The organism is Streptomyces sp. NPDC001027 (assembly GCF_040299045.1).
Classification (GTDB): Bacteria; Actinomycetota; Actinomycetes; order Streptomycetales; family Streptomycetaceae; genus Streptomyces.
Map to the genome: position 1 here is coordinate 1 of NZ_JBEPBI010000056.1, position 44,654 is coordinate 44,654.

Below are 44,654 nucleotides of genomic sequence, written 5' to 3' on the forward strand. Positions count from 1 at the left end.
CGGGCAGCGCCGTGGCGGGCCACAGGTGTTCCGGCAGCGGCTGGACGACGCGCCCTCGCCGGGCTGGAGGCAGCCCGGCAGACGGGACTTTCGAAACACGCCTCAGCCGCGGAAGGCCGCCGGGCGTTCCGGGCTCGCGTCGGCCAGGGCCCTGGCGACGGCGTCGACGCCGGCCTGCAGACCGTAGACCGGGGTGTCGGGCTGCTGGCGCCAGGAGTCGGCGATGCCGCCCGCGTCGACGGTGTCGAAGCCGAGCTCGTCGATCAGGGCGCGGACCTTCGCCTTGGCCGCCTCGTCGTCGCCGGCGACCGGGAGCGCCATGCGGTCGGGGTGGCCGGCGGCCAGCGGACGGTCCAGGAGGTCCTGGGCGTAGGTGCCGTTGAAGGCCTTGACGACCGGGCGCCCGAGCTGCCGCTCGACCCAGCCGCTCTCGGTGAGCCCCTCGTCCTCGATGGCCGCGATCCGCCCGTCCCGCTCGCGCGGGTAGTAGTTGTTGGTGTCGACGACGACCAGGCCGTCGGCCGCGCCGTCCAGGATGCCGGACGGCAGGCTCGCAACGGCCTTCAGCGGGACGGTGACCACCACGATCTCGGCGCCGCGTGCCGCCTCCTCGACGGCGACGGGGACGGCCCCCGTCTCCTCGGCGAGCTCCGTGAGCGTGTGCGGGCCGCGGGAGTTCGCGACGGAGACGTCGTGGCCGAGGGCGGTGAGGCGGCGGGTGAGGTTGCCGCCGATGTTGCCCGCGCCGATGATGCCGATCTTCATGACAGGCCTTGCCTTCCAGGAACCGTGCTGGTCGATGAGCGCCGAATAATCAATGCACATGCATACTTCTGGGCGACGTCAACCTGTCCCGGCGGGGATCTATTCCGGCCCCCCACGACGCTCCGCGGCCACGAGACCGCGAGGCTGCGAGGCTGCGAGGCTGCGAGAGGCACGGGCACGACGAAGGGGGCGCCTCGTCGCGGCGCCCCCCTGCCGGTTCACGTCACTTGTTCAGGTGGGCCCAGAACTCGTCGAACGACAGGACCTTGTCGCCGTTCAGGTCGCGGGACTTGATGATGGCCTCGGCGACCGACTCGGTGACGTTCCAGTCGCCCTCCTGGGCCAGGGCGGTCTTGAACTCGACCGCGGTGATGAAGCCGTCGCCGTCCGTGTCGATCCGCTGGAAATGGTTGCGCGCTTCTTCGATGTCGGCCACCGGTCCGCCCCTCTTCTTCATGCCCTGCGGCACATGTGCTGTTCTGCTGTCCAACTGACGCAGGCCAGATTAACGGCCCCGCCGGCCGACGGACGCAGGACCTCCCGCTAGCGGAAGACGCCCGTGTGGCCGAGCGAGTACCGGCCGGGCTGCGGATAGACGGCCAGGCCGTGCGGGCCGCTGCCGACCTTGATGCGGGCGAGCTGGTGACCGTCGGCGGTGTCGATCGCGTACACCTCGGAGTTGTACCGTCCGGACAGCCACAGGACCTTGCCGTCCGCCGAGACGCCGCCCATGTCGGGGCTGCCGCCGTCCGGCAGGCGCCACTTCTTCGTGAGCTCGCCCTTGGTGAAGTCGAAGACGGAGACGGTGCCCTCGCCGCGGTTGGTGACGTACATCTCCCGGGAGTCGCGGCTGACGTACAGCCCGTGGCAGCCCTTTCCGGTGTGCAGGAACCGCGGCTTGCCGAAGGTGTCGCCGTCGACGATCCACATCCCGTGGGCGATCATGTCGGCGACGTAGAACAGCTTGCCGTCCGGGGAGACCTTCACGTCCTGCGGCATGGCGCCCGTGAGGGGCAGCTTCTGCTGGCCGACGACCTTCATCCGCGCGGTGTCGACCTTCAGCAGTTCGCCGCTGAACTCGCAGGACACGATGAAGTACCTCCCGTCCAGCGAGAAGTCGGCGTGGTTGACGCCGTAGCAGGAGACCGGTTCGGTCTTGATCCGCTTCATCGTGTGCGGGTCCCGGAAGACGAGCTCACGGTCGAGGGAGGCCATGACGACGGCGTACTTGCCGTCGGGCGTGAAGTAGAGGTTGTAGGGATCGTGCACCTCGACCGGCTTGCCCGCCCTGCCGGTCGCGGGGTCGATCGGGGTGAGGGTGTGGCCGCGGTTGTTGTTGACCCACAGGGTCTTGAGGTCCCAGGAGGGGACGACGTGCTGGGGCTGGCGCCCGACGTGGAGCGTCTCGATCACCCGGTACGTCTTCGGGTCGATGACGGAGACGGTGTCGGACTCGGTGTTGGGGACGTAGACCCGGGACGGGAAGTTCTTCACCACCGGGGAGAGCCGGTTCGGGCGGTCTGCTGCGTAGACGTCCTTGGGGTCGAGCACGGGCGGCATGCCCGGCAGGCCGTCGACGACCGGTCCGGCGACCTTCTTCGCCGGCGCGGGCACGGCCGCCTCGGTGGTCCGGCCCGTCCCGTGCCCGCCGCCGCGGTCATCGGTTCCGCAGGCGGCGAGGACGGCGAGGGCGGCGCCGGTCAGCAGGGCGCTGGTGACGAGATTGCGGTGCATCAGCCGATCAGCTCCGTGGCAGTGACCGCGCGCAGTCCGCGGCGGTCGAGTTCGTCCAGCAGGGCGGGGAGTGCGGCGACCGTGTCGGCGTACCCGAAGTGCAGGCTCACGACGGACCCGTTGCGGATCGTGTCGAGGACGTTGCGGGCGACGGCGGAGGCGCCGGGCGAGGTGAAGTCGAGGGAGTCGACGTCGTAGGAGAGGACGTGGGGGTAGCCGGCCCGCCGGGCCAGCGCCGCGACGAGCGGGGAGGCGCGGGCCGCTCGGGAGGGCCGGAACCAGGCGCCGACGGATCCGGTGAGCCGGCGCAGCCGCTGCGCGCACCCGGCGATCTCGGCCGTCGCCTCGGCCTCGGACATCGCGTTGACGTCCAGATGCCGCTGGGTGTGGTTGCCGAGGTCATGGCCGCCGTCGAGGATGCGGCGGGCGAGATCGGGATGTTCGTCGAGCCAGGTCCCGACGGCGAGGACGGTGACCCGGGAGCCGTGCCGTTCCGCTTCGCCGAGCACGGCGCGGGCGATGGCGGGGTCGCCCTGCCCGTGGAAGGTGAGGGCGACCCGGGGCCGGCCCCGGGGACCGTGCGCGATCTGGGCGGGCTGACCGGGGAAGGCGCGCGGGGCGGGGGCGGCCGGGGTGCGGGCGGGGGACCTGGAGACGGAGGGCCCGGAAACGGGCGACCGGGAGACGGCGGCGGGCTGTCGGGCGGCGCCGGAGGAGGACACGGCGGGCGAGCACCCGGCCGCGAACGCACCCCCGGCGACGAGCCCGGCGCCCGCCCGCAGCGCGGAACGGCGGTCGGATGGGGTCACCCACACCATTTAAGGGGTGATATGTCGCAATTCCGACCATTGACGTCTCGGCCACGTCCGTCGGCCGCGTCCACCGACGGGGGTCGGGCGCCGGGTACCGGGCGCGGGAGACCTGACGGACCGGTCAGCGGTCGGCGACCCGCATCTCGAACCAGGTCGTCTTCCCGCGGGGCAGCAGGTCGACCCCCCAGCGGTCGGACAGCTTGTCGACGAGGAAGAGGCCCCGCCCGCTGACGTCTGTCTCCTGAACCGGCATCAGACAGGGCAGCCCGCGGGAAGGGTCGCGGACCTCGACGCGGATCCAGCCGCGCCGGCGCCGCATCCGCAGGCCGAAGACGCGGGCGCCGGTGTGCCGCACGGCGTTGCCGACGAGTTCGGAGACGAGCAGCACCGCGTCCTCGGCCATCCTGGGGCCGAGCCCCCACTGACGCAGGACCACGACCTGGGCCAGTCGGCGGGCCGCGGCGGCGGACTCGGGGCGGGACGGCAACGGCACCTCGCCCTCCGTCGGATTGCCGAACAACTCCAGCGCCTTGAGCGCCCGTTCGTCCTCGACCGCAGGCGACCAGCGCGCCGCGGCCGCACGGCTGTGTCCCCGCGGCTGTTCGATGCCCTCCAGCCCCGCCATGCCCCCCATCATGGCCGCACCGAGCGCCCTCCGGGGCCGTTCCTGTGGAATACGCCCCCCGGAATCCCTCATTCCGATTGACTCGATCGGCATATGCCAAGGGCAGTACAGATGCCGACAAACCGACCCTGACCTGGTGCGAAGACCCGCCCCGCGGCAAGCGGCGGACACCCCCGACAAGACAGGCTTAAGGTCGCCTTAAGGTTCCCCTAAACCGCCCCATCGGGGGACGCGGGTGAGAAGTCCCGTCAAGAGCAAGCGCTGACGACGTCCACGAACGAGACGTCAGTCACAGGAATTTGGCCTTGCCGGGCCCTTCCTCCACGAAGCTGCGCATGCCGGTCTCACGGTCGGCGGTGGCGAACAGACCCGCGAACCAGGTGCGTTCCACCGCCAGACCCGTCTCGATGTCCGTCTCCAGACCGGTGTCGACCGCTTCCTTCGCGGCGCGCAGCGCCAGCGCCGGCCCCTGGGCCAGCTTCGCCGCCCAGGCGTGCGCCTCGGTGTACACGTCGGCGGCCGGCACCACCCGGTCCACCAGGCCGAGGGTCAGCGCCTCGTCGGCCTTGACCATCCGGCCCGTGAAGATCAGGTCCTTCGCCCTGGAGGGGCCGATCAGCCGGGAGAGGCGCTGGGTGCCGCCGGCTCCGGGGATCAGCCCGAGCAGGATCTCCGGCTGGCCCAGCTTGGCGTTGTCCCCGGCGATGCGGAAGTCCGCGCAGAGCGCGAGCTCGCAGCCGCCGCCGAGCGCGTATCCGGTCACGGCCGCCACGACGGGCTTGGGAATGCGGGCCACCGCCGTGAAGGACTCCTGCAGGGCGCGGGAGCGCAGCACCATCGCCGTGTGGTCCATGTCCTGCATCTCCTTGATGTCCGCGCCCGCCGCGAACACCTTCTCGCCGCCGTACAGGACGACCGCGCGGACGTCGTCGCGCCGGGTCGCCTCCTCGGCGAGCTCCTTGAGACGGTCCTGCGTGGCGACGTCCAGCGCGTTCATGGGCGGGCGGTCGAGGCGGATCGTGCCGACGCCTTCGGCGACTTCGAGATTCACGGTCATGGCAGCAGGTTAACCACCACTAACGACGGCGGGCCCGGTGCCGTGTGTCACAGCACCGGGCCCGCCCGGGAGAGCAGGAGGGCGAACCCTACTTCTTCCAGTCCGCCCAGGAGATGTTCCAGCCGTTGAGGCCGTTGGAGGGGTCGACCACCGGGTCGGTGGAGTTCTTCACGACGACCACGTCGCCGACCATGGACTGGTTGAAGAACCACGCGGCCGGCACGGAGCCGTCGTAGCCGCCGCGCACGTCCCGCAGGCCGATGCAGCCGTGGCTGGCGTTGTAGTTGCCGAAGGCGTCGCCGCCCCAGTAGTTGCCGTGCACGAAGGTGCCGGAGTTGGTCAGCCGCATGGCGTGCGGGACGTCCTTGATGTCGTACTCGCCGTCGTAGCCGACCGTGTCGCCGTTCATGCGGGTCACGGTGAACTTCTCGCTGATGACCATCTGGCCGTTCCAGGTGGCGTAGCCGGGCTTGCCGGTGGTGACCGGGATGGTCTTGACGACCTTGCCCTCCCGCATGACCTGCATCGTGTGCTTCTTGGCGTCCACGACGGTCACCTGGTCGCGGCCGATGGTGAAGGACAGCTTCTTGGACTGCTTGCCGTAGACGCCCTTGCGGCCCTCGACGCCGTCGAGGTTCAGCTCGACCGTCACCTTGGTGCCGGCCTTCCAGTACTTCTCCGGGCGGAAGTCCAGGCGGTCGTTGCCGAACCAGTGGCCCTCGACCTCGACCGCCGGCACGGTCGTGACCTTGATGGCCTTCTCGACGTCCGCCGGCTTGGTGATGCCCCGGGTGAACCGCACCGAGAACGGCATGCCGACGCCGACCGTGGAGCCGTCCTCGGGGGTGAAGTTGCCGATGAAGGTGTTCTGCGGGCTCAGCGTGGTGAAGGCGGAGTCCTCGGCGGCCGTGCGGCCGGCGGAGTCCTTGGCGACCGCGTGCACCTGGTACGCGGTGGACGCGGCCAGGTGCGTGGCGGGCGTCCAGCCGGCGCCGTCGGACGAGATCGCGCCGTCGATCTTCCTGCCCTTGGCGTCCTTGACGGTGACCTCGGTCAGCTTGCCCTTGGCCGCGGTGACCTTGAGGGCGCCGCTGGTGTCCACGTCCTTCGCGCCGGTCTTCGGGGCGATGGTGACGACCGCCTCCGACTGCTTGCTCTCCGCGGCGGCCGTGGCCCCCTTGTCGCCCTTCGGCTTGGCGTCGGACCCGGAGCCCGAGCCGTCGCCGCCACCGCCGCACGCCGTGACGGCGAGCATCATCCCGCCCACGATCAGCGCCAGCCGTCTGTTGCGGCCCCGTGAGCGCCCGTCAACCGACGCCCCCGATATCGGTCGCACGTTCAAGTCGTTCTCCCCTCGCAAGGCCCTGGTCAGGCCCCCACCCCAGCGCTCCCGCGCGATCTCTGGCGCATATTAACCGTACGAATTTGAGCTTCGTGTCAGGCCAAGGTCACCGTTCCGTCCCAACTGGGACCGCGGAGCGGCGGGGATGGTTGCACCGGGAAGGAGGGTCATTTCAGGGCACTGCCCGCGGTCCACTCCTTCCAGGTCATGTTCCAGCCGCCGAGGCCGTTGTCCGGGGCGACCTGCTTGTCCTTGCTGTGGACCACCTCGACGACGTCGCCGACGAGCGAGCGGTCGAAGAACCAGCCCGCGGGCGTGTCCGAGCCGCCGCCCTTCACGTCCCGCAGACCCACGCAGCCGTGGCTGACGTTGGCCCTGCCGAAGACGTCGTCCGCCCAGTAGTTGCCGTGCAGGAAGGTGCCGGAACCGGTCAGCCGCATGGCGTGCGGAACGTCCGGGATGTCGTACTCGCCCTTGCCGTCGGCCTTCTTGAAGCCGACCGTGGCGCCGTTCATCCGGGTCAGCTCCAGCATCTCGCTCACCACCATCTTGCCGTTGTAGGTGGTGTTCTGCGGCGACCCGGCGGTGATCGGCACGGTGGCCAGCAGCTCGCCGTCCCGCCGCACCTGCATGGTGTGCTTCGCGGCGTCCACCAGGGAGACCTGGCTGCGGCCGACGGTGAAGGAGAACGTCTTGTCCTGCAGGCCGTAGACGCCCGGCGCCCCCTCGACGTCCCTGAGCGCGAGGTCGACCGTCACCTCGGTGCCCGGCCGCCAGTACTCCTCGGGGCGGAAGTCGAGCCGGGTGCCGCCGAACCAGTGCGCGCGGACCTCGGCGGCGGGTTCGGCCGTGACGTGGACGGCGCGTTCGACGGCCGCGCGGTCGGCGATCTCACGGTTGAACTCCAGCGAGACGATCATCCCGGTGCCCACGGTGGCCCGGTTCTCGGGCGTGAGGTAGCCGATGAAGCGCTTCTCGGGGACGAAGGTGGTGAACGTGGTGTGGCGCGCCGAACGGTTGCCCTCGCCGTCCAGCGCCACCGCGTCGACCGTGTAGCGGGCGGCGAGCCCGAGCCGGTCCTCGGCCGGCCGCCAGCTCAGACCGTCCGCCGCGATCCGCCCCTTCACCTCGCTCTCCCGCGCGTCCTGCGACCTGACGACCTTCACCGACTCCAGCCGTCCGTCCGGCACCCGCACCGACAGGTCCGTCCCGGGCCGCACGCCCCTGGCGCCGTCCTGCGGGCTGACGCGGATGACGTCCTCGGGCGCACGTGGCTTGCCCAGCATCCGGTCGAGTCCGCTGCGGCCGTCACCTCCGCCGGTACAGCCGGCGGCCCCGGCCAGCAGTCCTGCCCATGTCAGTACGGCGGCCAGTGCGACCCCCGCGCGCCGTGCGCGCCCTTCTCCATGCCTCACGGGGTGCCCAACGACCGGGCACGCTCCGGGGAAACGTGAGTGCGAGGGCCGCTCTGGGCAGACATGGGGGGAGGACGGCCGGACGGGGAGCCGCGGACGGGACGCCGCGCGCTCCTCTCCCCCCGACGTCCCACGAGCCGCGGGAGGGCTAGACGGTGTCCAGCGCAGCCGAGCAGGAGGCGGTGGCGGCCGAGCGCGCCGCGCCGGAGGCCGTCGGATACGGCGTCTCGCGCAGGGTGCCGGGCCCACCCGTGTGGCCGGGCGCGTCCACACCGCTGGGCGCCCGGTTCCGGGTCGGCCCGGACGGGGTGGCCGGCACCAACTTCGCGCTGTGGGCGGGCGGCGCCGAGGCGGTCGAGCTGTGCCTGTTCGACGAGACGGGCCGCGAGACGCGGGCCCGGCTCACCGAGCTCACGCACGAGATCTGGCACGGCTTCGTGCCCGGCATCATGCCCGGCCAGCGCTACGGCTACCGGGTGCACGGCCGCTGGGACCCGTGGACCGGCGGCCGCTGGAACCCGGCGAAGCTGCTCCTCGACCCGTACGCCCGCGCGGTGGACGGCGAGTTCCTGCTGCCGCCGGAGGTGTACGGGCACGTCCGCGACTGGCCCCAGCAGCAGGTCGCCGACACCGTGCGCGACGAACGCGACTCCGCGCCGCACGTGCCCAAGGGCGTCGTGGTGCACGACGACGACGACTGGGCCGACGACCGCCGCCCGAAGACGCCGTGGGCGGACTCGGTGATCTACGAGCTGCATGTGCGCGGCTTCACCCGACGGCATCCCGGCGTCCCGGAGGAACTGCGCGGCACCTACGCCGGTCTGGCGCACCCGGCGGCGGTGGAGCATCTGGTGCGGCTCGGCGTCACGGCGGTGGAGCTGCTGCCGGTCCACCAGTTCGCGCACGAGGACCATCTGCTGCGTCGCGGCCTGAAGAACTACTGGGGCTACAACTCGATCGGCTACTTCGCCCCGCACGCCGCGTACGCCGCCTCGGGGACGACCGGGCAGCAGGTCGGCGAGTTCAAGCGGATGGTGCGCGCCCTGCACGCGGCCGGGATCGAGGTGATCCTCGACGTCGTCTACAACCACACGGCGGAGGCCGGCGAACTGGGCCCCACCCTCTCGCTGAAGGGCGTCGACAACCGCGGCTACTACCGACTGCAGTCCGACGCCCGCCGCTACGCCGACTACACGGGCTGCGGGAACACCCTGCACGTGGTCCAGCCGCATGTGCTGCGTCTGATCACCGACTCGCTGCGCTACTGGGTGACGGAGATGGGGGTCGACGGATTCCGCTTCGACCTGGCGGCGGCGCTCGCCCGGTCCATGCACGACGTCGACATGCTCTCCCCGTTCCTCGCGGTGATCGCGCAGGACCCGGTGCTGCGCCGGGTGAAGCTCATCGCCGAACCCTGGGACGTGGGCTCGGGCGGCTACCAGGTGGGCGCCTTCCCGCCGCTGTGGACGGAGTGGAACGACCGCTACCGCGACGCCGTGCGGGACTTCTGGCGGCACGCCCTGCCGGACGTGCGGGAGATGGGCTACCGGCTGTCGGGCTCGAGCGACCTGTACGCGTGGGGCGGACGACGGCCGTACGCGTCGGTCAACTTCGTCACCGCGCACGACGGCTTCACCCTGCGCGACCTGGTGTCGTACGAGCGCAAGCACAACGAGGCCAACGGCGAGGGCAACCGGGACGGCACGAACGACAACCGCTCCTGGAACGGCGGCGCCGAGGGCGCGACGGCCGACGAGGAGATCCGGGCGCTGCGGCGACGGCAGCTGCGCAACCTGCTGACGACGCTGCTGCTGTCGACGGGCGTGCCGATGCTGGTCGCGGGGGACGAGTTCGGGCGCACCCAGCAGGGCAACAACAACGCCTACTGCCAGGACAACGAGATCAGCTGGGTGGACTGGGAGCTGCTGGAGGAGCCGGGCTGGCGGGCCCTGTTCGACCTCACCGCCCGGCTGATCGCGCTGCGGCACCGCCACCCGGTGCTCCGCCGCCGCGCCTTCTTCTCCGGGCGGGCGCACTCGGCGGACGGGCTGCGGGACCTGGCCTGGTTCACGGAGCGGGGCACGGAGATGACGGAGGGGGACTGGTTCGCGCCCGCGGCCACGCTGGCGATGTACCTCTCGGGGCGGGACATCCCCGGCCGCGACGAACGGGGCGCCCCGATCGCCGACGACAGCTTCCTCGCCGTCCTGCACGCGGGGGACCGTCCGGTGGACTTCGTTCTCCCGGGCCCGCCGTGGGCGCAGCGGTACGAGGTGGTCGTCGACACCTCCCGCGAGGAGCAGGACGAGGCGCCCGGGGTCGCCCTCCCGGCGGGCGCCACGGTGACGGTGCCGGGACGGGCGGTGCTGCTGCTGCGGGTGGCGGAGTGAGCCGGGCGCAGGCACGCGGCCGCGACACGGGCGGCGGACGGACAGCGAGCGCGGTCAGGGGTCGACGAGCGGCGGACGGCGGGCGGCGGTCAGCCGTCAGCCGTCAGCCGTCAGCCGTCAGCCGTCAGCCGTCAGCCGTCAGCCGTCAGCCGTCAGCCGTCAGCCGTCAGCCGTCAGCCGAGGATGCCCCGGTCGTACGCCCTCGCCACCGCGGCCGCGCGGTCGTTGACGCCGAGCTTGGCGTACAGGTGGGTGAGATGCGTCTTGACGGTGGCCTCGCTGATGAACAGGTCGCGGGCGATCTCGCGGTTGGAGGCGCCCCGGGCGACCAGGGCCAGCACCTCGCGCTCGCGCGCGGAGAGCGGCTCCTCGCCGGGGCTGCGGGGGGCGCGGACCGCGGACACCAGCCGGGTGGCCACCGCGGGCGACAGGACCGTACGGCCCTGCGCCGCCGCGCGGACCGCCGTGAACAGCTCGTCGCGAGGGGCGTCCTTGAGGAGGTAGCCCGTCGCGCCGGCCTCGATCGCGGGGAGCGTGTCGGTGTCGGTGTCGTACGTCGTGAGGACGAGGACCCTGGCGCGGGCGCCGTCGCGGGCCAGCTCCCGGATGGCGTCCACTCCCCCGCCTCCGGGCATCCGCAGGTCCATCAGGATCACGTCCGGATCGAGTTCTCCCGCCTTCGCGACGGCCTCGACGCCGTTCGACGCCTCGCCGAGGACCGTGAAGCCGGGGGCCGACTCGAACATGCCGCGCAGGCCGTCCCGCACGACGGGATGGTCGTCGACGATCAGCAGGGAGACGCACAGGTCATCTGTCATGGCGGACCAACGGTACGCGAGCCGACAGTGCGCTTCCGTGCCCCGGCTCGGACTCCACGACGAAGGAGCCCGCGATGCGTTCGGCGCGGGCCCGCATGCCGTCGAGGCCGAACCCGCCGGCCGGGGAGCGGGCCGGGAGGGCGAGCGGGTCGAAGCCGAGGCCGTCGTCGCGGATGTCGAGGATCACCTCGTCGCCCAGGAACGACAGGGTGACGCCGAGGCGCGAGGCCCGGGCGTGGCGGGCGGCGTTCGACAGGGCCTCCTGCGCGATGCGCAGCAAGGTGGCCGCGACCTCCTCGTGGAGCTGCTCCGCGGCGCCGGTGAGCGTGAACTCCGCGCGCACGCCCGTCCGTTCGCCCCATTCGGCGACCGTCTTCTCGAGGGCCTCGGGCAGCCCGGCGTCCGCCAGCGCCACCGGGGCCAGATTGTGCACGGAGCGGCGGGCCTCGCCGAGGCTGTGCCGGGCCAGGTCGAAGGCGCGCTGGAGATGGACGCGGGCGACGCCGGGGTCGGGGCTGTTCGTCACCACCTGGAGCTGGGCGATGATCCCGGTCAGGCCCTGGGCGAGGGTGTCGTGGATCTCGGCGGCGAGGCGCCGGCGCTCGTCGGCCACCCCTGCCTCCCGTGCCTGGACGAGGAGTTGGGCGTGCAGCGCGGCGTTCTCGTCGAGGGCCCGCTGCAGGGCGGCGTTGGTGCGTTCGAGTTCGGCGATGGTCGCGGTGCGCTCGTGGGCGCGCCGGGTCTCCTGCTCGGTGAGATGCGCGACGACCATCTGCAGGCCGGAGTTGGCCACCAGGAGGCCGGCGAAGACGATCCACTGCATCAGGCCGTCGAAGGGCATCCCGCCGGCCTGCGCGCCGGCCACGGTGACGGCGCTCATGAACAGTCCGAACCGCTGCCACCGGCTCGGGAGGGTCTCGTCGGCGTCCATGTAGCCGGCGGCGGCGTAGAACGCGAAGAACGGGTTGAGCCAGGTGAGGGCGAAGGCGAGGCCCCAGCGGACGACGTAGTAGGCGGCGCCGCCCGGCGAGGGGGCGCGCATCCGGCCGGGGCGGCGCGTGCTGTGCCGGCACAGCTGGAGCACGACCGCGGCGCCGATCAGCGACCAGGCGGTGTACCAGGTGGCCGGCGCGACGTGCGGGTCGGCGGAGGCGATCGCGAGGACGGCGCTGATGCCGAGCAGTCCGTAGGGCCCCCAGGTGTGCAGTTGCTCCCAGCGCCGGTCGATCCGGCTGTCCGCCGCGGTCATGTCCACAGTCTGCACGGCCCCCCGCCTACTCCCAACGGAACCAGCGCGCCGCGGCGCCCGTCAGCAGCAGGATCCACGTCGCCAGCACGCCCAGGTGGTCCCAGCCCGGCCAGTGACCGGCCGCCGCCTGGTTCAGGGCCTGCGCGGCCGCCCCGAAGGGAGTGCAGCCCACGATGCGGGCGACGACGTCCGGCATGCTCTGCACCGGCGCCCACACCCCCGCGCAGAACATCGACGGGAAGAACACGGCGGAGCCGATCGCGCCGGCGATCTTCGTCGTGGGGGACAGGGCGGACACCACCGATCCGAGGGCCAGGGCCGCCAGGACCGCCAGCAGCAGGGCGAGGACGTAGCCGAAGGGCTGCTCGGGCAGGCGCACGGCGAAGCCGAGCCGCCCGACCGCGAGGACCAGCAGCGCCGACGCCAGGGACGCCGCGCCGTAGACCAGCATCTGCGCGGACAGCAGGACGGCCGGGCGGACCGGCGTCGCGGACATCCGGCGCAGGATGCCGCGCTCCCGGTATCCGGTGAGGGTCTGCGGCATCGACTGCAGACCGCCGACGATCAGCCCGAGCAGCACGGCCACCGGGACGTAGACGTCGACCGTGCGCAGACCGCCGAGGTCGTCGCTCGGCTGCCGGAACGACGGGACGGAGCCGAGGATCACCAGGAGGAGGGCCGGGAAGAGCAGGATCCAGAAGAGGGCGCCCGGTTCGCGGCGGAAGAGGCGGGCCTCGGTGCGCAGTACGGCGGTGCTCATGTCGCGGTCTCCTTCGTGCCGACGCGCGTGACGTCGTGCGGGGCGTCGTGGGCGGCGTCGGCGTCGTGCGGGGCGTTCTTCGTCAGGTCGAGGAACGCGTCGTCGAGGGTGGCGTCCAGGACGCGCAGCTGGTGGGCGGTGACCCGGTGGCGGGCGAGGAGGGTGACGACGGCGTTGACGGTCTCGTCCGTGCCGGACAGCGTGACCCGGCCGTCGCGGTGCTCGACGGAGACGAGCTCGGGCAGTGCGTTCAGGTCACGGTCGTCCAGCGGGGCGGACGGGGTGAAGCTGATGACGGTGGCCCCCGCCGAGCGCCGGACCAGGTTCGCCGGGGTGTCCAGAGCGGCCACCCGGCCCTGGTCGATCACCGCGATCCGGTCGCACAACCGCTGGGCCTCCTCCATGAAATGCGTCACCAGCAGCACGGTGACGCCGTTCGCGCGCACGTCCTCGACGATCTGCCAGGTGTCCCGGCGGGCCCTCGGGTCGAGGCCCGTGGTCAGCTCGTCCAGGACGACGATCCGCGGGTCGCCGATCAGGGCGAGCGCGATGAACAGGCGCTGCTTCTGACCGCCGGACAGCTTCGCGAACCGGGTGCCCAGCTTCGAGGTCAGGCCGAGACGCTCGGCGAGCGGCCCCCAGTCGAGCGGCCGCCGATGGAAGGAGGCGTACAGCTCCAACGCCTCGCGGACGGTGAGCTTCGGCTGCAGCTCGCTCTGCTGGAGCTGGGCGCCGAGGACGCGGGCGACCTTGTCGTGGTCGGCGACGGGATCGAGCCCCGCTACCCGGACCCGGCCGCCGTCGGGCGCCCGCAGACCCTCGACGCACTCCACGGTGGTGGTCTTGCCGGCGCCGTTCGGACCGAGGACGCCGAAGATCTCCCCCTCCTCCACGGCGAAGGACACGCCGTCGACGACCGCACGGCCGTCATAGGTCTTGCGCAGGTCGGTGACTTCGATGACAGGCATGACGCCAGCGTCCCGGGCGGGGCACGGCCCGCACATCGGCCGACCCGCCCGAACGGACATCGTCCGATCGGGCGACCCGGCCGTACGACTTCCCGAACACGCAGGTCGTAGGACCAGCGACGGAGCCCGGACGGGCCGAAACTCGGTGGGCTGTGTCAGTGCCGGTCCGTAGGCTCGCGGTGATGGCCGAGACACGTGCAACCACCCCCGACCGCTCCGCCGTACGCTCCCTGCTGCGCCTGTGGCCGTACGTCAGACCCGTGCGGCTGCGGCTGTTCACGGCCGCCCTCGTCGCCGTGCTCGCCTCCTGTACCGGGCTGGTGATCCCCCTCGTCCTGAAGTGGATGGTGGACGGCCCGGTGGCCGACCGGGACACGGCAGGAGTGTGGCTGGGCTCGCTCTGCCTGCTGCTCCTCGGACTCGCCGAGGCGCTGCTGTTCGGGATGCGGCGCTGGCTGGTGGCGCGTCCGCTGTCGCACGTCGAGGCGGAGATGCGGGCGGAGTTGTACGGGCGGCTCCAGCGGCTGCCGGTGGCGTTCCACGACCGGTGGGCGTCCGGGCAGCTGCTGTCCCGGGCGACGGCCGATCTGGCGATGGTGCGGATGTTCCTCGCCTTCCCCCTGACGTTCCTGCTGGTCAACTCGGTCACGATCCTGCTCGGCGTGGTCCTCATGCTGCTGCAGGACTGGCGGCTCGGGCTGGTCATCCTCGGGCCGGCCGTCCCCGTCGTCGTGATGTGCGTGTACTTCGAGCACCGGTACGCGGTCGTGGCGCGGCGGGCGCAGGACCAGGTGGGGGATCTGACGACCGTCGTCGAGGAGAGCGTCCTCGGCATCCGGATCGTGAAGGGCTTCGGCCGCCACCGCAGCCAGGCGCGCGCCTTCCGCGAGCTGTCGTCGACCCTGCGCGGCACCGAACTGGCCAAGGCCCGGCTGCTGGCCACCATCTGGGCCGTCATCGTGACGCTGCCCGAACTGGCGATCGGGGCCGCGCTGATGCTGGGGGCGGTGCAGGTGGCGGACGGCGAGCTGTCCGCGGGCACCCTGGTCGCCTTCCTGTCCACCGCGCTCGCGCTGCGCTGGCCGGTGGACTCCATCGGGTTCCTGCTGGCGATGAGCCAGGAGGCGGCGACGGCCACCCAGCGGTACTTCGAGGTGATGGACGAGCTGCCGGAGCAGGACACCGTCGTCCGGACGGCACCCGGCCGCGCGGGCGCGGAGTCGGACACGGCGGCCGACGGCGGGCTGCGCTTCGTCGGCGTCACCTTCCGCTACCCGGACGCGGCCCCCGGCTCCCGGCCCACCCTCGACGGCGTCGACCTGCACATCCGGCCCGGCGAGTCCATGGCCCTGGTCGGCGCCACCGGCAGCGGGAAGACCACGCTCACCGCCCTCGTCCCCCGGCTGCACGAGGCGACGGCGGGCCGTATCACCCTGGACGGCGAGGACGTCACCGCGATGCCCCGCGAGGAGCTCCGCGCACGGGTCGCGGTGGCCTTCGAGGAGCCGACCCTGTTCTCCGCGAGCGTCGGGGAGAACGTCCTCATGGGCGCGGACGACCGGGCGGGCGCCGTCGAGCTGGCACGGGCGCTGGACGTGGCGCAGGCCGACTTCGTGCACGCGCTGCCGCAGGGCGCCGACACCCAGGTCGGCGAGCAGGGGCTCAGCCTCTCCGGCGGGCAGCGGCAGCGGCTCGCGCTGGCGAGGGCCGTCGTCGGCCGACCGCCCTTCCTCGTCCTCGACGACCCGCTGTCCGCGCTGGACGTGCACACCGAGGCCGCCGTGGAGGCCGCGCTGCGGCAGGTCCTCGCCGACACCACCGCGCTGATCGTCGCCCACCGCCCGTCCACCGTGCTCCTCGCCGACCGGGTGGCGCTGCTGTCCGACGGCCGGATCGCCGCGGTGGGCACCCATCAGGAACTGCTGCGCGACAACCCCGAGTACGCCCACCTCATGTCCGGAACCGGCCGCCAGGAGGACGACCGATGAGCGCCCCCACGACGTCCTCCCCGACGACCGACGACGACGGCCCGCGGGACGCGCGCCCGCCGGCCGCGCAGGACCCCTTCGACAAGGACGTCCTGCCCACCGCGCCCGGCGCCACCGGCGCGCTGCTGCGTTCCCTGCTGGCCCCGATGCGGGCGCGCGTCGCGCTGACCACGCTGGTGCTGCTGCTCCAGCAGGCGGCCGTGCAGGCGGGCCCGCTGCTGGTGGCGTACGCCATCGACCGCGCCGTGCCGGCGCTGCGGGCCGACGACCACGGTCCGCTGGTCGCGGTGGGCGCCGGCTACCTGCTGTGCGCGGTGGCGTCCGGCGGGCTGCAGTACGCGTTCCTGCTCGCCTCCGCCCGCGTCAGCCAGGACGTGCTGCTCGATCTGCGCGGCCGGATCTTCCGGCACGCGCAGGCGCTGAGCCTCGACTTCCACGAGCGCTACACCTCGGGCCGGCTCATCTCCCGCTCCACCAGCGATGTGGAGGCCCTGCGGGAGCTCCTCAACGAGGGGCTGCAGGAACTGGTTTCGGTCATGCTGTCCTTCCTGTTCATCTCCGCGATGCTGCTCTGGCTGGACCTGGGCCTCGGCGCCGTCGCGGTCGCGTCGTTCGTGCCGCTGTACGCCCTCGTCCGGGTCTACCAGCGGCGCGCGGGCCGGGTGTTCACGGCCCGCTCGACCGCGATCGCGGCCGTGATCGTGAAGTTCGTGGAGACGATGAACGGCATCCGGCCGGTGCGCGCCTTCCGGCGCGAGGCCGTGAACGAGGCCGGCTTCCGGGTCCTCAACCGGCGGCACGAGCGCAGCAACGGCGACGCGCTGCTGGAGATGGCGCGCTATGTGGTCGGGTCGCGGCTGGTCGCCAACACGGCGGTCGCGGCGATCGTGCTGTGGGGCGCCACGCGGGTCGCGGACGGCTCGCTGGAGCTGGGCGTGCTGGCGGCGGCGGTGCTGTACCTGCGGCGGCTGTACGACCCGATCGACCGGCTCGGCATGTTCCTCAACTCCTACCAGTCGGCGGCCGCGTCACTGGAGAAGATCGCGGGGCTGCTCGCGCAGAAGCCGTCCGTGCCGGAGCCGTCGGCGCCGCGGGAGCTGCCCGCCCCGCGGGGCGACCTCCCCGGCCGACAGGTCGTCTTCGACGGGGTCTCGTTCGGCTACCGCACGGGCGGCGAGGTCCTCCCCCGCTTCGACCTCGTGCTCCCCGCCGGGCAGACGGTCGCCGTGGTCGGCTCGACCGGCGCCGGCAAGTCCACGCTGGCCAAGCTGCTCGCCCGCTTCTACGACCCGTCCGCGGGCCGGGTGCTGCTGGACGGAGTGGACCTGCGCGAGCTGGCCGTGCCCGAACTGCGGCGCGGTGTGGTGATGGTGACGCAGGAGGCGTTCCTGTTCTCCGGCACGGTCGCCGAGAACATCGCCATCGGGCGGCCGGACGCGTCGCGGGAGGAGATCGAGCGGGCGGCGAAGGCGATCGGCGCGCACGAGTTCATCAGCGCCCTGCCCGACGGCTACGACACCGACGTACGCAAGCGCGGCGGCCGTATCTCCGCAGGCCAGCGCCAACTGGTGGCCTTCGCGAGGGCGTTGCTCGCCGATCCGGCGGTGCTGATCCTCGACGAGGCGACGAGTTCGCTGGACGTTCCGGGCGAACGGGCCGTGCAGGCGGCGATGGCGACGGTGCTGAAGGGCCGTACCGCGGTGGTGATCGCGCACCGGCTGTCCACCGTGGAGATCGCCGACCGGGTGCTCGTCATGGAGCACGGCCGTATCGTCGAGGACGGCGGACCGGCCGAACTCATCGCCGGCGCCGGCCGGTTCGCGGACCTGCACCGGGCCTGGCGGGACAGTCTGGCGTGAGCGTCCGACGACCGACGGGGGCCGGAAGGGCGAGCGGATGATCGACGCGTACGAGGATCCCGGCACGCCCGACAGCCGCGGCGGCTGGGCGTACCTGGCGTGGCTGGTGCGCTGCCAGCCGGGGCGGTCGGCGGCCGGGGCGCTGCTGGCCAGCCTCTGGATGGTGCTGATGGCGACCGCGCCGTATCTGCTGTCACGGGCGGTGGACGACGGGCTGGAACCCGGTGACACGGCCGCGCTCGCGGGCTGGACGGCCGCCCTGCTCACGGTGGGCGCGCTCAACGCGTGGGTGAGCATCATGCGGCACCGCACGATGACCCGGGTGCGCATGGACGCCTACTTCCGCACCACCAAGGTCGTCGTCGGGCACGCGGCCCGGCTGGGCGCCGCGCTGCCGCGCCGGTCGGGCGCCGGGGAGGTCGTCACCATCGGGGTGGGCGACGTGCAGACCATCGCCAATGCGCTGACGGTGGTCGGGCCCGGCGTCGGCTCGCTCGTGGTGTACGTCTTCGTCGCCGGCCTCCTGCTGTCCGTGTCGCCGGCGCTGGCGGCGGTCGTGCTGCTGGGGATGCCGGTGATCGCGGTGCTGGTCGGGCCGCTGATGGCGCGACTGCAGGGCGCGGAGGCGGAGTACCGGGAGCGGCAGGGCGTGCTGACCGCGCGGATCGGCGACCTCGCGGGCGGGCTGCGGGTGCTCAACGGACTGGGCGGCAAGCAGTTGTTCGCGGACTCCTTCGCCCGGGACTCGCAGCGGCTGCGGGCGCAGGGCTACCGGGTCGGCGCGGTCACCAGCTGGATGCAGGCGCTCGGCGTGGGCCTGCCCACCCTGTTCCTCGCCGCGGTGACCTGGCTCGCGGCCCGGCTGGCCGCCCGGGGCGAGCTGACCGTGGGCGAGCTGGTGTCGGTGTACGGCTATGTCGCCGTCCTGGTCGGCCCGGTGGCGTTCCTCGTCGACATGGGCTACCAGCTGAGCCGGGGCGTGGTGGCCGCCCGGCGCGTCGTACGGCTGCTGCGCACGGAGCCCGATCCGGACACCGGGACCGGCGAGGCGCCCGCCGAGCCGTCGGTGCTGCACGACCCCCGCTCGGGTGTGCGGGTGGCCCCTGGCCGGCTGACCGCGCTGGCCGGGAGACGCCACTCGGAGCTGACGGCCGTCGTGGACCGGCTCGGCCGGTACGGTCCCTCGGACGTCACCTGGGGCGGACGGCGGCTGGACGCCGTGCCGTTGGAGCAGGTCAGGGCCCGCATCCTGGTCGCCGACCACGAGGCCGACCTGTTCGCCGGGACCCTGCGCGAGGCGGTCTGCGGACGGGGCGAGCCCTCGGCGGCGGAGATCGCGGGGGCGGTGCGGGCGGCGGCGGCCGACGACATCGTGCAGGGTCTGCCCGAGGGGCTCGACTCGACCGTCACCGCGCAGGGCCGCAGCCTCTCCGGCGGCCAGCGGCAGCGGGTACGGCTGGTGCGGGCCCTGCTCGCCGACCCCGAGGTGCTGCTGGCCGTGGAGCCGACGTCGGCCCTCGACGCGCACACGGAGGCGGCGGTCGCGGAACGGCTGCACGCGTACCGGGCGGGCCGCACCACGCTCGTCACCAGCGCCTCCCCGCTGGTCCTCGACCGGGCGGACACGGTGCACTACCTGGTCGACGGGAAGGTCGCCGCGACCGGCAGCCACCGCGACCTGCTGCGACGTGAGCCCGGCTACCGCGCCCTGGTGACCCGCGACGCCGACGACACGCAGGAGGCCGCCCGATGACGACCGCGGCCGAGAACCAGGAGGCGGCCCGATGACGACGACGGCCCGAGGCGACGAGGCGGCGAGCCGATGACGACGGCGGAACGGGAAGCCCGTCCGACGACGGCCGCGGCCCGAGGCGGGGAGGCGGCCCGATGACGGAGACCGGGGCCGCCGCCGACGGCGCTCCCGCGGGGCGGCTGCCCGTCGCCGGGCGGGCCGACGTGCGGCGGGCGGTGCTGCGGCTGGTGCGGGCCGACCGGCGGGCGTTCGCCGGAGCGCTCGCCCTGAACGTGCTCGCCGCCGGGGCCGGGCTCGCCGGGCCGTGGCTGCTGGGGCGGATCATCGACGAGGTGCGGGCCGGGCACGGCGTCGGGCCCGTGGACCGGCTGGCGGCGGCGATCCTGGTGTGCGCGGCGGCGCAGCTGCTGCTGGCGCGCTGGGCCCGGTACGCGGGGCACCGGTTCGGCGAGCGCACGCTGGCGCGGGTCCGGGAGGAGTTCGTCGGGCGGACGCTCGCCCTGCCCGCGTCGGTCGTGGAGCGGGCGGGCGTCGGCGATCTGACCACCCGGGGCACCGCCGACGTGGCGGCCGTGGGCGCCACCCTGCGCGACGCCGGGCCCGAGCTGCTGGTCTGCACGGTCCAGGCGCTGTTCACGCTCGGCGCGGTGTTCGTGATCGATCCGCTGCTCGGCGTCGTCGGGGTGCTGGCGCTGACGCCGATCTGGTTCGCGTTGCGCTGGTATCTGCGGCGGGCGCGGGCCGGCTATCTCGCGCAGGGCGCGGCGGACTCCGAGGTCGCCGAGATCGTCGCGGCGACGGCGTCCGGGGCGCGGACGGTGGAGGCGCTGCGGCTCGAGCGGCGGCGCACGGCGGCGAACCGGGACGCGCTGGAGGTCTCGCGTCGCGCCCGCTTCCACACGCTCTTCCTGCGCTCGGTGTTCTTCCCCGTGGTCGAGACGTCGTACTCGCTGCCGGTGGCGGGGGTGCTGCTGCTGGGGGGCGCGCTGCACGCGCGCGGGGCGATGAGTCTGGGCGCGGTGGTGGCGGCGACGCTGTATCTGCGGCAGTTCACCGAGCCGCTGGACCAGATCCTGGTGCGCGTCGAGCAACTGCAGAGCAGCGGGGCGTCGTTCGCCCGGGTGGAGGGCCTGGCGGGGACGCCGCGCCCGGGACGGGGCGGCCGGGCGGCGCAGGCGCAGGCGCCGGTGCCGGTGCCTGCGCCGGTGGACGACCGGATCGACGTGACGGGCGTGCGGTACGCCTACGAGCGCGGCGGCGAGGTGCTGCGCGGGGTCGACCTGACGGTGCGGCCCGGGGAGCGGCTCGCGATCGTCGGCCCGTCCGGTGCGGGCAAGACCACGCTGAGCCGGCTGCTGGCGGGCGTGGACGCGCCGAGCGCGGGCACGGTGACGGTGGGCGGCGCGCCCGTCGCCGCCCTGGCGCCCGAGACGCTGCGCCGTCAGGTCGTCCTGGTCACGCAGGAGCATCACGTCTTCATCGGCACGGTCCGCGACAACCTGCTGATCGCCGAGCCCACGGCGGACGACGCGCGGTTGTGGGCGGCGCTGGCCGCGGTCGGCGCGGCCGACTGGGTGCGGGAGCTGCCGGGCGGTCTCGACGCCGAGCCGGGCGGCGGCGACGGCCGCTCGGCGGACGGCTCGCAGGCGCAGCAGATCGCGCTGGCCCGGGTGGTGCTGGCGGACCCGCACACGCTGATCCTGGACGAGGCGACCGCGCTGCTGGACCCGACGACGGCCCGGCACACCGAGCGGGCGCTGGCGGCGGTGCTCCAGGGCCGGACGGTCATCGCCGTCGCGCACCGGCTGCACACCGCCCACGACGCGGACCGGGTCGCCGTGATGGAGGACGGCCGTCTCACGGAACTCGGCACGCACGAGGCGCTGGTGGCGGACGGCGGCGCGTACGCGGCACTGTGGCGGACCTGGCACGGGGGGTCGTGAGGGCGCGCCTCGAGAGAGGGGTGGGGGCGCAGCGACGGATGCGACGGATGCGACGACTCCGTATATCGAACACCGACTACCGGACAACGGACTGTTTCCGGCCAACTTTCTGACGCGCTCCTGACAGACAGCGCAATCCACTGCCACTCTTCCCTCTGCTGGTTCACAGCAACCCCACAATTACGCGCACGCTCCACGTTCCGCCTTTGTTCTGCGTACCGCCTCTGTCGTGCCCGTACGGCCCACCCGCCGTCGGGTCTCCCCTGGCCGCGTGATCCGCGGCCGCGCAGAAGGAGTCAGTGTTGAGCAGCAGTCCCTCTCGCAGACGCACCCCCCACAGCCCCTCCCGTCGCGCCGCGGCCGTCGCCCTCGTCGGCGTCTCCGCGCTCATAGCCGCCGCCGTGCAGTCCGGCGCCGCGACCGCCGCCCCGGAGAAGGCGCCGCAGGCGACGGGCAAGGGCAACCCGGCCCACACGGCCCTCGCGCTCTCCCCGTCCCAGCGCACCGAGCTGATCCGCGCCGCGGACTCCTCCAAGGCGCAGACCGCCGCGACCCTCGGCCTCGGCTCGCAGGAGAAGCTGGCGGTCAAGGACGTCGTCAAGGACGCCGACGGCACCCTGCACACCCGCTACGAGCGCACCTACGCGGGCCTCCCGGTCCTCGGCGGCGACCTGATCGTCGACACCGCCGCGTCCGGCGCCGCCAAGGGCGTCATCAAGGCGACGAACGCCACGATCAAGGTCCCCGGGCTCACTCCGAGCGTCACCGCGGCGGCCGCCGAGCAGCAGGCGGTCAAGCGCGCCAAGGCCCTCGGCGGCACCAGCTCCACCGCCGACTCCGCGCCCCGCAAGGTCATCTGGGCGGCGAGCGGCAAGCCCACCCTGGCGTACGAGACCGTCGTCGGCGGCTTCCAGGACGACGGCACGCCGAACCAGCTGCACGTCATCACGGACGCGGCCACCGGTGCGAAGCTCTTCGAGTACCAGGGCGTCAGGACGGGCATCGGCAACACCCAGTACAGCGGCCAGGTCACCCTCGGGACGACCCAGTCGGGTTCGAACTTCACGCTGACCGACGGCACGCGCGGCAACCACAAGACCTACAACCTCAACCGCGGCTCGTCGGGCACCGGCACGCTGTTCTCGCAGACCAGCGACACCTGGGGCAACGGCACCACGTCGAACGCCGCCACCGCGGGCGCCGACGCCCACTACGGCGCAGCGGCCACCTGGGACTTCTACAAGTCCTCCTTCGGCCGCAGCGGCATCAAGAACGACGGCGCCGGAGCCTACTCGCGGGTGCACTACGGCAACGCGTACGTGAACGCGTTCTGGGACGACGACTGCTTCTGCATGACGTACGGCGACGGCTCCGGCAACGCCAATCCGCTGACCTCCCTCGACGTGGCCGGCCACGAGATGAGCCACGGCGTCACCTCGGTCACCGCGAACCTGAACTACAGCAACGAGGCCGGCGGCCTCAACGAGGGGACGTCGGACATCTTCGGCACGGGGGTGGAGTTCTTCGCGGCCAACTCCTCCGACGTGGGCGACTACCTCATCGGCGAGAAGATCAACATCAACGGCAACGGCACCCCGCTGCGCTACATGGACAAGCCCAGCAAGGACGGCGCCTCCAGGGACAACTGGTCGTCCAGCGTGGGAGGCCTCGACCCGCACTACTCGTCGGGCCCCGCCAACCACTTCTTCTACCTGCTGAGCGAGGGCAGCGGCGCCAAGGTCATCAACGGCGTCAGCTACAACTCGCCCACCGCGGACGGGCTTCCGGTCACCGGCATCGGCCGCGACAAGGCGCTGCAGATCTGGTACCGCGCGCTCACGACGAAGTTCACCTCCAACACGACCTACGCGGGCGCCCGCACCGGCACCCTCGCGGCGACCGGTGAGCTGTACGGCACCACCTCCGACGAGTACAAGGCGGTCCAGGACGCGTGGGCCGGCATCGCGGTGGGCTCGCGTTCGGGCGGCGGCGGGGGTGGCGGCACCTCCTTCGAGAACACGACCGACGTATCGATTCCGGACAACGGCGCGGCGGTCAACTCGTCGATCACCGTCTCCGGCCGCACCGGCAACGCGCCGTCGAACCTCGCGGTGGCGGTCGACATCGTGCACACCTACATCGGCGACCTCCGGGTGCAGCTGATCGCGCCCGACGGCACGGCCTACACGCTGAAGGCGTACGGCACCGGCGGCAGCACGGACAACCTCAACACCACGTACACGGTGAACGCCTCGTCCGAGGTCGCCAACGGTATCTGGCAGTTGAGGGTCCAGGACAACGCGGCCCAGGACACCGGTTACATCAACAGCTGGAAGCTCACCTTCCCGTAGGCAGCAGGCCCCGTACGGGCCGCGCACAGCCGCGTGAAAGGCACCGCACAGGACGCCGCTCCGGAGGCCTCACCGCCCCGGGGCGGCGTCCCCTTTTTGCCCGCCCCTTACCCGCGTCCTGTTGCCGCTTTACCACAGCTCAACTCCGTTTACGTGCCTGCAATGTTCACCGGACAGTCGATTTTCAGCCAACATCACTTCGAGGTCCTGACATGTACGCGCCCGGATGTCAGTCTTCGTTCACCCGCCGCACAACTTCACACCCGTCGCGGGCGGCCGCCCCACGCCGCCCGGACCCCCCACATGAAGGAGCTTGTGTGACCTCCCTCTACGCGCGTCACAAGCGCACCACTCTGGCCATCGCCACCGCCGTCGCGGCCGGAGCCCTGGTCACCACCGGTCTGACCACCGGCAGCGCCGCCGCCCAGACCCCGGCGGACTCCGGCGCGAGGGCAGCCCTGCAGGGCGCCCCGGTCCAGCTGTCCTCCGCGGCCCGCGCCACGCTCATCCAGCAGCAGCAGTCCGACGCTCCCGCGACCGCCAAGTCGATAGGCCTCGGCGTCCAGGAGAAGCTGCTCGTCAAGGACGTCGTCAAGGACGTCGACGGCACGGTCCACACCCGCTACGAGCGCACCTACGCGGGCCTGCCGGTCCTCGGCGGCGACCTCGTCGTGCACCGGGCCCCCTCCGGCGCCCAGAGCGTCACCAAGGCCGTCTCGGCCGCCATCAAGGTGCCCACGCTCACCCCGCAGGTCGCCACCGCCAAGGTCCAGAAGCAGGCGCTGACCGCCGCCAAGGCCGCGGGCTCGGAGGCCTCCGCCGCCGACCAGGCCCCCCGCAAGGTGATCTGGGCCGGCAACGGCACCCCGACCCTCGCCTACGAGACCGTCGTCGGCGGCCTCCAGGACGACGGCACCCCGAGCAGGCTGCACGTCATCACCGACGCCACCACCGGCAAGAAGCTCTACGAGCACCAGGCCATCGAGACCGGCACCGGCAAGAGCCTCTACTCGGGCTCGGTCACCCTCAACACGACCAAGTCGGGCTCGACGTTCAACCTGACCGACGGCACGCGCGGCGGCCACAAGACGTACAACAAGGCGCGCAGCTCGTCCGCCTCCACCGGCACCCTGTTCACCGACGCGGACGACGCGTGGGGCACCGGCACGGCCTCCAGCTCCTCCAGCGACCAGACGGCCGCCGTGGACGCCGCCTACGGCGCGCAGATGACCTGGGACTTCTACAAGAGCACCTTCAACCGCAGCGGCATCCGCAACGACGGCAAGGCCGCCTACTCCCGGGTCCACTTCGGCAACGCCTACGTCAACGCGTTCTGGGACGACGACTGCTTCTGCATGACGTACGGCGACGGCGACGGCAACACCCACCCGCTGACGTCGCTGGACGTGGCCGGCCACGAGATGAGCCACGGCCTGACCTCGGTCACCGCGGGCCTGGAGTACGAGAACGAGGCCGGCGGTCTCAACGAGGCGACCTCGGACATCCTGGGCACCGGCGTCGAGTTCTTCGCCAACAACGCGTCCGACAAGGGCGACTACCTCATCGGCGAGAAGATCAACATCAACGGCGACGGCACCCCGCTGCGCTACATGGACAAGCCCAGCAAGGACGGCGCGTCCAAGGACTACTGGTCCTCCGCCGTGGCCGGCCTCGACCCGCACTACTCGTCCGGCCCCGCGAACCACTTCTTCTACCTGCTGTCCGAAGGCAGCGGCGCGAAGACGATCAACGGGGTGAGCTACAACTCCCCGACGTCCAACGGCTCCACGGTCACCGGCATCGGCCGCGCCAAGGCGCTGCAGATCTGGTACAAGGCGCTGACGACGTACTTCACGTCGACGACCACCTACAAGGGCGCCCGCACCGGCACCCTCTCGGCGGCCTCGTCGCTGTACGGCGGCACCAGCAGCGCCGAGTACAAGGCCGTGGCGGCGGCCTGGTCGGCGATCAACGTCAACTGACCCGACCACAAGCGAGTGAGTAAGCGGCGCCCGGGACGAAGGCGGTCCCGGGCGCCGTCCTACTCTTGGCTCCCATGTCTTCGAAGGACTTCACGTACGACGAAGTCGGCGCGACGCGCGATCGCCCCGGCTCCTGCCCTGAGGGCTTCCACCCCCTCCACGTCCGCGCACGCCTCGGCGAGGGCCACGACGTCTTCCGGCGCGCCGCCGACGCCGTCATGACGTGGCGGATGCACCGCGCCCTGGGCGTCGGCATCGACGCCACGGCGGACCGGGCGGCCCCCGACGTCGACGTCACCGTCACCCTGGCCGGCCTCATCAAGGCCCCCTGCCGCGTGGTCTGGACGGTGGACGAACCCCGTCGCGCCGGCTGGGCCTACGGCACCCTCCCCGGCCACCCCGAACGCGGCGAGGAGTCCTTCGTCGTCGACCGCACCGGAGACGGCACGGTCTGGCTGACGGTCACCGCGTTCAGCCGCGCCGCGAAGTGGTACGCGATAGCCGCCGGCCCCGCCACCCGAACCCTCCAACACGCCTACGCCCGCCGCTGCGGCAAGGTCCTGCGGGAGCTGTGCGGAGGCGAGGACTCCTGACCGGCCTGCGCGACGCCCTCGGGGGACGAGTCGAGTGAACGGCGTTGCTCCAAGGGCTTTTTGACGTTCCCTCAGCGACCGCCCCCAGGGACGGCACATCCCTTGATCACGGTCTGACCCCTTCGAGGCCGACGGCGACCTTCTGGGTCACGACTCCCGGTGCGAAGGGGACACCGTCTGGGCCCAGCTGTCGTTGTACAAGTCCGGGCAGGGATGGCGTTTCCGCACCGTCCGCAACACGAGCGGATGCATGACAGCGGGACAGCCGGACAGGGCCCAACTGCGCCGACATCGCCACCTCTTCCCCAGCTCGCCGTCAGCCGGTGTAAGCGCGGACGTCGGGATCGACTCCCGGTACGTCGCTCGGCAGGCCGCGCCGCTCGATGCTCCCGTCGACGATTCCAACGAGGAACGCGAGCGCGCCACCGTCGAATTCCCACCATTCCAAATTGCGACTGTTCACGACGACAGGCCAACTGTCGGGGTCACTGCCGGTCACGCGCCAGTAGAAGACGTCACCTGACAACGACTCACTCCACGGAATCAAGCCTCCAGGGTCCGGGTGGGCGACATAACCTTCGGACATGTCCTCCTCCTGGAGATCCCTCAGCACTTCCAGCTCCTGGAAGACTCCGTCAACAAAATCTCGCTCCATTCCCGGCACAGGGAGCGGAATACGCCAGAAGCCGTCGAACTCAAGTGTCGGATAGCTGTCTGCCAGCTCCCGAAAATCACTGGGCAGCCCGACTCCGAGGAGGGAGGTGATCATCCCGAAGTCGACCCCCCGCGGCCCAGTAGCCCGGTGCGCCAAGAGACCGGTGACAACCTGCTCAAGCGCCGAGATCCTCAACATGTAACCTGCCAACTCTGAACATTCTCCACTGTCACGTTGAACAGCTGCCCTTCCTTGGTGTATGCGGTCATTCGGATACTCTCGGGTATCACACCGCTTCCAGCATAATTCAGCTGTCCCGAGTACAGTACCGAGTTGTTGCGGCGAAGCTGCTTAGCAATCTTGTTCTCGCAACGCTTCATTCCGCTCTTGTTCATTCGGTCGAATCCCGTGAAAAGGTTTTCACTCTTCCATGCACCATGGAACATGTCCCCAACAATATGCGTGCGATTATAAATGGGCTTTCCGCTGGAATTTATGTTGTCTCCTTCCGGGAAGCCAGCCACATTCACTGTCGCTCCGTCATCCCTCTTACTTCCTGTCGGCTTCAGATCTCCCGGGCAGATAAGCGCAATCGCGCCTGTGGGGCGCCCATTCTCCAGAGGCTGATACTTGTATCGCTCGTCACGCGGTTTTGAACAAGGATCGTCCCGCTGGCCATTTCCTCCCGGATCTCCGCTGGCCGGAGTCGCTGCAGCATCCACCATGGCCGTAGGTTCGAACTGCGCGTCGTCGATAAGGCCAAGCATCCTTGCTGCCCCCACGATGCCGCTAACAGCGTCGCCAAGTTCCCACGCGGCGTCCTCAAAATCCGGCTCAGCTATGGGACGCGTCGGAGCTGTCGTCGGGTTCGAGCCGTTGTTGGGATTCTGGTCGATCGGCGGTGCCGGCGGGATGATCACGCAGGAGTTCCAGCAATCGCCGCGGCCCCCGCCGCGCGTGCCACGGCCGCTCCCCCGGTCGCCGCCTGTGCCGGTACCCGTGCTCGGTCCACGACCGCGGTCGTAACCGGTGTCGACGAGACCGGAATAGCCGACAGGCTGTCTTGCGGTTCCGCCGCTCCTCGGGGTGCTCCTGGGCTGGAAGATGGTGATGGTGGGCCGGTCCAGGAAGCGCTCGATGGCTTTGCCCGCGAGGTATCCCATCGGGCTCCGTCTCCTGAGCATCCGATACGTGGAAAGGGCGCCGTAGTACCGGTTCCCCGCTCCGTAGCTGGTGCCGTGCCACGCCGGACGTGAGGTCGTCGCCCCCCTGGTGGCGAACCTGGTCTCGTGCCCGAGAGGATCGATCGAGTTCAAGGGCGTGGCGTTGCCGTAGGTATAGCGGTTGCTCTGCGCCGATGGCATCGGATCCAGCTGCCAGGTGTCGCGTGAGCCGAAGGATCCTGTTCCCGGCTGGTACCAGCGGGCCGCCATGTTGACGTCGCCGCTCGCGGGGTCGGTCCAGCCGGACTGGTAGCCGATCGCCGGCGTGGTGCCGTTGGTCGCCGTTTCCTTGCCGAAGGGGTCGTAGGAGGTCGAGCCGGTCACCGAGGCGCCGTCCGCCGTCAGGCCGGCGACCAGGTCGGTGTGCTGGTCGGTCAGCGCCCACTGCTTGGTCGTGCCCGTGCCGAGGGAGAGCAGGGCGCCCTCGGGTGTGCGGTTGTAGGCGGTCGTACCGTCGCCCGCGAGGTTGTTGGAGCCTCCGTCGTAGGTGAACGTCGTCGTCCCTCGGGTCTGGACGCGGTCCAGGGAGTCGTACGCGTACGTCGCACCGCCGTCGGAGATCTTGCGTTCGAAGGCGTCGAAGGTCAGTGAACGTGCCGGCCCGCTGCCGGTGTCGGTCGAGGACAGGGTGCCTCGCGCCGTGTACGTGTACGCCGTCGTTCCGTCCGTCAGCTGTCGGTTGCGGGCGTCGAAGGTCGCCGTCGTCGTGCCCGCCCTGGTGCGGTTGCCTGCGGCGTCCCACCCGTACGACGTCGGCGCCGCGCCGTCCTTCACCCAGGACGTCATACGGTTCGCGTAGTCGTAGGCGTACGTGTTGGTCCCCGCGCCTGCCGTGCCCGTCGTCTTCTTCGACGTCAGGTTGTCGTCCAGGTCGTAGCCGTACGTCGTCGAGGCCACGCTCGTCGCGCCGTCGGCCGAGGCCACGGCATCCGACTTCAGACGGCCCAACTCGTCGTAGTCGTAGACGCGCTTGGCTGTGACGGTGTACGGCGCGGCGCCCGTCGGGCTCGTGGCGTACTGCTCCATGCTCGGGCGGCCCGCGGCGTCGAAGTCGTACAGGACGTCGCTGCCGGTGATCGAGTCGCGGGCGGTGTCGATGCGGCCCGCGGCGTCGTAGGTGTAGTCGGTGGCGCCGGCCGTGGTGGTGCGTCGTGTCATGCTGCCGTCGGCGTTGTAGGCGTATGAGGCGGTGCCTCCCGGGCCTTCGGCGGTCAGCAGCGCGCCACGGTCGTTGTAGGTGTAGGTGTTGCGGGTGACGCCGTCCGCTGTACCTGTCGCGGTCAGACGCCCGGCGAGGTCGTGCTCCAGGGTGCGGGTCACCGTGGACGCCTCCGCGCCGGTACCCGTCTCCCTCGTGAGACGGCCGAGGCCGTCGTAGGTGCGCTCGCGCTTCACGCCGCCCGGCAGGAGCTCCGTCACCGCCTGGCCGGCCTTGTCGTAGACGGTCGTCCAGGTGCGGTTGGCCGGGTTGGGGTGTGCGGGTGTGGAGGGCTCGATCGTCGACTCCGGCAGGCCCCAACTGTTGAACGTGTAGACGGTCTTGCCGCCGCGTCCGTCCGTCAGGCGGGTGAGGTTGCCCTTGGCGTCGTAGCCGAGAGACGTCGTGATCGACGCCGTCGCGGTGACCGGCTCCGTCTGGCTTGTCATACGACCCAGTGCGTCGTACGCGTACGTCGACCGGGCCTTGCTCCCCGCGGGGACCATCGCCGTGCGGTTGCCCTCTGCGTCGTATTCGGCGGACGCGGTGCGCAGGGCGGTGGCGCCGGTGCCGTAGTCGGTGGTGTCGGTGACGTCGCCGAGCGCGTCGTAGGACGTGGTCGTGCGGCGGCCGGTCGCGTCCGTGGTCTCCGTCCGGCGGCCCAGGCCGTCGTAGTCGAACCTCGTCGTGCCGGCCGGGTCCGTCACCGCCCTCGGCTCGCCGGCCGCGTTGTACGCGCTGGTCGTGCCGACGCCCGCCGGTGTCGTCGACGCGATCTGGTTGCTCGCGTCGTCCCACGTGAAGCGGCTGACCAGGTCGACGGTGCTCGGGCGGCGTTCGACGGTTGTCGCCGTCAGCTGCCTGCCCAGTTCGTCGTACGTGGCCTCCGTGCGGGCGCCCGTCGGGTCGGTGACCGACAGTTGGAGACCGGTCGGTGTCCAGGTGGAACGGGTGATACCGCCGCCGTCCGCGCTCGTGGGGTTGAGCAGGTCCGAGTCGGTCTCCGCCGTCATCGCCGCCGAGGCGTCGGCGGCCGGGTCCGTCGACGCGGTGAGCTGTCCGAACTGGTCGTAGGCGTAGCGGGTGACGCGGCCCAGAGGGTCTGTCGCCGTCCGTGGACGGCCGAGTGGCGTGTACGTGGTGCGCGCGGTCGCCGTGAGGGCCGTGCTGGAGCCAGGCGGAGTGTAGTCGGGCAGGGTCACCGCCGTGGCGCGACCGAGGCGGTCGACGTCGGTGCGGGTCGTCCTGCCATGGGCGTCGCGTGTGTCGGTGGCCTCACCGAAGGTGTTGTAACCGGTGAGGGTGCTCGGCCTGGTGGTGGAGGCGGTGGAGCCGTTCTCCTCCGCCTGCACCGCCGGGGCGGTCTGCTGGACCGGACGGCCGAGCGCGTCGTAGCGGGAGACGGTGGTGTACACGGCCGGATCGGCGCCGGCGACGTTGCCGCGGGGACTGACCGCTGTCAGCGGCAGGCCGCGGTCGTCGTAGGTGCCGGTGGCGGTGTGCGAACTGGCGCCGTCGGTGATGGTCTGCTCGGTGACATTGCCCGCCGCGTCGTACTGGGACGTCGTGGTGAGCTTCCTGGTCCCGGAGATCGACTGCGTCTGTTCCTTGACTCGGCCGTCGCCGTCGTAGGCGTAGGCCGTGGTCCGGTTGAGGCCGGACGGGTCCAGGGTGCTGGTGAGGGTGCGGCCGAGGGCGTCCACCGTGAACGTTTCGGCGGTCTTCCCGCCGCCGGTGATCCGCTGGGTGAGGTTGCCCGCCGGGTCGTAGGCGTCGGACTCCAGCACGATGTCGTGCCGGGTGCCGTCGGCCTGGGCGACCTGCCTGGCGGTGGTCGTGGCCGCGAGGCCGTCGTCGTAGTAGGTGTAGGCGGTCGTCGCGCCCATCGCGTCCGTCGTGGACGCCAGGCGGCCCGCCGGATCGTAGGCGTTGGACATCACCGTCAGATCCCGGACAGCACCCGACGGGTCGCCGGTCCAGTCGTCGAGGACGGTCGTGGCGTGCTGTCCGCGGGCGGTGTAGGTGTACGTGAAGTGGGCGCCGGCCGCGTCGGTCATGCCGACGGCCCGGCCGAGTTCGTCGTGCTCGAAGCGGGTCGTGTTCTGCTCGGCGTCCGTGGCGGTGTCGTTGAGGCCGTGCGCGTCGTAGGTGTAGAGCGTGGTCCGTTCGGCGTCCCCGCCGGTGGCGTCCTTGGTCGACTCCGACAGCAGGTTGCCGTCCTCGTCGTAGCCTCGGCTGATCACAGGCGTGTGGGTGACCTGCGTGATCTCGTTCTTCACGCCGGCGCCGGTCTCCGTGACGACGTGGGAGGCCGCGTCGTAGGCGTAGGTCGTGGTCACGCCGGCCGGGAAGCTGTCGGAGACCTGCTTCTCGGCGGTCTTCCGGCCGAGGCCGTCGTACGTGTACGACGTCACCAGGCCCGACGGGGAGGTGACCTCGGCCAGGTCTCCGCCCGCGTCGTAGCGGTACGACGTCTTCGCGCCGCCGGGCGTCGTCTGCGTGAGCACCAGGCCGGCCGGGGCCGTGCCGCCGCCGACCGCGGCCTCGGTGCCCGCGGTGTAGGCGGTGACCGCGGTGGACGAGTCCGGACGGGTCGTGGTGGTGGGCAGACCGAGCGTGCTGTAGGCGAACTGGGTGCGGTAGCGGGTGTCCTTGTAGTCGTTCGAGCGCTGGTCGCTGCGGGTCAGCGGTTTGTCGTTGCGCGGGTCGAGGGGATCACTCGCGTTGAGGTAGTACGAAGTGAAGCTCGTCCAACACGAGTCGGCGTCGCGGCAGGTGGTACGGGACACGATGTTGCCGCGCGGATCGTGGCCGGTGACCGTGGCGTGGCCGTCGGCGTCCGTGACGGTGTGGAGGTTGCCCGCCGTGTCGTAGGCGTAGGAGGTGACGGCGCCGACGGCGTCCTTCGAGGCGACCACACGCTGGCCGCGCAAGGCGTCGTAGCTGGTGGTGCTGGTGTGCCGGGTGGGGTCGGTGACCGTCACGGTGGAGGTCAGCCCCGAGTCGGCCGCTTCGACCTGCGCCCGGTAGTGGGCGGAGACTTGGGCGTCCGTCAACGTGCTGCGGTAGAACGCGGCCTCGTCGATCTGTCCGTTGAAGTAGTAGGTCGCGGCGGGCAGATCCATCCAACCGCCGTTGGCGTAGCCGGCGCCGAGGTAGGCACGGGTACGCGTCTGGTCGGCTACGGCCCCGTTGATCGAGCCGAGCTTCACTCCGTCCAGGTAGAGACTCTGGGACGTGCCGGCTGCTGTCAGCGCCACGTGGTGCCAGGCGCCGTCGGTGACCGCGCTCGGCGAGGTGACGGGCGTGGCGGACACGCCACCGGTCAGATAGAACCTGCCCCGCAGTTTGCCCGCACCGTCGATGTTCAGGACGGGGAGCGCGGAGGTCGGTGTCTGCCCGATGTCCGCGTTCTGGAAGGAGAGAAGCACCCCGGAGGCGGACGTGGTGCGGAACCACATCTCCGTGGACATCTCCGCGGCGCCGGCGAGGATCGACGGGGGAAGCTGCACGGCGCCCCCGCCGCCGATCTTCACGGACCGGTCGTCGCCCGCGCCGAACACACCGGGCTGGTCGAGCTTCGAGGCGGCGCCTGTGTCCGGCCGGAAGGAGGCGTTCATACCGGGACCGCCGACCTCGCTGGTCAGGGCCGTTCCTTCGGTCTCCCCGAGTCGCCAGTAGGCGGCCGGGGCGTCGGCCAGCGCAACGCCGTCGTACTGGTCGCCGCGCCCGGAGACCAGACTGCGACGGGCCTGGATGTGCTGGTTGGGGGCGTCCGTCCGGCCCGAGGCGACGGGCACGTATCTCCATACGCCCGCGGTCTGCGTGAAGGTGACCAACGGCTTGTCGTAGAAGGCGACTTCGTCGACCTGACCGGTGAAGTTGCGGTAGGCCGACCCCTGGCCGTCCCAGGCACTCGAGGAGTAGCCGCCGCCGATGTACACATGGGCGTAGCGGTCCGTCGCAACGCCGGTGGCCGTGGTGGCCTGGAGTTCGCCGTCCACGAACAGCGCCTGCATGCCCGCGTTTCCGGTGAGCAGGACGTGGTGCCATGCGTCGTCGGTGAGGTCCGCCTTCGACAGCAGGCTGCTGCCGGCGCTCGAGAGCCTGCCGCGCAATTTGCCCGCGGGGTCGATCAGCAGCATGGGACGCCAGCCGGTGGGTGTGTCGCCGAACTCGGAGTCCTGGTTGCCGACCAGAACGCCGGAGCCGGCGGTCTTGAACCACAGTTCCAGTGACATGGCCGGTTCCGTGCCGAGCGACTCGACGGGAACCTCGACCGCGCCGTCGCCGGTGAAGGCTGCCGCGGTGTCGTCGCCGTCCGCGAAGACACCCGGGGCGCCCAGGCCGACGGCGTCGGAGTAGGTGCCGGCCATGGCGTCGCCGAGGGGGCTGGCCGCTTCGGCTCCCCCGCGCTCGCCCAGACGCCAGTAGCCGGTCGGGCCGCTGCGCTGAACAGCCTCCGCGTAGGAGGAAGAGGACGTCGAGTAGGAGGGCGCGGACACCTTCCAAGTACCGCCGTTGTCGTCGGTGTGCTCGGTGAGACGACCGCTGACCGGGTGGTAGGCGGCGGTGGCGTGGACGCGGCCGGAAGGCAGCGTGACCTTGGTCAACTGGCCGGTCGCGGTGCGGGCCGCGTAGTGCTCAGCGACGGTCGCGGGGTCAAGGGTGTGGTCGTAGAAGGCCGCTTCGTCCATCTGGCCCTTGAAGTGGTACCACCCGCTGGTGGCCACTCCCATCCAGCCGGCGCTGCCGTACCCGACGCCGAGGTGGGCGTACTCGAGGGACTGCTCGGCAAGAGCCCCGGCCAGCGAGCCGACCTTGACGCCGTCCAGGTAGAGGCTCTGCGTGTTGGCCGCGGCGGTCAGCACGACGTGGTGCCACCGGCCGTCGGTGACGGGCTGCGCCGAGGTGATGGGGGTGACGGTGCGGCTGGTCAGGAAGAACTGGCCGCGCAGCTTGCCGGCGGCGTCGATGTTCAGCACCGGCCGGTACGAACCCGGCTTCTCTCCCACCTCGGCATTGTGGAAGCCCGCCAGGACACCCGAGGGGGTGCTGGTTCTGAACCACAGCTCGATCGTGGGGAACGCTGATGCCTTGAAGGTGTCCGCAGGCAGTTCGACGACCGAGTCGACTCCGTCGAAGCCGGCCGATGTGTCCGCGGTCCCTGCGAGGGCGGAGTCCGTGCCCAGCTCGGTGTCACGGTGCACGGCATCGTTCAGACCGGTGCGCGAGACGGCTTCGCTTGCGGCCACGGACCCTTCGGCCTCGCCGAGCCGCCAGTAGGAGGTGGGGGCCGAGTCCAGAACACCGCTGCGGTAGAGCGAGCCGGCGGCATACTCGTACACCGTGCACCTGGTCGTCGAGGTCGGCGGGCACACCCGTGTCAACTGATCGCCGCTGTAGGTGTAGGTCCAGGTGAGACCTGGTGTTGTCGCATCGACGGCACTGGTGGTGACCGTGGTGACATGCCGGCCGGTCCAGCCGAAGGCCAGGAAGCGGCCCGACAGGTCGTCCGTCACCTTCTTCACCGGGCCACCGGTCGCCGTCTCATGGGCGACGCTCTGGCTGCGTCCCGCGGCATCGGTGATCCGGGCGAGGACGCCACTCGACAGGAAGCGATAGGTGGCACCGGAACGTTCCCGCAGGATCCAGTCGGTGGACTGACGGGCCAGTGTGAGCGAGCCTCCGGACGGGCCTGTGTAGGCGCCGTCGGCGTTCTTGCCGAATCTCACCTGTGAACCGTCGGACTGGGTGACGAGGACGGACGACGAAGTCGTCTCCTCACGCAGCTGCATGTCCCAGCGCGTGGACCAGCCGGTGCCGAAGGCGCCGTCGCCACGTGGGTCCAGGGAGTTGTAGGTGCGGGTCAACGACAGTTCGGGGCCGACGGTGCTCAGTGCCGCGTCCGTCGCGGCCGTGACGTAGTTGCCCTCCCGGGTGCCGATCTCCTTGCCCTCGTCCGCGCCGCCCAGGTGGCTGGTCACGGCGGGCTGCGGCACCTGGGTGGTCATCAGGGCCGCCCCGGGACGGGTCGAGGCGGCGGACCCGTCGTAGGCGTACCCGTACCACGCGTACGTCTTGCCCCAGGACAGCCAGCCTGACGGCACCGCCCACTGCTGTGCGTCGCCGCGCGTGCCCGCCCTGCAGTTCTTGCGCAGATTGCTGCCCTCGGTCTCGCAGACCTCGAACGAGTACTGCAGAGCGGCCTTCGGGTAGCGGTCCGCGTCTGCTCCCTTGGCCCACAGGGTCGGGGTGAGCGTGTCGACGGTGATGCCGCTGCCCGGGGACTCCGCCGTCAGCTGCGGCGGTATGTTCACCGCGGAGAGCTTGATCGCCACTCCAGGCACGCCAGCTGTGGTGAAACGACTGACGCCGACCTCGTCCATCGTCCATTGCACGGTGTACGTGGCGGGTGTCAGGGGTGCGATCTTCGCGTTGAGGGTGACGGACTCGCCGGGTGAGATCGCCTGCGGCATCGGCGTCCAGCGGATCTTCGCGCTGTCCGTGATCTCCTTTCCCGCCGCGTCGAACAGGTTGTAACGCAGTTTGTAGTTGCCACCCGCCGGCCAGGTCGTCTGGCCCTGGTTGGTGACGGTCACCTTCTCCACACCCTCGGTGGTGGCGGTGACCGGCGCGGTGAAGTCACCGAGCGAGTAGGCGGCGCCGTACTTGGTCCAGGTGACGTCCAGGCTGGGCTTGCCGGCCGGGTAGTCGTCGGAGCCGAACTGCTTCCAGCTCTTGGAGTCGGTGGCCGACGCCTTGACCGCGAGGCCGTAATTTTTCTTGCGCGCGTGCGTCCAGTCATCGACCAGCTTGCGGCCTGCCGAGCCGAGCTTGATGGTCTCCCAGGCAGGTCCGCACGACCAGGAGGTGGTTCCGGCGGGTCGCCAGCCGTGGGCGAAACTCTTCGAGACAAGTGAGGTGCCGGTGGACGGTCCGGGCCATTTCGACGTCGTGGTCTCGGCCCAGTTCGACGTGATCGGGTGCACGGTCACCGGCCGGGCGGTGCACGACTGCGACCAGGTGTTGTACAGCGCGAGGTTGGCGCTGATCACCCAGGCGTTCTTCAGACTGGTCTCGAGCCCCGTGAAGCGCAGGAAGGCCGATGCCTTGTGGCTGCCCCCGTCGTACGTGCCCACCTTCAGCACGGTGTCGGAGGCGAAGTTCTGGTTGTAGGGGTACTCGACGTACGTGCCGGAGGTGGCCGACACAGACTTCACCGACGGGTCGACACGCACCGGGAACACCCGCTCGGGCGCCGACAGCCACGCCTTGTCGAGCTTGACGACCAGGACTTGACGTCCGGCCTCCGCCTCGAGGCTGTAGGTCACGGCGGAGGAGACAGCGCCCTCATTGGAGTTGGGCGCGGCCTTGGAGTCCTGCATCCAGCCCGCCGGCGCCCAGGCGCGTACCGTGCCGCCCGCATCCGTGAACACCAAGTTGTTCTGGGCGTCGAGGGTGGCCGTCAGACCCTCGAGCTTCAAGGGGAAGCGCCATTCGGTGGGCGCGTCGGCGTCCTTGAGGACCAGGGTCTCCTTGACCGAGTTGCTGCCCGCGGCGAGCTCCAGGTCCGCGTTGTGGCGCACGTCGTCGTAGGTCAGGGTGCTGTCGTCGGCCTGCCCGGTGACGGGGTGGGCGTCGTCCACGCCGTAGCCGACCGAGACGCCCTCGTCGACCTGCATCCGTACGACGGGGTCGGCGTCGGCTGTGCCGGCGAACTGGATCTGTGCCTCGGTGGAAGCGGTCTCCCAGCCTTCCTCGGCGGCACTCATCGTGCTGGGACCCGACGTGTCCTGTGGCACGAGCGTCGTGTCGATGGGCTGCCAGGCGCCGTCGCCCCGACGGAAGTTGACCGGGTCGGTGAAGAACCGGGTCGTGTAGGTCCCGTCCGCGTTGAGATACGTCTTCTCGCGTTCCGCTCGCCCGGTGGCCACCTCCATGCTGCGCTTGGCGTCGAAGCCCTGCGGTGCGGGGGCTGCGGGTGCGTCCGCTTCGACGACCGGGCCCGGCTCGGGAGTCCGGCCTGTGCTGGGCAGCCGGGTGACACCGTCCGCCCGCTCGGCGGGCAATTCGCCCCGGCCGGCGAGGGCGCCGTCACGGCCGCCCTTCGCAGGGGCGTCCGTCGCCTTCGCGGACGCGGCGTGACTGCGTCCTGAGGCGGACCCCCAGCGCTGGTCAGGCGCCTCCGCCGATCCGACGGACGTGGACTCGCCTACGGCGACAGCGACTTGCTCTGTACCGGCCATGACGGCCAGGACAAAGGCAACGGCGATGACAAGCGGACGTGCCGGACGCACGGAATCCCCCCACCCAAAAGATCACGAGTGGGCAAGTTCTAAATGATTCCCCGATAAAAGCACAAGAGATTCACAGACTTCCCACGTCTGAAGTGAACATGATCACGCCGCATTCGTCACGAAAGGTCAGGACCCAGGCGCTCCGCTGTGCACTACGGCCCAGCCTGGCAAGGGAGTTGGGGGCGGGCGTGGGTGCTCAGCGGCCGCCTCCCGTCGTGCCGATCTCCACCACCCGGGCCCAGGCGGGCGGGGTGTCGGGGACGTAGTCGGGGTTCGTCTCGTCGTAGCCGGTGCGGCTGCGGGGGAACAGGCCGATCACCGTGCGGCAGGACGGGCGGGTCTCGGGCCAGGGCGTCTGGCCGTCGGTGAGGACGACGATCGCGTCGGGGCGGGGGTCGGCCCGCAGGGCCTTGGCGAAGCCCGTGCGCAGATCCGTGCCGCCGCCGCCCACCAGGGGGATGCCCTCCGCGCGGCACAGGGTGTGCACCGTGCCGGCCGACGCGTCGCACGGCACCACGGAGACCAGGTCGCGACGACCGCCCACGGCACGGGAGATGGCCGCCACCTCCAGCAGCGCGCTGCCCAGTTCGGCGTCGCTGACCGAACCGGACGTGTCGATGACGACGCAGACCCGGGGCGGCCGGCGTCGCAGGCTCGGCAGGACGACTCCGGGCAGGCAGGCCGAGCGGCGCGCGGGACGGCCGTAGCTGTAGTCCTCGCCCGCTCCCGGACCCGAGGCCGCCGAGCGGACCGCCGCGCCCAGCAGTTCCCGCCAGGGCTGCGGCGGGTGGAAGGCCTCCTCCGCCCACCTCTTCCACCTGGCTTTCGGGCAGGGTGCCCGGTCCTTCAGGGCCGGGGTGAATGCCCCGCTCCCGCGGAGCGGGGCATGGGTAGCCGGATCGCCGTCAGGGCGATCCGGCGTAGCCGTCCGGGATGTGGAGGGCGGCCACGGGCGGATGGCGGCGACGGGGGTCGAGGTACCTGGCGCCGGTGGCTGGTGGTGTGCGGTGTGGTCACTCGGATGGGTGATGGTGATCGATGAGGTGCGCGGGCGGGGAACGTGCGGTCTACGTTCTCGGCATGGCACGGTTTCGGATGTACCCGACGGGTGAGCAGGAGCGGCGGATGCTGCTGCACTGCGCGCACGCACGGTACGTGTGGAACCTCGCGGTGGAGCAGCACGCGTACTGGAGTCCGGGGCGCGGGTCTGCGCCGGGGTTTGCCGAGCAGTGCCGTCAGCTGACCGAGGCCCGGCGCGCCAACGAGTGGCTGGCGGCGGGGAACGCGGACGTGCAGCAGCAGGCGCTCAAGGACTTCGCCGCGGCCAGGCAGGCGCGTTTCACGTCCGGCTTCGGTGAGCCGACCTGGCGCAAGAGGTTCGCGCATGAGGGTTTCCGTGTCATCGGCACCGACCGCGTGCCCGAGTACCACGCGGACGGCACGCCGAAGCTGAACGCGCAGACCGGCCGGCAGGTCATGGGCCGCTCGGTCGTGGTGCGGAAGCTGAATGGGCGGTGGGCGCAGGTGAAGGTGCCCGGCTGCGGCTGGGTCCGCTTCCGCCTCAGCGCCCGGGGCAGGGGTGCGAGGCTGCCGGACGCCAAGACGTTCCGGGTCACCTTGCGCAACGGGCAGTGGCACGCCGCGTTCGCCGTCGTCCCCGACCCGGCGCCCGCACCCGGCGCCGGCAAGGTCATCGGCATCGACCGGGGCGTGATCGTCACCGCCGCCCTCTCCGACGGGCGGATGCTCAACTGCCCGCAGCTCACCGCCAGAGAACGCGCGCAGATCCGCAAACACCAGCGGCGCGCAGCCCGCGCCCCCAAGGGCAGCGAGCGCAAGCAGGCCGCGTACGCGAAGGTCGCGAAGCTCAAGGCCCGCGAGGCCAACCGCCGCAAGGACTGGTGCGAGAAGACCAGCACCCTCCTCGCCCGCGCCTACGACCTGATCCGCTTCGAGAAGCTGAACATCAAGAACATGACCCGCTCCGCGAAGGGCGGTGTGGAGCAGCCCGGCCGGGGCGTGGCGCAGAAGGCCGGCCTCAACCGTGCCATCCTCGCCCAGGGCTGGGGCCTGCTGCGTCAGCGCACCGGACACAAAGCCCCCGGCCGGGTCGAGGACGTGCCCGCCCCGTACACGTCTCTGCGGTGCAGTGCCTGTGGGTGGATCGACAAGAACTCGCGCAAGAGCCAAGCCGAGTTCGTCTGTTCCTCCTGCGGCTTCACCTGTAACGCGGACACCAACGCAAGCCACAACGTCGCGGCAGGACAGGGCGGGATCCCCCGCCCCCGGCGAACAGCCGGTGCCGGAGGGGTGACAACGGCCACCGGCCGTACGAGCACCCGTGAACCTCAACCCAAATAGGTTGGAATCCCCCTCTTTTAAGAGGGGGAGGATGTCAAACGGTCAGGCTGATCCGCTGGCTCGCGTCCGCCCAGGAGGGCGGCGTCCGCACCACCAGACGCACCGGACGCCCGCCTCGCCCCGCGCCGTCGTACCGCGCGAGGGCGACGGTCAGACCGGGCCGCAGCAGCCCGTCGGGGGCGATTCTCGGCAGATGCCAGCGCAGCAGGTCGGGTGCCAGATGCCGCAGGTCGGAGCGGAGCCGGGAGACGAACTCCCGGCCGTGGGAACTCGCCAGGGTCCGCAGGTCCAGATCGACGTCCACGCCCGCGGCGGCGCAGGCCCCCGCCCAGTCGCCGGCACGGCGGCGCGCTGTCGCGGTCTCGATCATCGAGGCCGGCACGGCGAACTCGCGCACGCGCGGCCAGAAGGAAAGCAGGGAGTCCTCGTTCGCGAGGTGAGTCGTCATCAGCACTCACCTTGCGCGGACGGGTCCCCCGATCTGTCGACAGAAGGAGTAGTCATCGCGGGGAGCATAACGGCCGTGCCGGTGACCCGGCCAGAGATTTCCGCCGCCCGCCACTCGTCCCCCCGTCCACCCGCCCGCCCGTCCACCGGGTGCGGTGGGTGTGGGGCGGGCGGGCGGAGGTGCTCGCACCGGACGGGCGGGCGGAGGCGCCTGCGCGGGAACGCGTGCGTCGGGTCAGCGCAGCAGGACGCCCGCCCCCTCGACCGCCTCCGCGGACGGCGCCTCCACCAGCCCGAGTTCGGCGCCGGACGCCAGCAGGCGATGAGCCGGGAGGATGCGGACCGTGTACCCGAAGGGGCCTGTGCGGTCCAGCGACAGCGGGCCCTCGTAGACCCACCTGCCCTCCAGGTCCGGGCCGCCCGCCGGTTTCAGCGGGACCGTGGCCGCGTCCGTGATGCGATCCTCCTCGTCCACCCGGCCCGAGACGGCCTGCACCTCGACGTCGTCGGGGGTCAGGTCGCCGAGGCGCACCCGCACCCGCAGCGCGAGGGTCGTGCCGAGCTCGGCCGTGACGGTGGCCGCCGACGTCTCCACGTGGTCGACCGCCACGGCGTGCCAGGCCGAGCGCACCCGCTGCTTCCAGCCCGCGAGTTCCCGCGCCGTGCCGGGCGCCATCGTCCGGTGCGCGTGGGCGGCCGGGGTGTAGAGCCGCTCCACGTACTCGCGGACCATGCGTCCCGCCAGCACCTTCGGGCCGAGCAGGGTGAGGGTCCGGCGGACCATCTCGATCCAGCGGTCGGGCAGTCCCGCGCGCCCGCGCTCGTAGAAGCGCGGCGTGATGCGCTGTTCCAGGAGGTCGTAGAGGGCCGCCGCCTCGATGTCGTCCCGGCGGTCCGGGTCGGTTCCGACGCCGTCCGCCGTGGGGATGGCCCAGCCGAAGTCCGGCTGGAACCACTCGTCCCACCAGCCGTCCAGGACGGACAGGTTGAGGCAGCCGTTGAGCGCGGCCTTCATGCCGGACGTGCCGCAGGCCTCCAGCGGGCGGAGCGGGTTGTTGAGCCAGATGTCGCAGCCGGGGTACAGCTTCTGCGCCATGCCCATGCCGTAGTCGGGCAGGAAGACGATGCGGTGCCGGACCCGCGGGTCGTCGGTGAACCGGACGAGCTCCTGCACCAGGCGTTTCCCGCCGTCGTCCGCCGGATGCGCCTTGCCCGCGACGACGATCTGGATCGGCCGCTCCGGGTGCAGCAGCAGCTCCGTCAGCCGGTCCGGGTCCCGCAGCATCAGCGTCAGGCGCTTGTACGACGGGACCCGGCGCGCGAAGCCGATGGTGAGGACGTCCGGGTCCAGGACGCCGTCGATCCACCCCAACTCGGCGCTCGCCGCCCCCCGTTGACGCCACGAGGCGCGCAGTCGCCGCCGCGCCTCCAGCACCAGCTGCTCGCGCAGCTCGCGGCGCAGCTCCCAGACGTCCAGGTCGGGGATGTCGGCGACGGAGTCCCAGCGGTCGGAGCCGCCGACGCTGAGGGCGTCCTCGGCGCGCTCGGCGCCGATCTGCCGGGCGCCGAGACGCAGCACCTCGGGGGCCACCCAGGTCGGGGCGTGCACGCCGTTGGTGACGGAGGTGATCGGCACCTCCTCGGCGTCGAACCCGGGCCACAGGCCGGCGAACATCCCGCGGCTGACCTGGCCGTGCAGCAGCGACACCCCGTTCGCGCGCTGCGCCAGCCGCAGTCCCATGACGGCCATGTTGAAGAGGTTCGGCTCGCCGCCGGGGTACGTCTCCATGCCCAGCCGCAGGATGCGGTCGACGTCCATGCGGGGCAGCTCGGCGTCGGGGCCGAAGTGCCGGGCGACCAGGTCCCGGTCGAAGCGGTCGATGCCGGCCGGGACGGGCGTGTGCGTGGTGAAGACGGTCCCGGCCCGGACGGCCTCCAGGGCCGAGTCGAAGTCCAGCCCCGCATCCCCGAGTTCGGCGATGCGCTCCAGGCCGAGGAAGCCGGCGTGACCCTCGTTGGTGTGGAAGACCTCGGGCTCGGCGTGACCGGTGAGCCGGCAGTACGTGCGGACCGCCCGGACACCCCCTATGCCGAGCAGCATCTCCTGCAGCAGCCGGTGCTCGCTGCCGCCGCCGTAGAGCCGGTCGGTCACCCCGCGCTCGCCGTGGTCGTTCTCCTCGACGTCGGAGTCGAGCATCAGCAGCGGGACCCGGCCGACCTGCGCCAGCCACACGCGGGCGTGCAGCTGCCTGCCCGCGGGGAGGGCGAGGGAGACCCGGGCGGGCGTGCCGTCCTTCTCCTTGAGGAGGGTCACCGGCAGCTCGTTGGGGTCCAGGACCGGGTAGTGCTCCTGCTGCCAGCCGTCCCGCGAGAGGGTCTGCCGGAAGTAGCCGTGCCGGTAGAGCAGGCCCACACCGATCAACGGCACGCCCAGGTCGCTGGCCGCCTTCAGATGGTCGCCGGCGAGGATGCCCAGGCCGCCGGAGTACTGGGGCAGTGCGGCCGTGATGCCGAACTCGGGCGAGAAGTAGGCGACGGCGGCCGGGAGTCCGGCGGAGGAGGGCTGCGCCTGGTACCAGCGGTCGCCGCTCACGTAGTCGTGGAGGTCGCCGGCGGCCGCGGCGAGACGGCGCAGGAAACGACGGTCCTCGGCGAGTTCGAGCAGGCGTGCCGGCGGCACGCCTCCGAGCAGTCTCACCGGGTCGCCGTCCGAGCGGGCCCAGCGCTCGGGGTCGACGGAACGGAAGAGGTCGCGGGTCTCCGCATGCCAGGACCAGCGCAGGTTTCGGGCCAGGTCGCTGAGCGGCAGGAGGGGTTCGGGGAGGAGGGGTCGGACGGTGAGTCGACGGATCGCCTTCACATTCCACCTCGGCGTTGCGCGTTCGCTTGATGGGCGCACGGCAGTGTGCGTCCACGTCTGCTACGACGGTACCGGCGTCGACGCCGGCCTTGCCGGGGGCTGGCCGGAGCCCTGCGGCGAAGGGCCGAAAATCCCGCTTTCACTCCGCTGGGCCACCTTGTGGGGCTTCGCCCCGCGCGAGAGGGTGCCAGTGGTGCGCCCGACGACGCCGGCGCACCGAGTCGGATATCGACGTGAGGAGTTAACAACGGGCCGGATTGCTCACCCGCACAGGGTGGAAGGCTCCTCCGGTACTCCCTCGCAGGACCCACCTCCCACCACATCCATCCGCCCACCCCCCTTGATGCGGACAGGAGCGGTCATGCCGGCCAGGCACCACCCCTCGACACCCCCCAAGAAGACCCCCAAGGACGCCAGGGACCTCAAGGCCTCCAAAGACGCCAAGGCCTCGAAGGACGCCAAGGACGCCCGGGACGCCCAGGACTCCGAGGAACCGAAGAACCCCAAGAATCCCAAGGACTCCAAGGACTCCAAGAGCTCCAGGGACGCCAAGGGGTCCAGGAGCCCGAAGCCGGCGAAGCGCGCCGAGCCCACAGCGGCCCACACGGCCACCGCGCCCGCCGCGCCCACCGCGCCCACCGCCGTCGGTCGCATACCCGTCCTCGACGTCCGTCCGCTGGTCCAGCAGGGACGCCGGCCGGCCAAGGCGGTCGTCGGCGAGACGTTCGAGGTCTCGGCGACCGTGTTCCGCGAAGGGCATGACGCCGTCGCGGCCAACGTCGTACTGCGGGATCCGCGGGGCGAGCCGGGTCCGTGGACGCCGATGCGCGAACTCGCCCCGGGCACCGACCGCTGGGGCGCGGACGTCACCCCGGACGCGACCGGCCGCTGGACGTACACCGTGGAGGCGTGGGGGGACCCCGTCACCACGTGGCGGCGCCACGCCGGTGTGAAGGTGCCCGCCGGGACGGACACGGAGTCGGTCCTCGAAGAGGGGGCCCGGCTCTACGAGCGGGCGGCGGGCGGTGTGCCGAACGGCCCGGAGCGCAAGGCGTTGCTGATCGCCGTCGAGGCCCTGCGCGACGAGAGCCGCCCGGCCGTGTCCCGGCTGGCCGCGGCGTTGACGCCGGAGGTGGACGCCGTGCTGGCGCGGTCTCCGCTGCGGGAGCTGGTGACCGCGTCGGAGCCGCTGCCGCTGCTGGTGGA

General features: G+C 71.6%; 25 protein-coding genes and 2 pseudogenes. 10 read left to right on the forward strand and 17 right to left on the reverse strand.

The window, feature by feature from the left end; all coding sequences use genetic code 11:
* Positions 1–102: 102 nt before the first annotated feature.
* The 8 genes from ABT300_RS17815 to ABT300_RS17850 all read right to left on the reverse strand — a co-directional run bounded on the left by ABT300_RS17815 (position 103) and on the right by ABT300_RS17850 (position 7,750).
* Positions 103–765 carry an NADPH-dependent F420 reductase gene (locus ABT300_RS17815; protein ID WP_351676392.1) on the reverse strand — a complete coding sequence of 221 codons (663 nt, stop codon included), beginning with the start codon at positions 763–765 and terminating at the stop codon, positions 103–105.
* A gap of 223 nt (positions 766–988) precedes the next feature.
* Positions 989–1,201 (reverse strand): EF-hand domain-containing protein, encoded by a 213-nt coding sequence (locus tag ABT300_RS17820; protein WP_351676395.1) that lies wholly within the window; start codon positions 1,199–1,201, stop codon positions 989–991.
* Positions 1,202–1,308: 107 nt separating this feature from the next.
* A complete protein-coding gene (locus ABT300_RS17825; RefSeq protein ID WP_351676349.1) occupies positions 1,309–2,499 on the reverse strand; it encodes a YncE family protein in 1,191 nt (396 codons plus the stop codon).
* Positions 2,499–3,317: a polysaccharide deacetylase family protein gene (locus tag ABT300_RS17830; RefSeq protein ID WP_351676350.1), complete on the reverse strand. Its 819-nt coding sequence runs from the start codon at positions 3,315–3,317 to the stop codon at positions 2,499–2,501. The genes ABT300_RS17825 and ABT300_RS17830 overlap by 1 nt, the downstream gene beginning before the upstream one ends.
* A 115-nt stretch (positions 3,318–3,432) precedes the next feature.
* On the reverse strand, positions 3,433–3,936 hold the full coding sequence (locus ABT300_RS17835) for an ATP-binding protein (RefSeq protein ID WP_351676351.1): 504 nt from the start codon (positions 3,934–3,936) through the stop codon (positions 3,433–3,435).
* 289 nt (positions 3,937–4,225) lie between these two features.
* Complete coding sequence (locus ABT300_RS17840) at positions 4,226–4,993, reverse strand: enoyl-CoA hydratase/isomerase family protein (RefSeq protein WP_351676352.1); 768 nt, start codon at positions 4,991–4,993, stop codon at positions 4,226–4,228.
* Positions 4,994–5,081: 88 nt separating this feature from the next.
* The gene (locus tag ABT300_RS17845; protein ID WP_351676353.1) at positions 5,082–6,335 is read right to left on the reverse strand and encodes a L,D-transpeptidase; all 1,254 of its coding nucleotides are present in this window, start codon (positions 6,333–6,335) and stop codon (positions 5,082–5,084) included.
* A gap of 167 nt (positions 6,336–6,502) precedes the next feature.
* Positions 6,503–7,750, reverse strand: coding sequence for a L,D-transpeptidase (locus tag ABT300_RS17850; protein ID WP_351676354.1), 1,248 nt, complete (start codon positions 7,748–7,750; stop codon positions 6,503–6,505).
* Positions 7,751–7,905: 155 nt separating this feature from the next.
* Between ABT300_RS17850 and glgX the strand changes: the two genes are divergently transcribed.
* Positions 7,906–10,140 carry a glycogen debranching protein GlgX gene (glgX, locus tag ABT300_RS17855; protein WP_351676355.1) on the forward strand — a complete coding sequence of 745 codons (2,235 nt, stop codon included), beginning with the start codon at positions 7,906–7,908 and terminating at the stop codon, positions 10,138–10,140.
* Between the two features lie 173 nt (positions 10,141–10,313).
* Here the strand turns inward: glgX and ABT300_RS17860 are convergent, their stop codons facing one another.
* The 4 genes from ABT300_RS17860 to ABT300_RS17875 are packed head-to-tail and all read right to left on the reverse strand — an operon-like array spanning position 10,314 to position 13,935.
* Positions 10,314–10,958, reverse strand: a complete 645-nt coding sequence (locus ABT300_RS17860) for a response regulator (RefSeq protein WP_351676357.1) — start codon at positions 10,956–10,958, stop codon at positions 10,314–10,316.
* On the reverse strand, positions 10,948–12,207 hold the full coding sequence (locus ABT300_RS17865; RefSeq protein ID WP_351676359.1) for a sensor histidine kinase: 1,260 nt from the start codon (positions 12,205–12,207) through the stop codon (positions 10,948–10,950). Before ABT300_RS17865 ends, ABT300_RS17860 begins: the two co-directional genes overlap by 11 nt.
* Positions 12,208–12,232: 25 nt before the next feature.
* The gene (locus ABT300_RS17870; protein ID WP_351676361.1) at positions 12,233–12,967 is read right to left on the reverse strand and encodes an ABC transporter permease; all 735 of its coding nucleotides are present in this window, start codon (positions 12,965–12,967) and stop codon (positions 12,233–12,235) included.
* Positions 12,964–13,935, reverse strand: a complete 972-nt coding sequence (locus ABT300_RS17875; RefSeq protein ID WP_351676363.1) for an ABC transporter ATP-binding protein — start codon at positions 13,933–13,935, stop codon at positions 12,964–12,966. The genes ABT300_RS17870 and ABT300_RS17875 overlap by 4 nt, the downstream gene beginning before the upstream one ends.
* Before the next feature lie 182 nt (positions 13,936–14,117).
* Here ABT300_RS17875 and ABT300_RS17880 point away from each other — a divergent pair, with 182 nt between their 5' ends.
* From ABT300_RS17880 to ABT300_RS17910, 7 genes are all read left to right on the forward strand, one after another.
* Complete coding sequence (locus tag ABT300_RS17880; protein WP_351676365.1) at positions 14,118–15,923, forward strand: ABC transporter ATP-binding protein; 1,806 nt, start codon at positions 14,118–14,120, stop codon at positions 15,921–15,923.
* Positions 15,920–17,782, forward strand: coding sequence for an ABC transporter ATP-binding protein (locus ABT300_RS17885; RefSeq protein ID WP_351676367.1), 1,863 nt, complete (start codon positions 15,920–15,922; stop codon positions 17,780–17,782). Before ABT300_RS17880 ends, ABT300_RS17885 begins: the two co-directional genes overlap by 4 nt.
* 37 nt (positions 17,783–17,819) lie before the next feature.
* Complete coding sequence (locus tag ABT300_RS17890) at positions 17,820–19,535, forward strand: ABC transporter ATP-binding protein (protein WP_351676369.1); 1,716 nt, start codon at positions 17,820–17,822, stop codon at positions 19,533–19,535.
* 134 nt (positions 19,536–19,669) lie between these two features.
* The gene (locus ABT300_RS17895; protein WP_351676371.1) at positions 19,670–21,478 is read left to right on the forward strand and encodes an ABC transporter ATP-binding protein; all 1,809 of its coding nucleotides are present in this window, start codon (positions 19,670–19,672) and stop codon (positions 21,476–21,478) included.
* 302 nt (positions 21,479–21,780) lie between these two features.
* Complete coding sequence (locus ABT300_RS17900) at positions 21,781–23,829, forward strand: M4 family metallopeptidase (protein ID WP_351676373.1); 2,049 nt, start codon at positions 21,781–21,783, stop codon at positions 23,827–23,829.
* 317 nt (positions 23,830–24,146) lie between these two features.
* Complete coding sequence (locus tag ABT300_RS17905) at positions 24,147–25,811, forward strand: M4 family metallopeptidase (protein ID WP_351676375.1); 1,665 nt, start codon at positions 24,147–24,149, stop codon at positions 25,809–25,811.
* A 74-nt stretch (positions 25,812–25,885) separates the two neighbouring features.
* A complete protein-coding gene (locus ABT300_RS17910) occupies positions 25,886–26,404 on the forward strand; it encodes a DUF1990 domain-containing protein (RefSeq protein ID WP_351676377.1) in 519 nt (172 codons plus the stop codon).
* Between the two features lie 316 nt (positions 26,405–26,720).
* On the opposite strand, the gene ABT300_RS17915 is transcribed toward ABT300_RS17910, so the two are convergent.
* The 3 genes and pseudogenes from ABT300_RS17915 to ABT300_RS17925 form a co-directional block, all read right to left on the reverse strand.
* Positions 26,721–27,173, reverse strand: a complete 453-nt coding sequence (locus ABT300_RS17915) for an SMI1/KNR4 family protein (RefSeq protein ID WP_351676380.1) — start codon at positions 27,171–27,173, stop codon at positions 26,721–26,723.
* Between the two features lie 77 nt (positions 27,174–27,250).
* Entirely contained in the window at positions 27,251–37,729 is a 10,479-nt protein-coding gene (locus ABT300_RS17920; protein ID WP_351676382.1) for a LamG-like jellyroll fold domain-containing protein, read from the reverse strand.
* 247 nt (positions 37,730–37,976) lie between these two features.
* A pseudogene (locus ABT300_RS17925) lies at positions 37,977–38,597 on the reverse strand (vWA domain-containing protein); the annotation flags it as partial.
* A gap of 263 nt (positions 38,598–38,860) precedes the next feature.
* Here ABT300_RS17925 and ABT300_RS17930 point away from each other — a divergent pair.
* Positions 38,861–40,141, forward strand: a complete 1,281-nt coding sequence (locus ABT300_RS17930; protein ID WP_351676385.1) for an RNA-guided endonuclease InsQ/TnpB family protein — start codon at positions 38,861–38,863, stop codon at positions 40,139–40,141.
* A 37-nt stretch (positions 40,142–40,178) separates the two neighbouring features.
* Here ABT300_RS17930 and ABT300_RS17935 read toward each other — a convergent pair.
* Positions 40,179–40,589, reverse strand: a pseudogene (locus ABT300_RS17935) (hypothetical protein); the annotation flags it as partial.
* A gap of 234 nt (positions 40,590–40,823) precedes the next feature.
* Positions 40,824–43,448 carry a glycosyltransferase family 1 protein gene (locus ABT300_RS17940; RefSeq protein WP_351676387.1) on the reverse strand — a complete coding sequence of 875 codons (2,625 nt, stop codon included), beginning with the start codon at positions 43,446–43,448 and terminating at the stop codon, positions 40,824–40,826.
* Between the two features lie 361 nt (positions 43,449–43,809).
* Between ABT300_RS17940 and ABT300_RS17945 the strand changes: the two genes are divergently transcribed.
* The coding region (locus tag ABT300_RS17945) for a maltotransferase domain-containing protein (RefSeq protein WP_351676390.1) at positions 43,810–44,654 on the forward strand (845 nt) is incomplete at its 3' end.

Bases quoted from the DNA above. Each gene is read 5' to 3' on its own strand.
- ABT300_RS17815 (WP_351676392.1), bottom strand. From the start codon at position 765: ATGAAGATCGGCATCATCGGCGCGGGCAACATCGGCGGCAACCTCACC.
- ABT300_RS17825 (WP_351676349.1), bottom strand. From the start codon at position 2,499: ATGCACCGCAATCTCGTCACCAGCGCCCTGCTGACCGGCGCCGCCCTC.
- ABT300_RS17830 (WP_351676350.1), bottom strand. From the start codon at position 3,317: ATGGTGTGGGTGACCCCATCCGACCGCCGTTCCGCGCTGCGGGCGGGC.
- ABT300_RS17835 (WP_351676351.1), bottom strand. From the start codon at position 3,936: ATGGCGGGGCTGGAGGGCATCGAACAGCCGCGGGGACACAGCCGTGCG.
- ABT300_RS17840 (WP_351676352.1), bottom strand. From the start codon at position 4,993: ATGACCGTGAATCTCGAAGTCGCCGAAGGCGTCGGCACGATCCGCCTC.
- ABT300_RS17860 (WP_351676357.1), bottom strand. From the start codon at position 10,958: ATGACAGATGACCTGTGCGTCTCCCTGCTGATCGTCGACGACCATCCC.
- ABT300_RS17865 (WP_351676359.1), bottom strand. From the start codon at position 12,207: ATGACCGCGGCGGACAGCCGGATCGACCGGCGCTGGGAGCAACTGCAC.
- ABT300_RS17870 (WP_351676361.1), bottom strand. From the start codon at position 12,967: ATGAGCACCGCCGTACTGCGCACCGAGGCCCGCCTCTTCCGCCGCGAA.
- ABT300_RS17875 (WP_351676363.1), bottom strand. From the start codon at position 13,935: ATGCCTGTCATCGAAGTCACCGACCTGCGCAAGACCTATGACGGCCGT.
- ABT300_RS17880 (WP_351676365.1), top strand. From the start codon at position 14,118: ATGGCCGAGACACGTGCAACCACCCCCGACCGCTCCGCCGTACGCTCC.
- ABT300_RS17885 (WP_351676367.1), top strand. From the start codon at position 15,920: ATGAGCGCCCCCACGACGTCCTCCCCGACGACCGACGACGACGGCCCG.
- ABT300_RS17890 (WP_351676369.1), top strand. From the start codon at position 17,820: ATGATCGACGCGTACGAGGATCCCGGCACGCCCGACAGCCGCGGCGGC.
- ABT300_RS17895 (WP_351676371.1), top strand. From the start codon at position 19,670: ATGACGGAGACCGGGGCCGCCGCCGACGGCGCTCCCGCGGGGCGGCTG.
- ABT300_RS17910 (WP_351676377.1), top strand. From the start codon at position 25,886: ATGTCTTCGAAGGACTTCACGTACGACGAAGTCGGCGCGACGCGCGAT.
- ABT300_RS17915 (WP_351676380.1), bottom strand. From the start codon at position 27,173: ATGATCACCTCCCTCCTCGGAGTCGGGCTGCCCAGTGATTTTCGGGAG.
- ABT300_RS17920 (WP_351676382.1), bottom strand. From the start codon at position 37,729: ATGGCCGGTACAGAGCAAGTCGCTGTCGCCGTAGGCGAGTCCACGTCC.
- ABT300_RS17930 (WP_351676385.1), top strand. From the start codon at position 38,861: ATGGCACGGTTTCGGATGTACCCGACGGGTGAGCAGGAGCGGCGGATG.